At 71.1% G+C, this 48,808-nt stretch carries 44 protein-coding genes and 1 pseudogene; 14 read left to right on the top strand and 31 right to left on the bottom strand.

What is annotated here, in order from left to right; genetic code table 11:
- From ACTIE9_RS09195 to ACTIE9_RS09155, 9 genes are all read right to left on the bottom strand, one after another.
- A partial coding sequence (locus tag ACTIE9_RS09195) for a formyltransferase family protein (protein ID WP_439565273.1) occupies positions 1-204 on the bottom strand: 204 nt, incomplete at its 3' end.
- 9 nt (positions 205-213) lie between these two features.
- Positions 214-1,437, bottom strand: coding sequence for a cell division protein PerM (locus ACTIE9_RS09190; RefSeq protein ID WP_439565272.1), 1,224 nt, complete (start codon positions 1,435-1,437; stop codon positions 214-216).
- 28 nt (positions 1,438-1,465) lie between these two features.
- Complete coding sequence (gene ptsP, locus ACTIE9_RS09185; protein ID WP_439565271.1) at positions 1,466-4,627, bottom strand: phosphoenolpyruvate--protein phosphotransferase; 3,162 nt, start codon at positions 4,625-4,627, stop codon at positions 1,466-1,468.
- A gap of 2 nt (positions 4,628-4,629) precedes the next feature.
- Positions 4,630-5,622: a dihydroxyacetone kinase subunit DhaK gene (dhaK, locus tag ACTIE9_RS09180; protein WP_439565270.1), complete on the bottom strand. Its 993-nt coding sequence runs from the start codon at positions 5,620-5,622 to the stop codon at positions 4,630-4,632.
- 182 nt (positions 5,623-5,804) lie between these two features.
- Positions 5,805-6,707, bottom strand: a complete 903-nt coding sequence (gene sucD, locus ACTIE9_RS09175; protein WP_439565269.1) for a succinate--CoA ligase subunit alpha — start codon at positions 6,705-6,707, stop codon at positions 5,805-5,807.
- Positions 6,708-6,721: 14 nt separating this feature from the next.
- A complete protein-coding gene (sucC, locus tag ACTIE9_RS09170) occupies positions 6,722-7,885 on the bottom strand; it encodes an ADP-forming succinate--CoA ligase subunit beta (RefSeq protein WP_439565268.1) in 1,164 nt (387 codons plus the stop codon).
- 166 nt (positions 7,886-8,051) lie between these two features.
- The gene (locus ACTIE9_RS09165; RefSeq protein WP_439565267.1) at positions 8,052-9,665 is read right to left on the bottom strand and encodes a SpoIIE family protein phosphatase; all 1,614 of its coding nucleotides are present in this window, start codon (positions 9,663-9,665) and stop codon (positions 8,052-8,054) included.
- Positions 9,658-9,993 carry an STAS domain-containing protein gene (locus ACTIE9_RS09160; protein ID WP_439565266.1) on the bottom strand — a complete coding sequence of 112 codons (336 nt, stop codon included), beginning with the start codon at positions 9,991-9,993 and terminating at the stop codon, positions 9,658-9,660. Before ACTIE9_RS09160 ends, ACTIE9_RS09165 begins: the two co-directional genes overlap by 8 nt.
- A gap of 112 nt (positions 9,994-10,105) precedes the next feature.
- On the bottom strand, positions 10,106-12,439 hold the full coding sequence (locus ACTIE9_RS09155; protein ID WP_439565265.1) for an ATP-dependent helicase: 2,334 nt from the start codon (positions 12,437-12,439) through the stop codon (positions 10,106-10,108).
- A 591-nt stretch (positions 12,440-13,030) separates the two neighbouring features.
- On the opposite strand from ACTIE9_RS09155, the gene ACTIE9_RS09150 reads away from it, so the two are divergent.
- On the top strand, positions 13,031-13,540 hold the full coding sequence (locus ACTIE9_RS09150; protein ID WP_439565264.1) for a DUF559 domain-containing protein: 510 nt from the start codon (positions 13,031-13,033) through the stop codon (positions 13,538-13,540).
- A gap of 167 nt (positions 13,541-13,707) precedes the next feature.
- Here the strand turns inward: ACTIE9_RS09150 and ACTIE9_RS09145 are convergent, their stop codons facing one another.
- Positions 13,708-14,787 (bottom strand): glycerophosphodiester phosphodiesterase family protein, encoded by a 1,080-nt coding sequence (locus ACTIE9_RS09145; RefSeq protein WP_439565263.1) that lies wholly within the window; start codon positions 14,785-14,787, stop codon positions 13,708-13,710.
- A 31-nt stretch (positions 14,788-14,818) separates the two neighbouring features.
- Between ACTIE9_RS09145 and ACTIE9_RS09140 the strand changes: the two genes are divergently transcribed.
- From ACTIE9_RS09140 to ACTIE9_RS09130, 3 genes are read left to right on the top strand one after another with little or no spacing between them, the layout of a single operon-like run.
- The gene (locus ACTIE9_RS09140; protein WP_439565262.1) at positions 14,819-15,157 is read left to right on the top strand and encodes a hypothetical protein; all 339 of its coding nucleotides are present in this window, start codon (positions 14,819-14,821) and stop codon (positions 15,155-15,157) included.
- Positions 15,154-15,678 (top strand): hypothetical protein, encoded by a 525-nt coding sequence (locus ACTIE9_RS09135; RefSeq protein ID WP_439565261.1) that lies wholly within the window; start codon positions 15,154-15,156, stop codon positions 15,676-15,678. Before ACTIE9_RS09140 ends, ACTIE9_RS09135 begins: the two co-directional genes overlap by 4 nt.
- 44 nt (positions 15,679-15,722) lie before the next feature.
- Complete coding sequence (locus tag ACTIE9_RS09130) at positions 15,723-16,532, top strand: Bax inhibitor-1/YccA family protein (RefSeq protein WP_439565260.1); 810 nt, start codon at positions 15,723-15,725, stop codon at positions 16,530-16,532.
- A gap of 393 nt (positions 16,533-16,925) precedes the next feature.
- Here ACTIE9_RS09130 and guaA read toward each other — a convergent pair whose 3' ends face one another.
- From guaA to ACTIE9_RS09105, 5 genes are all read right to left on the bottom strand, one after another.
- Positions 16,926-18,500: a glutamine-hydrolyzing GMP synthase gene (guaA, locus tag ACTIE9_RS09125; protein ID WP_439565259.1), complete on the bottom strand. Its 1,575-nt coding sequence runs from the start codon at positions 18,498-18,500 to the stop codon at positions 16,926-16,928.
- On the bottom strand, positions 18,497-18,934 hold the full coding sequence (locus ACTIE9_RS09120; RefSeq protein ID WP_439565258.1) for a DUF3817 domain-containing protein: 438 nt from the start codon (positions 18,932-18,934) through the stop codon (positions 18,497-18,499). Before ACTIE9_RS09120 ends, guaA begins: the two co-directional genes overlap by 4 nt.
- A gap of 4 nt (positions 18,935-18,938) precedes the next feature.
- On the bottom strand, positions 18,939-19,748 hold the full coding sequence (locus ACTIE9_RS09115; RefSeq protein ID WP_439565257.1) for an SURF1 family protein: 810 nt from the start codon (positions 19,746-19,748) through the stop codon (positions 18,939-18,941).
- Positions 19,749-19,862: 114 nt separating this feature from the next.
- Positions 19,863-22,790: a cell wall-binding repeat-containing protein gene (locus ACTIE9_RS09110; RefSeq protein ID WP_439565256.1), complete on the bottom strand. Its 2,928-nt coding sequence runs from the start codon at positions 22,788-22,790 to the stop codon at positions 19,863-19,865.
- Between the two features lie 243 nt (positions 22,791-23,033).
- The gene (locus ACTIE9_RS09105; RefSeq protein WP_439565280.1) at positions 23,034-24,152 is read right to left on the bottom strand and encodes a GuaB3 family IMP dehydrogenase-related protein; all 1,119 of its coding nucleotides are present in this window, start codon (positions 24,150-24,152) and stop codon (positions 23,034-23,036) included.
- A gap of 80 nt (positions 24,153-24,232) precedes the next feature.
- Between ACTIE9_RS09105 and ACTIE9_RS09100 the strand changes: the two genes are divergently transcribed.
- Together ACTIE9_RS09100 and ACTIE9_RS09095 are read left to right on the top strand one after the other, a co-directional pair.
- The gene (locus ACTIE9_RS09100) at positions 24,233-25,606 is read left to right on the top strand and encodes a Gfo/Idh/MocA family protein (RefSeq protein ID WP_439565255.1); all 1,374 of its coding nucleotides are present in this window, start codon (positions 24,233-24,235) and stop codon (positions 25,604-25,606) included.
- Positions 25,600-25,722 carry a hypothetical protein gene (locus ACTIE9_RS09095; RefSeq protein ID WP_439565254.1) on the top strand — a complete coding sequence of 41 codons (123 nt, stop codon included), beginning with the start codon at positions 25,600-25,602 and terminating at the stop codon, positions 25,720-25,722. Before ACTIE9_RS09100 ends, ACTIE9_RS09095 begins: the two co-directional genes overlap by 7 nt.
- A 771-nt stretch (positions 25,723-26,493) precedes the next feature.
- Here the strand turns inward: ACTIE9_RS09095 and guaB are convergent.
- Positions 26,494-27,996, bottom strand: coding sequence for an IMP dehydrogenase (guaB, locus tag ACTIE9_RS09090; RefSeq protein ID WP_439565253.1), 1,503 nt, complete (start codon positions 27,994-27,996; stop codon positions 26,494-26,496).
- A 331-nt stretch (positions 27,997-28,327) separates the two neighbouring features.
- Here guaB and ACTIE9_RS09085 point away from each other — a divergent pair, with 331 nt between their 5' ends.
- Genes ACTIE9_RS09085 through ACTIE9_RS09070 form a run of 4 tightly spaced genes read left to right on the top strand, consistent with a single transcriptional unit; the run spans position 28,328 to position 32,244 of the window.
- Positions 28,328-29,593, top strand: coding sequence for a branched-chain amino acid ABC transporter permease (locus ACTIE9_RS09085; protein WP_439565252.1), 1,266 nt, complete (start codon positions 28,328-28,330; stop codon positions 29,591-29,593).
- Between the two features lie 12 nt (positions 29,594-29,605).
- A complete protein-coding gene (locus ACTIE9_RS09080) occupies positions 29,606-30,586 on the top strand; it encodes a branched-chain amino acid ABC transporter permease (protein WP_439565279.1) in 981 nt (326 codons plus the stop codon).
- Positions 30,576-31,505 carry an ABC transporter ATP-binding protein gene (locus ACTIE9_RS09075; RefSeq protein ID WP_439565251.1) on the top strand — a complete coding sequence of 310 codons (930 nt, stop codon included), beginning with the start codon at positions 30,576-30,578 and terminating at the stop codon, positions 31,503-31,505. Before ACTIE9_RS09080 ends, ACTIE9_RS09075 begins: the two co-directional genes overlap by 11 nt.
- Positions 31,477-32,244: an ABC transporter ATP-binding protein gene (locus ACTIE9_RS09070; protein ID WP_439565250.1), complete on the top strand. Its 768-nt coding sequence runs from the start codon at positions 31,477-31,479 to the stop codon at positions 32,242-32,244. Before ACTIE9_RS09075 ends, ACTIE9_RS09070 begins: the two co-directional genes overlap by 29 nt.
- Positions 32,245-32,422: 178 nt before the next feature.
- On the opposite strand, the gene ACTIE9_RS09065 is transcribed toward ACTIE9_RS09070, so the two are convergent.
- Positions 32,423-33,682, bottom strand: a complete 1,260-nt coding sequence (locus ACTIE9_RS09065; RefSeq protein ID WP_439565249.1) for an ABC transporter substrate-binding protein — start codon at positions 33,680-33,682, stop codon at positions 32,423-32,425.
- 193 nt (positions 33,683-33,875) lie between these two features.
- On the bottom strand, positions 33,876-35,138 hold the full coding sequence (locus ACTIE9_RS09060) for an ABC transporter substrate-binding protein (RefSeq protein WP_439565248.1): 1,263 nt from the start codon (positions 35,136-35,138) through the stop codon (positions 33,876-33,878).
- Between the two features lie 63 nt (positions 35,139-35,201).
- On the opposite strand from ACTIE9_RS09060, the gene ACTIE9_RS09055 reads away from it, so the two are divergent.
- The gene (locus ACTIE9_RS09055; RefSeq protein ID WP_439565247.1) at positions 35,202-36,245 is read left to right on the top strand and encodes a phosphotransferase; all 1,044 of its coding nucleotides are present in this window, start codon (positions 35,202-35,204) and stop codon (positions 36,243-36,245) included.
- Positions 36,242-37,564, top strand: a complete 1,323-nt coding sequence (locus tag ACTIE9_RS09050) for an aspartate aminotransferase family protein (RefSeq protein ID WP_439565246.1) — start codon at positions 36,242-36,244, stop codon at positions 37,562-37,564. Before ACTIE9_RS09055 ends, ACTIE9_RS09050 begins: the two co-directional genes overlap by 4 nt.
- Positions 37,565-37,573: 9 nt before the next feature.
- On the opposite strand, the gene rarD is transcribed toward ACTIE9_RS09050, so the two are convergent.
- Both rarD and groES read right to left on the bottom strand, forming a co-directional pair.
- Positions 37,574-38,518 (bottom strand): EamA family transporter RarD, encoded by a 945-nt coding sequence (rarD, locus tag ACTIE9_RS09045; RefSeq protein WP_439565245.1) that lies wholly within the window; start codon positions 38,516-38,518, stop codon positions 37,574-37,576.
- Between the two features lie 107 nt (positions 38,519-38,625).
- A complete protein-coding gene (groES, locus tag ACTIE9_RS09040) occupies positions 38,626-38,922 on the bottom strand; it encodes a co-chaperone GroES (protein ID WP_153982817.1) in 297 nt (98 codons plus the stop codon).
- 143 nt (positions 38,923-39,065) lie between these two features.
- On the opposite strand from groES, the gene ACTIE9_RS09035 reads away from it, so the two are divergent.
- The gene (locus ACTIE9_RS09035) at positions 39,066-40,247 is read left to right on the top strand and encodes a class I SAM-dependent methyltransferase (RefSeq protein ID WP_439565244.1); all 1,182 of its coding nucleotides are present in this window, start codon (positions 39,066-39,068) and stop codon (positions 40,245-40,247) included.
- A 13-nt stretch (positions 40,248-40,260) separates the two neighbouring features.
- Here ACTIE9_RS09035 and ACTIE9_RS09030 read toward each other — a convergent pair whose 3' ends face one another.
- The 10 genes from ACTIE9_RS09030 to glmS form a co-directional block, all read right to left on the bottom strand.
- Positions 40,261-40,839: a DUF4190 domain-containing protein gene (locus ACTIE9_RS09030; protein WP_439565243.1), complete on the bottom strand. Its 579-nt coding sequence runs from the start codon at positions 40,837-40,839 to the stop codon at positions 40,261-40,263.
- A gap of 58 nt (positions 40,840-40,897) precedes the next feature.
- Entirely contained in the window at positions 40,898-41,137 is a 240-nt protein-coding gene (locus ACTIE9_RS09025; RefSeq protein WP_439565242.1) for a DUF4190 domain-containing protein, read from the bottom strand.
- 105 nt (positions 41,138-41,242) lie between these two features.
- On the bottom strand, positions 41,243-41,551 hold the full coding sequence (locus ACTIE9_RS09020; protein ID WP_439565241.1) for a DUF4190 domain-containing protein: 309 nt from the start codon (positions 41,549-41,551) through the stop codon (positions 41,243-41,245).
- 107 nt (positions 41,552-41,658) lie between these two features.
- Entirely contained in the window at positions 41,659-42,714 is a 1,056-nt protein-coding gene (tsaD, locus tag ACTIE9_RS09015) for a tRNA (adenosine(37)-N6)-threonylcarbamoyltransferase complex transferase subunit TsaD (RefSeq protein WP_439565240.1), read from the bottom strand.
- Positions 42,711-43,193, bottom strand: coding sequence for a ribosomal protein S18-alanine N-acetyltransferase (gene rimI, locus ACTIE9_RS09010; RefSeq protein ID WP_439565239.1), 483 nt, complete (start codon positions 43,191-43,193; stop codon positions 42,711-42,713). The genes tsaD and rimI overlap by 4 nt, the downstream gene beginning before the upstream one ends.
- Positions 43,193-43,807 (bottom strand): tRNA (adenosine(37)-N6)-threonylcarbamoyltransferase complex dimerization subunit type 1 TsaB, encoded by a 615-nt coding sequence (tsaB, locus tag ACTIE9_RS09005; protein WP_439565238.1) that lies wholly within the window; start codon positions 43,805-43,807, stop codon positions 43,193-43,195. Before tsaB ends, rimI begins: the two co-directional genes overlap by 1 nt.
- The gene (gene tsaE, locus ACTIE9_RS09000; RefSeq protein WP_439565237.1) at positions 43,791-44,327 is read right to left on the bottom strand and encodes a tRNA (adenosine(37)-N6)-threonylcarbamoyltransferase complex ATPase subunit type 1 TsaE; all 537 of its coding nucleotides are present in this window, start codon (positions 44,325-44,327) and stop codon (positions 43,791-43,793) included. The genes tsaB and tsaE overlap by 17 nt, the downstream gene beginning before the upstream one ends.
- 5 nt (positions 44,328-44,332) lie before the next feature.
- Positions 44,333-45,427 carry an alanine racemase gene (gene alr, locus ACTIE9_RS08995; RefSeq protein WP_439565236.1) on the bottom strand — a complete coding sequence of 365 codons (1,095 nt, stop codon included), beginning with the start codon at positions 45,425-45,427 and terminating at the stop codon, positions 44,333-44,335.
- Positions 45,424-45,780, bottom strand: a complete 357-nt coding sequence (locus tag ACTIE9_RS08990; RefSeq protein ID WP_439565235.1) for a holo-ACP synthase — start codon at positions 45,778-45,780, stop codon at positions 45,424-45,426. The genes alr and ACTIE9_RS08990 overlap by 4 nt, the downstream gene beginning before the upstream one ends.
- A 42-nt stretch (positions 45,781-45,822) precedes the next feature.
- Positions 45,823-47,673, bottom strand: coding sequence for a glutamine--fructose-6-phosphate transaminase (isomerizing) (gene glmS, locus ACTIE9_RS08985; protein WP_439565234.1), 1,851 nt, complete (start codon positions 47,671-47,673; stop codon positions 45,823-45,825).
- 57 nt (positions 47,674-47,730) lie between these two features.
- On the opposite strand from glmS, the gene coaA reads away from it, so the two are divergent.
- Complete coding sequence (coaA, locus tag ACTIE9_RS08980; protein ID WP_439565233.1) at positions 47,731-48,675, top strand: type I pantothenate kinase; 945 nt, start codon at positions 47,731-47,733, stop codon at positions 48,673-48,675.
- Here coaA and ACTIE9_RS08975 read toward each other — a convergent pair.
- Positions 48,672-48,808, bottom strand: a pseudogene (locus ACTIE9_RS08975) (phosphoglucosamine mutase); the annotation flags it as partial. The gene coaA and the pseudogene ACTIE9_RS08975 overlap by 4 nt on opposite strands.

Here is a 48,808-nt window from a genome sequence, read left to right as displayed (position 1 = left end):
GCCCCAGGCCTCGCGCGAGGGGAACGACGAGTAGGGCACGGTGAAGGTCGGGATGCCGAACGCCTCCGCATGCGCCAGACCGTCGGCGGCGCGGTCGGCGCCGACGGCGACCACGTGGGCGGGGTACTCGGCATCGCGGCACGCCTCGAGAAGAGCGCGCAGGTTCGACCCGCCGCCCGAGATCAGCACGACGACCCGCAGCACCCGCCCAGGCTACCGGGTGCGCGCGGAGGCCAGCGGCCGCGCGGCGCGCACCCCGCCGGCGAGCAGACCCAGGGATGCTCCGATGAGGGTCTCGATGAGCATCCACAGGCCCACCGCCACGGGGTCGGGGCCGACCACGGCGAGGCGTCCCGGCCCGGCCGCACCCGCCGCGACGAAGGCGAGGAAGCCCATGGCGAGACCAGCGACGACGGCCGCGAGCGCCCCCGTGCCGACAGCCCAGAGCCCCGCGGGGCGACCCTCGAGCGCCGCGACGAGGCGCGGCCGCACCGCGAGTCCCGCGATGAAGGCGGCGAGCACGGGCACGAGCAGTGTCACGAACCCGAGGCTCGAGGGCTCGGTGGGCAGCGCGCCCAGCACGGGCACCGCAGGAAGCGGGCCGAGGCTCGTCGCGATGGGGCTCACGCTCGACCCGGCGCCCACCGCGAAGCCGGGGCCGACGAGCCAGGCGGCCGCCCACAGCACGAGCGTCGGCAGCAGCGCCAGCTGAGCGACCGTGAGCGCGACCCCGCCGAGCACACCCGCCTGCACGCTCTCGTAGAGCGCGATGACCTGGCCGTAGCCGAGCACGAGGGCAGCCGCCGTCACGAGGGCCGCCGCCGCCACGACGGTTGCGACGGCGCCGAGGCCCGCGCGCAGCGCCGCACCGCCTGCCGCGAGCCACGGCTGCGGCCCCTCGGCGAGCAGGCGCCGCAGGCGCACGCGGGCGGGATTGGTCGCCCCGATCGAGCCGATCGCGAGGCCGAGGCCGAGCACGAGGGCCGGGAAGAGCAGCGCCTGCCAGCGCGACGGCAGCGCGGCCGGATGCACGGCGCTCAGCATCGCGAGCCCCGAGAGCACGACGACCGTGCCGAGGGCCACGAGCTCCCCGAGCACGCGGTGAGACTCAGAACGCAGCCGACGCCCGAGAGCGACCCCCGCGAACGCGGTGCACAGGGCGAAGCCGCTGAGGGCGAGCGAGACGACGAAGGGGTCGGCGACTCCGGTCACGCCGAGAGCGAGAGCGGTCTGCTCGTCGAGCTGGAAGGTCACGTCGACGCCGTGGCCGACGAGCCAGATGAGCACCGCCGCGCGCCAGAACACGACCCAGTCGACCTGGAACCCGAACTGGGCGGCCCACATGATCGTCAGCACGCTGAGGGGCACCGCGATGCCGATGCCGACGATGAGCAGCGCCTCGAGGGCGCTCAGCACGGCGGTCAGGCGGCGGGTCATCTCGGGGGCGAGCCTACTGGCGACGTCGTCAGCCGAGGGCCGCCCGCGCCGCCGCGCGCGCGTCGGGAGGTTCGAGAGCCGCGCACGCCGCCGCCGCGGCCGCGCGGCACTGCTCGAGCGTCACACTCGCCAGTCGCGCGCCGACGGTGGGCAGCGCGCGCGCCACCATCGACAGGCTCGTCGCGCCGAGCCCCACGAGCACGGCGGCGAAGTCGGGGTCGGCCGCCGCCTCGCCGCACAGGCCCATCGGCGTGCCCGTCTCAGCGGCCGCCTCACCGACCAGGCGGATCATGCGCAGCAGCGCGGGCTGCCACGGGTCGGCGAGAGGGGCGAGCGCCGCCGACATGCGATCGGCCGCCATCGTGTACTGCGAGAGGTCGTTGGTGCCGACGCTGAGAAAGTCGATCTCGGCGCACAGCTCGGCGGCCGTCACCGCCGCCGCAGGCGTCTCGAGCATGATGCCGACGCTCGTGATGCCCGCCGATCGGGCGCGGGATGCGAACTCGCGCGTCTCGGCCAGCGTCGCGATCATCGGGGCCATGACGGCGACGTCGGCGCCCTCGGCCGCCGTCGCCTCGGCGATCGCGCGCAGCTGCCGGTCGAGCACCGCGGGGTCGCGGATGGCCGTGCGCACTCCGCGCAGCCCGAGCACCGGGTTCGGTTCGTGGATGGGGGTGAGGAACGGCAGGGGCTTGTCGCTGCCCGCATCGAGCGTGCGCACGATGACGCGCTGACCGGGGAACGCCGCGAAGACCTCGCGGTACGCCGCGACCTGCTCGGCGACGCTCGGCTCGTCGGCGCGGTCGAGGAAGCAGAACTCGGTGCGGAACAGGCCGACCCCCTCGGCACCGCGCTCGACGGCCCGGGCGATCTCCCGCGGTGCCCCGACGTTGGCGCTCAGCACGACGCGGTGGCCGTCGGCGGTCTGCCCCGGCCCGACGAAGGGCGGGAGGGTGATGACCCCTGTCGCGGTCGCCTGCTCGGCCTCGTCCGGTGCCACGATGACCTCGCCGGTGCCGCCGTCGACGAGCACCAGGGTGCCGTCGGCGATGCGCGTCGCCTCAGCGACTCCGACGACGGCGGGAAGCCCGAGCTCGCGCGCGATGATCGCCGTGTGCGAGGTCGGGCCACCCTGTTCGGTGACGAGCGCGAGGCACATCGCGGGGTCGAGCGTCACGGTGTCGGCGGGCGCGAGGTCGTCGGCGATGAGGATGTAGGGGTCGCGGCGCACGGGCAGGCCCGGCGGCTCGATGCCGGTGATCGCGGCGATCGCGCGGTCGCGCACGTCGTGCAGATCGGTGATGCGGTCGAGCATCTCGCCTCCGGCCGTGCGGTACTCGTCCACCGTTCGACCGATCGTCTCCCAGACCGCGCGCTCGGGCGTGAGCCCGCGCTCGCGCACGGCGGCGACGGAGGCCGCACGCAGCACGTCGTCGTCGGCCATCGCCGCGGTGGCCGCGAGCACCTCGGCGCGGTGGCCCTCGGTCTCGGCAGCACGCCGACGGTACTCGGCGGCGGTCGCGCGCAGAGCATCCTCGAGGATGCTCGCGGCGGCCGCACGGGCTGGCGGCGCGATCACGGCGGTGGCGCTGGGTTCATCGATCGCGTGCACGAGCACCGCGACGGGCCCGATCACGCGCCCCGGGCTGACCCCGAGCGGGCCGCTGCTGCGGTCGGGCTCGGTCGGGCTCGGGATCAGCGGCTCTCCGAACCCGCCCTCGATCAGCGCCGCCACCGCGGCCACCGCCGTCTCGGCGTCGTCGCCTGCCGCACGGATCGTGACTTCGGTGCCGGCCTTGACCGTCAGGATCGAGATGCTCAAGGGGCTGCCCGCCGGCGCCGGCGCCTTGCCGTCGACCTCGAGCGTGACGACGGCCGAGAAGCTCGCGGCGAGCGCAGCGATCTCGGCCGCGGGTCGAGCGTGCAACCCGCCCTCGTTGCGCACGAGGGCGCGGCCCAGCGCCGGAGCGCCGAGAGCGACCGGCCCGGTCACCTCGGGGCTCGTCTCCGCGGGGCTCGTCTCCGCGGGGTTCCTCTCCGCGGGCGAGGGCGTGGCAGGTGCCGGCGGCGCGAGCAGCGAGAGCTTGGGGGTGAGCGCGGCGCTCGCCTCCGCTGCCACGACATCGATCGCGTCGCCGGCCCCGGCGCGCACCACGGCCGCGAGCAAGCCCTCGACGAAGGGGGCCGGAACGACGCGCACATCGATGCGCCCACCGAGGAATTCGAGGGCCATGTCGGCGCTCAGCACCGCCGAGCCGAGGTCGGTCAGCACGACGACGCCCGCGCCTTCCGAGGCCTCGCTGATGGCCGCGGCCACGCGCGTCGCATTCGTGCCCGTTCCGCCGTCGGCGCGGCCGGCGGCGATCGCGATGCGCGGCGGCTCGGCCCCGACGACCTCGCGGGCGAGGGCGGCCGCCGCCTCCGCGAGCGGCCGGCTATGCGAGACGAGCACGAGGCCCACGCGGGCGCGCCGCGGGGTTGGCGCGGCGTCGGGCGTCGCGGGCGCGGTCGGTGCAGCCGGCGCGGCCGAGCCCGGGGCGTGCGCGGCGTCCGGAAGAGCCGGGTCGGCGAGCGCCGCCGCGAGGGCGCCGAGCATCAGGGCGGCCGAGGCGGCCCCCGGGTCGACGCCTCCGCGACTGCGGTCGCCGAGGTAGCTCGCGCGGCCGCGTCGGGCGACGAGCTGCGCCGTCGCGTCGCGGGCGGCGTTCGCCGCGATCGAAGCGGTGGATGCGGCGGCCGCGAGGGGCGCACCCGTCGCCACGGCGGCATCCAGGGCATCAATCGCGGGCACGAGCGCATCGAGGAGCGTCTTGTCGCCGAGCTCGGCCTTGCCGCGCTCGCGCACTCCGGCCGTGCCGGCGCGCAGCGCGTGCACCAGCCCGGCTCCGTCGAGCGCCTCGGCGTCACCGCACTGCCCGCCCGCGCGCAGCAGGAGAGTGCCGAAGAGCGGCCCGCTCGCACCGCCCACCGTGCTGACGAGGGTGAGCCCGGCGCGCGTCAGCGCCTCGCGCACCGTCGCCGGCGGCTGCGCGTCGAGCTGCGACACGACGGCGGCCATGCCGCGGTGCAGGTTGGCTCCGTGATCGGCGTCGCCGATCGCCGCGTCCAGCGCCGTGAGATGCTGCTCGTTCGCGGCGATCGCGGTCGCCCAGCGCCGCAGCCAGTCGGTCGTGACGGTCAGGGTTAGCACGGTCAGCGCCCCCAGCGCAGGGCGGGTGTCTCGACGGGGGCGTCCCAGTAGCCGAGCAGCTCGGCGTCGACGGGCAGCACCGTCAGCAGGCAGCCGGCCATGTCGAGGGCCGTGATGGTTTCGCCGACGAGGGTGCGCACGCGGCGCACGCCGACGGCGTCGAGCAGGTCGGCGATCGCCGCGAGCATGCCGTAGAGCTCGATGAGCGGCGTCGCCCCGAGCCCGGAGAGCATGACGATGGCCTCGCCCGCGGGCAGCCCGTCCGCGACGATCGGGCCGACGAGCCGCTCGGCGAGCTCGGCGGCGCCCGCCATGGGCTGGCGCTCGCGCCCGGGCTCGCCGTGGATGCCGACGCCCCACTCGATCTCGTCCTCGGCGAGCAGGAAGGTCGGCGACCCTGCGGCGGGCACGGTCGCACCGCTCAGGGCGATGCCCATCGAGCGCCCGGTCTCGGCGATGCGCGCGGCGAGGGCGTGCAGCGTGTCGAGGTCGTGACCCTGCTCGGCCGCCGCACCCACGATCTTCTCGAGCAGCACGGTCGTTCCCGTGCCCCGCCGACCCGCCGTGTAGAGCGAGTCGGCGACGGCGACATCGTCGGCCACGACGACCGACCGCACCTCGATGCGCGCGGCCTGCGCGAGCTCGGCGGCCATCTCGAAGTTCATGACATCGCCCGTGTAGTTCTTCACGATGTGCAGCACGCCGGCCCCCCGGTCGACGGCGACGGTGGCGGCGTGGATCTGATCCGGCGTCGGCGAGGTGAACACCTCGCCCGCGACGGCCGCGTCGAGCATCCCGAAACCCACATAGCCCGTGTGCAGCGGCTCGTGACCCGACCCGCCGCCGCTCACGAGCGCGACCGTGCCGTACTCTTTCGGCTCGGCGCGGTAGACGATGCGGCGCTCGTGGTCGACCCGCACGCCGGGGTGGGCGAGCGCGAGCCCGCGCAGCGCGTCGGCGACCACGGTCTCGGGGGCGGAGATGAGCTTCTTCATCGCGGGGTCAGTCTAGGCCGCTGCCCCGGCAGGGTTTCCTGGGGGGCTGTGCGCCGCTCGTGGCTCATGGCGCGCGTGGCACCCGGCCGCGGAGGGCGCCGCCACCCGTGCCCGCGGCCCCCACGACGACGGCCCCGCATCCCTCGAAGGGAGCGGGGCCGTCGGTGATTCGGGATGCGGTGCTAGAGCCCCGCGATGATCTCGCGCATGAGGGCGGCCGCCTCGCTCGGCGTCTTGCCGACCTTGACGCCGGCGGCTTCAAGGGCCTCCTTCTTCGCCTGCGCGGTGCCGGCAGAGCCGCTCACGATCGCGCCCGCGTGGCCCATGGTCTTGCCCTCGGGCGCCGTGAAGCCGGCGACGTAGCCGACGACGGGCTTCGTCACGTTGGCCTTGATGAAGTCGGCCGCGCGCTCTTCGGCGTCGCCGCCGATCTCGCCGATCATCACGATGGCCTTCGTCTCGGGGTCGGCCTCGAACGCGGCGAGCGCGTCGATGTGCGTCGTGCCGATGATCGGGTCGCCGCCGATGCCGATCGCGGTCGAGAAGCCGAGATCGCGCAGCTCGTACATCATCTGGTAGGTCAGGGTTCCCGACTTCGACACGAGGCCGATGGGGCCCTTGCCCGTGATGTTCGCGGGCGTGATGCCCACGAGCGCCTCCCCCGGCGTGATGATGCCGGGGCAGTTCGGGCCGATGATGCGCGTGACGTTGCCGGTGGCCTGGGCGTGCGCCCAGATCTCGGCCGTGTCGAGCACGGGGATGCCCTCGGTGATGATGACGAGCAGCGGGATTCCCGCGTCGATGGCCTCGAACGCGGCGTCTTTCGAGAAGGCCGGCGGCACGAAGGCGATCGAGACGTCGGCGCCCGTCGCGGCCATCGCCTCGGCAACGGTCGCAAAGACGGGCAGCTCGACGCTCGAGCCGTCGGCGGCGGTGTGCGTGACCGTGGTGCCGGCCTTGCGCGCGTTGACGCCGCCCACGACCTGGGTGCCGGCCTTGAGCATGAGGGCGGTGTGCTTGGTGCCCTCACCGCCGGTGATGCCCTGCACGATGACCTTCGAATCCTTGGTCAGGAAGATCGACATGGTGTTCTGTTCCCTTACTTCGCGGCGAGCGCGGCAGCCTTGTCGGCGCCGTCGTCCATGGTCGTGGCGAGCGTGACGAGCGGGTGCGCGGCCGCGGCGAGAATCGCTCGGCCCTCGTCGACCTGGTTGCCGTCGAGGCGCACCACGAGCGGCTTGGTCGCGGCATCGCCGAGCATCTCGAGCGCGGCGACGATGCCGTTGGCGACGGCGACGCACGAGGTGATGCCGCCGAACACGTTGACGAAGACGCTCTTGACCTGCGGGTCGCCGAGAATCACGTCGAGGCCCGCGGCCATGACCTCGGCCGAGGCGCCGCCGCCGATGTCGAGGAAGTTGGCGGGCTTCACGCCGCCGTGGTTCTCGCCCGCGTAGGCGACGACGTCGAGCGTCGACATGACGAGCCCGGCACCGTTGCCGATCACGCCGACCTCGCCGTCGAGCTTCACGTAGTTGAGGTCGTGCTGCTTGGCCTTCGCCTCGAGCGGGTCGGCAGCATCCTTGTCTTCGAGGGCCTCGTGGCCCGGCTGCCGGAACGCGGCGTTCTCGTCGAGGCTCACCTTGCCATCGAGCGCCACGATGTCGCCCGCGCCCGTGAGCACGAGCGGGTTGACCTCGACGAGCGTCGCATCTTCGGCGACGTACACGCCGTAGAGCAGCACGAACACGGGGGCGACCTTCTCGACCAGCTCGGCCGGGAACTTCGCGGCGACCGCGATCTCGCGAGCCTTCTCGAGCGTGATGCCTACGGCCGGGTCGACGGCGACGCGCGCGAGCGCCTCGGGGCGCTCCTCGGCGAGCTGCTCGATCTCCATGCCGCCCTCGTAGCTGCACAGGGCGAGGTAGTTGCGGTTCGCACGGTCGAGCAGCACCGAGAAGTAGTACTCCTGCTTGATGTCAGCGCCCTGCGCCACCATCACCCGCTTGACGACGTGGCCCTTGATGTCGAGGCCCAGGATGTCGCGAGCCGCGGCCTCGGCGTCATCCGCGGTCTTGGCGACCTTGACGCCGCCAGCCTTGCCGCGGCCGCCGGTCTTGACCTGCGCCTTGACGACGGTGACCCCGCCGATGCGCTCGGCCGCAGCGCGAGCCTCCTCGGGGGTGTCGGCGATGATGCCCTGCAGCACGGGAACACCGTGCTTCTCGAAGAGGTCTCGGGCCTGATACTCGAAAAGATCCACGCTGCTCGTCCCATCCGCGTGCGAAAAGAGGAAGTAAAGGGGATGCGGTCGGCCTCGGCATCGTGACGGTTCTCGACCGAGAGATTTCTCGATATCGAGACAAATCGCAGTGTCTACTGTACCGCCCGCGCGGGCGGCGCCTCGACGGCGGCTGCCCCGATCGCGATCAGTCGGCGTCGTCGCGGCGCACGATCAGCACCGTGACATCGTCGCCGCTCGCGCCGCGCGCGCGGGCGCGGATCGCATCGATGATCTCCCACGGGTCGTGAGCGAGCAGGGCGAGCGTCACGAGGTTGTCGAGCGACCGCAGTGTTCCGTCATACAGGTCGAGCACGCCGTCGCTCACGACGATGAGGGTGTCGCCGGGGTCGAGCTGCACCGTCTGCACCTGCCACTCGGTCTCGATGTCGACCCCGAGCGGCGGCGAGGTCGAGCGCAGCCGCTGCGAGCTGCCATCGGCGCGCGCGACGATCGACAGGCCGTGCCCGGCATCCACGTAGCTCAGAAGCCCCGAATCCATGTCGAGCCGCGAGTGGAAGGCGGTGACGAACACGCCCGCGTTGTCGAGGTCGACGGTCAACGCGGCGGACGCCGCGTCGACAGCACCCGCGACGTCGGCGAACCGGGCTGCCGACCGCAGCACGGCACGCACGGTCGCCGCGATGATCGACGCCGCGATGCCCTTGCCCATGGCGTCGGCGAGCGTGAGGGCCGCCCCCTCGCCCACGGGGTACCAGTCGTAGAAGTCGCCGCCGACCGCTCGGGCGGGGATGCAGACACCCGCCGTCTTCCAGCCCGGCAGGCTGAGCAGCTGGTGCGGGAGCAGGCCCTGCTGCACCTCGGCGGCGCGGCTGAGCTCTTGACTGACGGTGAGCTCTTGCTGCACCCAGCTGGCGAGGTCGCGCAGCATCTCGGTCTCGCGCGCCGAGAAGTGGCGCGGCTGCGAGTCGTAGACGCAGAACGCCCCGATGCGCTCGCCGCCCGGGGCGTAGAGCGGGAACCCGGCATAGAAGCCCAGCAGCCCCGGAACGGCCTTGTGCGCGTGCAGGGGGTCGGCCGCGAGGTCGGGGACGACGAGCGGCTCGTCGCCCTGAATCGTGATCGTGCACATCGACTCGTCGCGCGGCATCTCGACGGAGCCGAGACCCGAGACCGACTTGGCCCACTGGCGATCGCCGTCGATGAGGTTCACCGCCGCGGTCTCGACGCCGAACAGCTGGCGGGCGAGGCGCGTGACGCGGTCGAAACGCTCCTCCGGAGGAGTGTCGAGGATGCCCATGTCATCGAGGGCGCGCTGCCGCGCCATCTCGTCGATGACGCCGGCGATCGAGATCGAGGGCATGGCCTTGCGCGGTGGTGGCGCGCTGCCGCCGCGACGGCCGCGCACGACCGTCCAGTGGTTGAAGCCGTCGATGCGCCGGTGCTCGACGCTGTCGGAGAGCGCCTGCATCATCGGCAGGCCGCGCCCCCGCTCCGCGTACTCGTCCGGCATCGGGCGATCGCGCAGGTCGACATGGTCGACGCGACCCTCGTCGGTCGCCGTCGCCTCGATGCGGTCGTCATAGACGACGATCGACAGGGTGCACGTCACCGGGTCGCCGAGGTTGGCGTGCTCGATGACGTTCGCGGCGAGCTCGACGATCGAGAGCTCGGCAGCCATGCGATCGGCCGGGTCGAGGTGCGGAGTCTGCGCCCACACGGTGGCGAGCAGGTCTTGAAGCGTGTCGACCGTGTCGGGCGGGCAGTGCAGCCGAAACGAGCGCGAGACGACCTCAGGCATGGGGGAACGCGGCGCCGACGGAGTCGAAGCTCTTCAGCACCGTGCCCATGTTAGTGAGCTCGAGCACCAGTTGCGCCTGCTCAGCCGGGCGCACGAGACGCAGATCGCCTCCGGATGCCCGCACCGCCTTGAGACCGGCCACGAGCGCACCCAGCCCTGAGGAGTCGAGGAACACGACCTGCGAGAGATCGACCGCGACGTTCGGGTGGTTGGCGTCGACGGCCTGCTCGATGGCCTCGCGCATGCGCGCTGCCGTCACCATGTTGAGGCGCCCGCCGACCGTGACCTCGGCGACCCCGAAGGGGTGGTGCACCACCGTGATGTCCATTGCCCGTCCTCCCCGTCGAACCCTGACCCCATTATGGTGCGGGTCACGCCTTACAGCTTTTCGATCGGGTTCGACGCGAACGAGCGTCGAACAGAAAAGTGGGTTCGAACGGCTACAGCCGTTCGATCGGACTGATCTTGATGAGAAGGCGCTTGCGCCCGGCCGTGTCGAACTGCACCTCGGCGATGCTCTTCGGGCCCACGCCGGTCACAGCGCTCACCGTGCCGTCGCCGAAGTCGACGTGGCGGATGCGGTCGCCGACCGCGAGCGTCAGGTCGCCGTTGTCGCGCACGCTCGCCGTCACCCGGTTGGCCCACTCGGTCTTGGGCTTGCCGGCCGGCGGCAAAGACGCCGAGTAGCGGAAGCCGTCGCGCCCCGAGCCGAGGCTTCGGGTGCTCGACCGGGCGCCCATGCCCGGCGAGTCGCGCCAGTCGATGAGCTCGGTCGGAATCTCCTGCAGATACCGGCTCGGGCTCGCGACGGTCGTGTCGCCGAAGGTTGAGCGCGTCATCGCGAGGCTCAGGTGCAGCACCTTCCGCGCGCGCGTGATGCCCACGTAGAACAGCCGGCGCTCCTCGGCCGGGCCGCCCGGCTCGGCCGCGCTCATCTGGTGCGGCAGCAGGTTCTCTTCGACCCCCGTGATGAAGACCGCGTCGTACTCGAGCCCCTTCGCCGTGTGCAGGGTCATGAGCGAGACCGTGCCGCTCGAGTCGTCGAGGTCGTCGGCCGCGGCGACGAGGGCCACTTCGGTGAGGAAGTCGACGAGCCGCCCCTCCGGGTTGTTCTTCTGGAAGTCGCGGGTCACCGCCACGAGCTCTTCCACGTTCTCCGCCCGCGCCTCGTCTTGCGGGTCGCGGCTGCCGCGCAAGAGGTCGAGGTACTTCGTGCGCTCGATGATCGTGGTGAGAACATCCGGCACCAGCATCGTGGCGACCCCGTCGGCGAGCTCATCGAGCAGCCCGGCGAGGTCGAGGATGGCCGCGGTGACTTTGGGCCCGAGGCCGAGCGCCGCGGCATCCCGCAGCGCATCGTGCATCGTGCCGCCCAGCTCGTCGGCGTGGTTCGCGAGCGCCGTCTCGGTCGCCGGCCCGATGCCGCGCTTCGGGGTGTTCAGGATGCGCCGCATGGCGAGGCCGTCAGCCGGGTTCGCGACCGCGATGAGGTAGGCCATGAGGTCTTTGATCTCGGCGCGCTCGTAGAACTTGGTGCCGCCGAGCACGCGGTAGGGCAGGCCCGATCGGATGAAGATCTCTTCCAGCGCGCGCGTCTGGGCGTTCGTGCGGTAGAACACCGCGATCTGGCTGTAGGGCGTGCCCGCGTCGTGCAGCTTCTGGATCTCGTCGGCGACGAACTGCGCCTCGTCGTGCTGCGTGTATCCCGTAAAGCCGACGATCTTCTCGCCCGCGCCGACGGCCGTGAACAGGTTCTTCGCGATGCGGTCGAAGTTGTTGGCGATCACGGCGTTGGCCGCGTCGAGGATCGTCTGGGTCGAGCGGTAGTTCTGCTCGAGCAGCACCACCTCGGCGCCCGTGAAGTCGCGCTCGAACTCGACGATGTTGCGAATATCGGCGCCGCGGAAGGCGTAGATCGACTGGTCGGAATCGCCCACGACGGTCAAGCTCGCGCCCGGGATCCCTCCGCTCGCGTCGAGCTCGACCCGGGTGTCGGCGGGCACGTGCACGGGCTCGACCGGCCGGGTCAGCTCGCGGATGAGCGCGTACTGGGCATGGTTGGTGTCTTGGTACTCGTCGATGAGGATGTGCCGGAACCGCCGCTGGTAGAGCGCGGCGACCTTCGGGAAGGCGCGGAACAGGTAGACCGTCTGCGCGATGAGGTCGTCGAAGTCGAAGGCGTTCGCGCGCCGCAGCTCGGCCGTGTAGCGACGGAACAGCTCGAGGAACATCACCTCGGTCGGGTCGTTCGGGTTGAGCTGCCGGCTGTAGCCCTCGGCGTCGACGAGCTCGTTCTTGAGCCGCGAGATCTTGCCCGCCACGGCGCTCACCGTGAAGCCCATCGTGTCAGCCTGCATCTCTTTCACGAGCCGCTTGATGAGGGCGCGCGAATCGGCCGAGTCGTAGATCGTGAACGCCGCGCCGAAACCGAACTGCTCTGCTTCGCGCCGCAGGATGCGCACGCAGGCCGAGTGGAACGTCGAGATCCACATGCCCTGCGCGGCCTCGCGCCCCACGAGCAGCTCGACGCGCTCGCGCATCTCGGCCGCCGCCTTGTTGGTGAACGTGATGGCGAGGATCTGGCTGGGCCACAGCTCTCGGTCGCGGATGAGGCGCGCGACCCTGCGCGTGAGCACGGCGGTCTTGCCCGACCCCGCGCCCGCCACGATGAGCAGCGCCCGTGACCGGCTGAGCACGGCCGTGCGCTGCTGCGGGTTCAGCCCGTCGAGCAGCGGATCGGCGTCGGCGAGAGAGGCGGAGGCGGGGGTGCTCATGACCGCCCCAGTCTAGGTCGCGCCCCTGACGCACTCGGCGCGAGCATCCCGCCCCGCGCCCCCTCGTCGTGCACAAATGAAGGAGCGCTAGCGACTCAGCGCGGCATGTCGCCACGACTCGCCGACCGACCGCGGCGTGGATCCTTCATTCGTGCCGCAACCCCCTCAGGTGAGTGGGGCAGGATCGAGGAGTCCACCGATCAGAGTGAGACCGCTTCGCCGTGGGCGCGCAAGGCGAACACTCCGTCGATGACCGACATCGAACAACTCGTGCGTCGCGTGGGCGGATGCATCGCGACCCACGAACTCCACACCGCGGGGATCACTCGGCTCGGCATCATTCGGCTTCTCGACTCGGGCCGACTGCACCGAGTGAGACAGGGCTGGTACGTGCTTCCAGAAATGGCCCCGGCGGCGCGGCGCGCTGTGCGGGTAGGCGGCGTTCTCACGTGCGCCGCCGCGCTCGCCGCGCACGGAATCTGGTCGGTGAGTGACGGCAGGCAGCACGTTCGCGTACCCCACAACTCGTGCCGACTGCGGAGCCCAGAACACTCGCAGAGGCGCCTCGCGCCTGACTCACCGTCGATTTCGGTGCACTGGAGGGCTCGGCCTGTCAATCCCCGTCGTGTCATCGCCACACCCGAGGAGGCTCTCGACGACTGGTTCCGCTGCGCGCCGCGTGACTGGGCGCTCGGCGCACTCGACAGTCTCGTGCGCATGCGGGCCGGGTCGACGACGACGTTGCTCGAGCGCTACGGCGTGTCGGAGTGGGAGGGCGTCGACGGGCGCTGCGAGTCGGGGACGGAGTACGTGTTCTATCGACGGATGCTGCGGCTGGGCATCCACCCCTGGCGCCAGGTCCGCATCCCCGGGTCGAGTCCGTTCGACTTCCTCATCGGTACGCGCCTGCTGGTAGAGGTCGATGGCGCCACCTTTCACGACGAGGCCGACCAGTTCGCCCGGGATCGGGCGAAGGATGCTCTCGCCCACACCCTCGGGTTCACACCGTTGCGATTCAGCCACGACCAGGTGATCCACGACCGGACCGTCGTCGAGGCAGCGGTGCTCGCCGTCGTTGCGCGCGGTGACCACGTGCGCTGACCGAGTTCGCGCTACGGCGGCGCATGCCGCGGCGGCCGCAGCAGCCGCACAAGTGAAGGAGAACGCCCGTCCGGTCAGGGCGTGTCGTCTCGACACGCCGAAGTCGATGGGCTCCTGTCCTTCATTTGTGCACTCAGCCCGCGACGGGATTCGCGCGAGCTACCCGATCAGAGCGCGGCGCGGGCCTCGAAGGCGAGATCGGGCTGATCGGCGAAGACGCCGTCGAGCCCGGTGCGCATGATCGCCGTGAAGAAGGTCAGCCAATCGCCGTGCGCCGACGGCGTCGTGCCGAGTCGGCACGGTGCGGGCAGGAAGCGGTTCTCGGGGCGGAGCGTCCACGTGAACACCCCGAGACCGGCGGCGTGCGCACGATCGACGAGGTCCGACGCCGCGAGACCGCCGCCGAGGGGCCTCCACGCCGAGCCGGCCTGCCCGGTGTCGCGGGGTGCGGCCCGCACGAGCAGCGCGGTGTCGACGCTGATGCCGTCGATTCCGGATGCCCGCAATCGGGCGAGCCCCGCATCCGTTAGGTGGCCCGCGTACGACAGGGCGGCGGCACCGTACCGCGCGACGAGGTCGGCGGGGCTGCCCGCCTTCTCGAGCAGGTAGACGTAGTCGGCCGCCAGCCCCCGGTCGCGCAGCTGCCCGAGCACGGTCTGTTCGAAAGCCTCGACGATCAGGCGACCCGACTGCTCGGCCGCCCAGGGTCGCAGGTCGGCGGCGATGAGCTCGTCGAGCGGCAGACCGATCGAGGCGAAGTAGCTCGCGTGCTTGACCTCGGCGACGAGGCGCACGGGCTGACCCGTGCCCGGCGCGGGCGCGGCCTCGTCGAGCAGGCGCAGCAGGTCGCGAAGCCGCAGCACGGGGTATCGGCCGTCGAAGCGTGCGGAGGCGCCGCGCACCTGCGGCAGGCGCTCGCGGGCGCGCAGGGTGCTGAGCTCGGCCCACGTGAAGTCTTCGGTGAACCAGCCGGTCAGCCGCTGGCCGTCGATCTCGCGTGTCGTGCGGCGGGATGCGAACTCGGGCCGATCTGCCACGTCGGTGGTGCCGCTGATCTCGTTCTCGTGGCGCAGCACGAGCTCGCCGTCGCGCGTCACGACGATGTCGGGTTCGATCGCTTCGGCACCCAGAGTGAGGGCCAGGCGGTAGGCGGCCTCGGTGTGCTCGGGCCGGTATCCGCTCGCGCCGCGATGGGCGACGACCATCGGCCGCGGCGCTGCGCGGCGTTCGGGCGTGTGCTCGGTCATCCCGACCACGCTACGGGATACCGTCGACGGCATGAGCGACGAGCAGCCGGAGGCGCTGGTGGTGCCACCTACCGCCGCCTCGATCGCCTCGGCGCTGCCCGAGGCGATCGAGGCGAGCGCCGCGTGGCCCACCCCGCCGGCGCGGCGACGCCCGCGCCTCAATGCGCTCGCCGTCGCCGCACTCATCCTCGCCGTGCTGCTGAGCCCCCTCGCCGCCCTCTTCGGCCACGTCGCCGCGGGGCAGATCGCGCGCTCGCAGGGTCGCGAACGGGGCGCCGCGATCGCCTGGGTCGCCGTCGGGCTCGGCTATCTCTGGCTCGCGGGCGCGATCGTCGTCGCGGTCGCGCTCTGGCAGCTGCTGAGCGCATGACCGGGTGGGTCGAGCCGGCCGCGCGCCTCCCCCTGCGGTGGGGGCGCTACCGCGACCGTGTCGTCGCCGGGCTCGTGCTCATCATCGGCGGGCTCGTGCACCTGCAGTCGGCGAGCACCCTCGTGCTGCTGCCGCTCATCGTCGGCACGGCCGCCCACAGCCTCGGCTGGCTGATCATGCCGGCGACGGCATGGCGACGGCTCGTGCCCCTGCTGCCGAGCGGCCTCGTCGTCTGGCTGCTGCTGACCGGTCCGCAGTCGATGTGGACGCTCAGCATCTGCTTCGTGTGCTGGCTCATCGTGCGGCATCGGCCGTGGCGCAGCTACCTGGCGCTCGGCCCCGTGCTGCTCAACGGCGTGCTCGCGGCGGCGGTCTTCCGCGAGTATGACCAGATGCTCGTGGCGCTCGGCATCTCCATGGTCGTGCTCGTCGGCTCGGCCTGGTGGGCGTGGGCGCTCGCCCGGCCGGCCCCGGGCATCCCGCACCCTGCGGCCCCGCCCTCCTCACCAGCCGCGCCTTAGGCAGCCACCAGCGCATTCGAGGCGAGATTCCCTACACTTTGGGTATGGCCACTTCCAACCCCGCATTCTCCAACTCCCCCGCCTTCTCGCAGAGTGCGACCAAGGCGATCCAGTGGACGCAGGAGCCCAGCGCGCAGCAGCTCGACGAGCTCTACGCGCGCTCGTCGGCGACGCCCGACCAGATGGACCGCATGACGTACGAGAACACGATCCAGAAGACGGTTCTCGCTTTCGTCGTGCTGCTCGCGACAGCGGCTGTCGGCTGGTTCATCCCGGCGCTCATGATCCCGGCTGCGATCGTCGGCTTCGTGCTCGCTCTCGTCAACATCTTCAAGAAGAAGCCCTCGCCCGCTCTCGTGCTCGCTTACTCGGCCGCGCAGGGTCTCTTCGTCGGCGGCATCTCGGGTGTCTTTGAGGTGGAGTACCCGGGCATCGTCACGCAGGCCGTTATCGGCACCTTCGCGGTGGTGGGTGTCACTCTCGCCCTCTTCGCGAGCGGCAGGATTCGCGCCTCGAAGCGCGCGACGAAGATCTTCCTCGTCGCCATGGTCGGCTACATGGTGTTCTCGCTCATCAACATGGGGCTCATGCTCTTCGGCGTCACCGACTCGGCCTTCGGCCTGCGCAGCGAGCCGGGGCCGTTCGGAATCCCGTGGGGCGTGCTCATCGGCGTGTTCGTCATCCTGCTCGCCTCGTACTCGCTCGTGCTCGACTTCGATGCGGTGAAAACGGGCGTCGAGCGCGGCGCGCCAGCGATCTACGGCTGGACGGCCGCCTTCGGCATCATGGTCACCGTCATCTGGCTGTACCTCGAGATTCTGCGCCTGCTCGCCATCCTGCGCGGCAGCGAGTAGCCAGCACCGAGCATCCTCATAGGGGATGGGGCCGCCCTTCGGGGCGGCCCTTTTTCGTTGCCGGCGGCTCCGCGGCGCCCGCTCAGCTGTGCCCAGCAGACCATGCCCGCTTTTCTTGTGTGACACCCGCGTCACGTGATCGCGGCTTCACACAGGCTCTGCGCAGGACCCGTGTGCCGTAGGAGCCGTGTGCCGCGGGCGGCATGTGCCGTCGGAGGCACATTGCGTCAGCGGCCGCTCTCCTGACGGGAGCTCATGTGACCCGAGCGCCGGGACGGCGAAGGGTTGCTCGAAAGAGGCGTTCAGGGTGCTCGGCGCTCAAGGGATCGCGGCCCAGAGGGCCGCTGGAATAGCAACGCTGCGAGGCCCGAAAGGGCCTCGCAAAGCGCGTTGCTATTCCCATTCAATCGTTCCCGGCGGCTTCGACGTGACGTCGAGCACGACCCGGTTGACGCCGGCGACCTCGTTCGTGATGCGGTTCGAGATACGCGCGAGCACGTCGTAGGGCAGGCGCGTCCAGTCGGCGGTCATGGCATCCTCCGACGACACGGGGCGCAGCACGATCGGATGCCCGTAGGTGCGCCCGTCGCCCTGCACGCCCACCGAACGCACGTCGGCGAGCAGCACGACCGGGCACTGCCAGATCTGGGCGTCGAGGCCCGCGGCCGTGAGCTCAGCCCGAACGATCGCGTCGGCCTCGCGCAGCAGATCGAGGCGCTCCTGCGTCACTTCGCCGATGATGCGGATGCCCAGGCCGGGGCCGGGGAAGGGCTGGCGCGCGACGATCGGCTCCGGAAGGCCGAGCTCACGCCCGATGGCCCGCACCTCGTCTTTGAACAGCGCGCGCAGGGGCTCGACGAGCGCGAACTGCAGGTCGTCGGGCAGCCCGCCCACGTTGTGGTGGCTCTTGATCGTGGCCGTGCCCGTGCCGCCGCCCGACTCGACGATGTCGGGGTACAGCGTGCCCTGCACGAGGAACTCGATCGCGCCGCCGTCGTGCGCCGCCTCGGCGACGAGGTCGGCGGCGGCCTGCTCGAACGTGCGGATGAACTCGCGGCCGATAATCTTTCGCTTCGTCTCGGGGTCGGTCACGCCCGCCAGGGCGGTCAGGAACTGCTCGCGGGCATCCACCGTCACCAGACGGATGCCGGTCGCGGCGACGTAGTCCTCTTCGACCTGGCGGCGCTCGTCGGCGCGCAGCAGGCCGTGGTCGACGAAGACGCAGACCAGCTGGTCGCCGACCGCCTCGTGCACGATCGCGGCCGCGACAGCCGAGTCGACGCCGCCGGAGAGCCCGCAGATCACGCGCGCGGAGCCGACCTGCTCGCGGATGCGCGCGACCTGCTCCGCGATGACGTTGCCGCTGTTCCAGTCGGCGGGAATACCGGCCGCGCGGTGCAGGAAGTTCTCGAGCACGCGCTGGCCGTACTCGGAGTGCTTCACCTCGGGGTGCCACTGCACGCCGTACATCCTCATCTCGTCGCTCGCGAACGCCGCCACGGGAGTATCGGCCGTCGAGGCGAGCACCGCGAAGCCCTCGGGCGCGCGGGCGACCGAGTCGCCGTGACTCATCCACGTCGTCTGCGCCTCCGGCTGGCCGGCGAGCAGCGCGCCGCCGTCGCCGTGCACGGTCATGGCCGTGGCGCCGTACTCGCGGCGGCCCGTGCGCGCGACCTCGCCGCCGAGCTGCTGCGCCATCACCTGGAAGCCGTAGCAGATGCCCATGACGGGCACCCCGAGCTTCAGGATGCCCGGATCGAGGGTCGGCGAGCCCGGCTCGTAGACGCTCGAGGGGCCGCCGCTCAGCACGATGCCCGCAGGGTTCTTCTCGGCTACCTCGGCCGCCGTGATGGTGTGCGGCACGATCTCGGAATACACGCCGGCCTCGCGCACGCGACGGGCGATGAGTTGGGCGTACTGCGCGCCGAAGTCGACGACGAGCACGGGGCGGTGGGCAGTGTCGCTCACGCGGCGACCTCCGTGCTCGAGGGCTGACCCAGCCCGGCGATGATCGCTTCGACGTCGCGCGGCACCTGGCGCTCGAAGAAGAACGAGAGGAAGGGAACGATGCCGCCCATCGCGATCCACACGAACTTCCAGAACGGCCACCGCAGCAGGCGCCAGAGCACGAAGTCGCACGCGAGGTAGAGCACGTAGAGCCAGCCGTGCACCGCCAGGAGGAGGATCGAGACGTTGAGGCCGGTGATCGCGTCCGGGTCGGTGAGCGCCAGGAGCTGCCCGGACTCGCCGTTGAACTCGATGTCGACCCCGAACCCGTATCGCGTGATCATCATCACGACGAGACCGAGCAGGAAGATGCCGGTGATGACCGACGAGACCTTATAGACCGCGAGGGTACGGCGGATGAGCGGGATGTCTGAGGGCTTCGGGCCGATCGCCATGCGTTCAGTTTAGGGGCGCGGGCTGAGGCGAATCTGCGGCCTCATCGTCGGCGGGGCCCGCCAGCTTCTCCTGCTCGTCCTTCACGAGCCGCCACCAGAGGTACACGGCGAACCCGCCGAAGATGACCCACTCGATCGCGTAGAAGAGGTTGAGCAGGTTCAGCTCGGTCGCACCCTCGGGCGGCGGCGCCGCGACGGTCTCGAGCCCCGCCGGCGCGTCGTCGAGCACGAGATAGCCCGAATACACGGGGCCCGGCTCGCGCCAGAGGTTGATGAGCTCGGCGACGGCGATCGCGGTGCGCTCGCCCGCCTCGAAGTCGCTCTGCTGCGGCGACTCGCTCGGAACGTAGCGACCGGTCAGCTCCGCATCGCCGCTCGGCAGATCCGGGATGCCCGCCCCGACCGGCCCGTACCCCACAGCCACCGCGAGGCTCGCGCCGCCCTCGGTCACGAGGTGCCGCACGACCCAGTCGCCCGGCTCGCCCGCGGCACCGGACCCGTCGTCGCCACTGAGCCGGCCGGTGACGATGAGGTCGTCACCGGCGACCCATTCGCCGCTCACGCTCACTAGTCGCCCGCTCGCGTCGGTCGTCATGACCTGTTGGGGCTCGGCCACCGAGTCGAGCGGCACGGGCGTCTCGGTGTCGCGGTCGTCGACCACGGTCGACTCGAGCGAGCGCTCGAGCTGCCACTGGCCGAGCGCGGCGAAGCCGCCCGCGATGCCGAGGGCCAGCAGCAGGGCGGCGATCCAGCGCGGACGTCGGGCGATGCTCCAGAAGCCGGGGGCACCCGGTCGCGTCGCGGATTGCACCATGTGCGAGTGTCCTCCTGGTGGTCGGGCGGGGCGGCCTCAGTCTACAAAGCGACGACGGGGCCCCTCCTGAGAGGAGCCCCGCCGTCGTGCGCGCGCCCGTCGGGCGCGGTGATGCTAGATCGCCCCTCCCCCGCACAGGGTGAGGTTCCCGACCGCGAAGCTGAGCGCTCCGGGACCGCCGAGGAGCACGATGGTGGTCGCGCCCAGGCCCTCGATCGACCCGAGGGTCGCTGCCGGCAGGCACGCCGTCGGGCTCGTGTAGAGCGGGTTGCCGAACACCGCGGCCATGGCCGCACCGGTCAGCGCGTCGGCGAAGCCTTCGCCGGTCGCAAGGAACACCCGGGTCTCCGACGAGAACGCGTCGTCGTTGATCGCGACCGCCGTGGCGTAGCGGTCGATGCCCGACTGGCGGGTCACGGCGTACGGCACGTCGAGCTGCGTCTGGATGCTCGTGCTCACGACGCTCGTCCCTCCAGCGATGACGACGTCGGTGACGCCGAGGTCGCCGAGCAGATCGAGCGTGGCGGCGTCGACCGAGGCGTTGCCGCCCGGCACCAGCACGACCGGGCCGCCTGCCGCCGACGCCGCGGGACCGGCGGCGAGGGCATCGGCAAAGTCGGCACCCGTCGCAACGTAGGCCGTGGTGGCGGAGGAGAAGGCATCGCGGGCGATGGCATGCGAGGTCGCGTAGCGGTCGTCGCCGGCGACACGACGCACGGTCGGGTCGAACGGCAGCGCCTCGAGGGCGGCGAACACCGCCGGCGACACGACTCCGGTGCCGCCCACCACCACGATCTCGCTCGGCTCGAGCCGGATGAGCTCGGTGCGCACGTTGGCAGGCAGCGAGTTCGTCGGCGTCAGCAGCAGCGGCGCGTTGTCGGCGCCCGCGGCCGGAACCGCGCTCAGGGCGTCGGCGAAGCCTTCACCCGTCGCGATGTAGACCGTCGTGGGCTCGCTGTCGCCGAAGCCGTACTGCGAGATCTCGATGGCCGTCGCGTACCGGTCGATCCCCTCGAGCCGCTCGGTCACCGGCGGCGCCTGCGTCGGCAGCTCGAACTCGAAGCCGAAGGTCTCGCAGCCGACCGTGATCGAGGTGATCAGGGCCGAGCCGACGACGCCCGAACCGAGGCTGTAGCCGTAGTTCGTGATGCGCGCCTCAGGGTTCGCCAGCAGGTACTCGTCGAGCGTTCCGAGAGCGGGGTAGCCGGCGCCGGGGGCGACCCCGAAGCCGTTGGTGCCCGTGACCCAGTACTTCGCGTCAGCCCAGTCGCCGTTGACGGTCGAGCTCCAGTCGCCGCCGCCGTAGGCCCACGGCTCGCCCACGAGGTAGGCGTCGCGCGTGCCGTTGCCGTCGGCGTCGAAGCCCAGCTGCAGGCTCGGGCGCGCTCCGGTGAAGCCGGGGGCGATCTCCAGGGCGGGGGTGCCGACCTCGCTCAGCGCGATGTCGATCGGGTGGTAGCCCGCCGCCTTGCGCTGGTCGGGCGAGCCGGGGCCGTCCTCATCGTCGAACGTCTCGACGCGGAGGCCGCCCTCGGCGAACTCGTTGGTGCCCTGGCTGCGGGTGTCGGTGAAGGTCCAGCCCGCGAGGTCGAGGTTCGTGACGGGGTCGCCGTCGGTGGGCACGCAGGCCTCGATGACCGGCTGCACGAAGGTGTAGCGCGTGTCGTCCCAGACGAGCTGCGAGACGACGGCAGGCGAGTCGGCCTGCACGCCGTAGCCCGCGATCGCGACACCGCCGCCCGCGGCGCCTGCCGCGTCGAAGAGGGCGTCGATGAGCTCACCGAGCGGAGCCTCCTCCTGCGCGGTGTAGGAACCGAAGGCGCGAGTGGTCGCCCACGTCTCCGACTGGTCGAAGCTCTGCGACCCGGCCGTGAGGCTCGTCGACCGCAGGGTCGTGAAGCTCGGCGCTGCCGGGTTTCCGAAGAACACCGGCACCTGGAAGGTGACCGAGCCGCTCTCGACGACCACGGAGGCCGAGGAGATCAGCGCCCGCAGCTGTGCGCGGGTGACGGTGTTGGCGGCCGCGGCCTCCGGCGTCGTCAGGTCGGTGCCCTTGATGACGGTCGAGGGGGCACCGTCGCCGAGCAGCAGACCCTCGGCGCCGACCGAGGCGTTCGACGGGGTCGCGCTGGCCTTGCCCTCGTGCCACGAGGTGTAGGTCTGAGCGGTCTCGTTGGGCTTCACGTCGCGGTCGTACACCGTGACATCGGTGAGCGGGGCGGCGACCGGCACGGCGTCGGCCACGATCTCCATCACGAGGCCGTTGTAGCCCGTGATGAGACCGCTGGCCTTCAGGCCGCGGGTGCTGCCGCTGTAGGTGGTGTCGCGCATCATGACGGTGCCCGACACATCAGTGCCGACGCTCGGCGCCCCGGCCGAGTTCAGGCTCACGTTGAGCGCGTTGTAGGGGCCGTCGACGGCGAGGGGCGCAGCACCGTACGACTGCGTGTTGTACGCGACGGTGACGATCACGTCGTTGCCCGCGATGGCACCCTCGCCCGAGAGGTCGAAGGTCACATCGAACGCGTAGCCGTTCTGGCAGGTCGCGAGCTCTGCATCCCACCACGTCGTCGTGGTCGGGCCGCCGCACTCGTCGGGCGACGGGCTCGGGCGGAACGGCACCGAGACGTCCTGGGTGACCGACGCGATGACCGCGCCGGGAACCGGCGTGCTGCCCGAGAACGCGACGTCGTAGACCGTGAGGGTGACAGGGTGCACGTACCCGGAGCCGGGAGTGGTCGTCGAGCACGCGATGTTCCAGGTGCCCGACTCGCAGGCCCAGCTGTTCATGCCGATGGTGATCTCGGTGAGCGCGCGGTTGCCCGCTCCCAGACGCACGTGGTCGCCGAACTCCCAGGTGCTCTGGGCCTGGTAGCCGAGGCTCGGGTATGACGCGGGCTGCGTCGCGGGGATGCTGTCGTAGACGGCAGCGGGAGCCGCGGCCGCGGGTGCCGCCGCCATGACGGTCAGGCCCGTGAGGGCGAGGGTGAGGCTGAGCGCGCCGCTGAGGGCGCGCGCAGACCGGAATCGTGTTCGGGTCACGGAGTACTCCAGGGGGTTGGGAAGCACCTACGCCCCCCGGGAGGCGCCCATGGGTATCCGGGTTGGGGGTTCCGGAGTGGGCGCCACCGCGGGGTTGCGGGCAGCAGGGTCTTTCGAGGGGGGCTTGACGTGCGACGTCAGCGGGCCGCAACGGGTACTGCGAACTGACGCAATGTCACCATAAGTCGATGAACCGACATTAGGCAATGAGCTTTCGACAATTGCCCAGTTTGCGGTGCGGACTCAGCGTGCGGAGTACGGGGCGACCACGACGTCGACCCGCTGGAACTCCTTGACGTCGGAGTACCCCGTCGTCGCCATCGAGCGCCGCAGCGCACCCATCAGATTGACCTGGCCGTCGGCCGTCGTGCTCGGTCCGAAGAGCAGCTGCTCGAGCGGGGCCAACTGGCCGACGTGCACGCGCTTGCCGCGCGGAAGCTCGGGATGATGGGCCTCGGCCCCCCAGTGCCACCCGCCGCCCGGAGCATCCGTCGCCCGTGCCAGAGTGCTGCCCAGCATGACCGCGTCGGCGCCCATCGCGACCGCCTTGACGATGTCGCCGCTCGTGCCGAGGCCGCCGTCAGCGATGACGTGCACGTAGCGGCCCCCCGACTCGTCCATGTAGTCGCGGCGCGCGGCGGCGACGTCGCTCACCGCGGTCGCCATCGGGGCGTGGATGCCCAGGCTCAAGCGCGTCGTCGACGCGGCCCCGCCGCCGAAGCCGACGAGCACCCCCGCCGCGCCCGTGCGCATGAGGTGCAGCGCCGCGGTGTAGGTGGCAGCGCCGCCCACGATGACGGGCACATCGAGCTCGTAGATGAACTTCTTCAAGTTGAGGGGCTCGGCCGAGTTGCTGACGTGCTCGGCGCTCACCGTCGTGCCGCGGATGACGAACAGGTCGACCCCGGCGTCGATGACCGCCTGGTGGTGCTCCTGCGTGCGCTGCGGGCTGAGGGCCGCGGCCACGGGAACTCCCGCCGCCCGGATCTCGGCGAGCCGCGCCCCAATGAGCTCGGGCTTGATGGGCTCGGCGTAGATGCGCTGCATCTCCGCCGTCGCCCCGGCCTCGTCGAGCTCGCGGATGCGGGCGAGCTGCGCCTCGGCATCCTCGTAGCGGGTCCAGAGGCCCTCGAGGTCGAGCACGCCGAGGCCGCCGAGCCGCCCGATCGTGATCGCCGTGGCGGGGCTCACGACCGAGTCCATCGGTGCCGCGATGACGGGGATCTCGAAGGTCAGGGCGTCGATGCTCCAGGCCAGCGACACGACCTCGGGGTCGCGCGTGCGGCGGCTGGGCACCACGGCGATGTCGTCGAACGAGTACGCCCTGCGCGCCCGCTTGCCTCGGCCGATCTCGATCTCCATCACCCTGCCAGCCTATCGGGCGGGCGCGCGCGGGTAACGTGGCGACCGGCGGTCGGTGCCGATCGCGAGAGGGAGCGATCATGGCCGGCAGCGCGCTGAGCATCGAACGACCGGGCACGCGCGGAGTCGACCCGCTGCGCATCGCCGTCGTCGGCACCGGCGGCTGGGGGGCCCAGCACGCTCGCGTGGTCACCGAGCGCATCGACACCGAGCGCGTGGGCGTGGTCGGTCGCGACCCGTCGCGCACCGCCGCACGGGCGGCCGCGTATGGCGCGCGCGGATACACGTCGATCGGCGGGATGCTCGAGGCCGAGCATCCCGATCTCGTCATGGTCAGCCTGCCGAACGAGGAGCACTTCGCGCCCACGCTGGAACTGCTGCGCGCGGGTGTTCCGCTGCTCGTCGAGAAGCCGCTCGTCTTCGACCTCGGCGAGGCCGACGCGCCGCTTCACGCCGCCGGCGACACCTTCTTCGGCATCAACGTCAACCACCGCGACGCCGAGCCCGTGCGGCGCGCGTGGGCGGCCATCCAGGCGGGCGAGCTCGGCGACCTCGTGTTCGCGACCTGGCGCTTCGGTGGCGAAGCCAACCGCGGGCCGTCTCCGCACGCCAACCTCATCGAGACGCAGTGCCACGGCTTCGACATGCTCGAGCACCCGTGCGGGCCGATCAGCTCCGTGGCCGCGCAGATGACCTCCATGGCCTACGGGGACTTCAGCACGGTCGCCCTCGCGCTCGAGTTCGCGTCGGGAGCCGTCGGCACCCTGCTCGGCTCGTACGACTCGCCGTACGCCTACCCCGACACCCAGCGCCTCGAGCTCAACGGCATCGCGGGGCGCGCGGTCATCCACGACACTGTGCGGGCTCTGACGCTGCAGTCGGTCGGCGACGACACCGAGCGCGTGTGGCGCGCCGGGTATTTCGATGATGAGGCCCGGTCGTTCGAGCGCACGTTCAACCGGCACCTGGATGCTGTGCTCGCGGCCTTGCGCGCCGGCTCGCCCCCGCCCGTCCCCGCGTCGGCGGGCCGCCGCGCGCCCCCACCACTCGCGCCACGCCCGCCGCCGCCGCGCGCACCCCGCTTCACAGCAATGCCGTGCGTTTCGGCCAACACCGTGCGCCGAACTGCACGGTCTCTGCCGAAACGCACGGGTTCATGGGCGCCTCAGCCGATGAGCCCATGCCGCCGGAGTATCCGACGCAAGCGCTCGGGCTCGCGCAGGTCATCCCACACGATGCGCAGCACGGTCCAGCCCGCGGCCCGAAGACGGTCCTCACGCTTCTTCTCCTCGATGACGACATCCTCCGCGGAGCTCCCCGCCGCGCGGAGCGCAGCGCGATACTTCTTCTCCCCGTCGAACTCGAGCACGATGCGGCGCTCGGGCCAACAGAAGTCGACGCGCGCGAGCCACAACCCGTCGTCGACGATGTCGACTTGGAGTTCAGGATGCTGAGCACCGAGGTCGGCGAGCACGACGCGAGTCCACGACTCACCCGCCGACTCGCTGTGACCGTTGGCGAACGCCGCTACCCGTTCAACCCGGCGAACTCCACGCTGCAGCTGGAGTGATTCAGTCATCGCAAGAAGGTCGCTCGCACCCTCTCCGGCTCCACGGTGCCCGTTCGCGCGCAGCGCGGAGTCGGCGGTCACGACCCCGGCCAGAAAGCCTTCACGCGCACTGACCTCGATCGCCGTGCGGTAGGGGTCGGTCGTGCGAACCCACCCGAGATCGCGCACCCCCGTGTGGTGATCGTCATGAGCCCTCCACGACATTCCCCCGCGCACACGAGTGCCGTCGGCGACGGAGTTGAGCGCGCAGACGCGCTCGGGCCACCGGCCGAGATAGGTGAGGTCCAAGACAGCAGCGGCCGACGCGGCCGCGAGCACGACCTGGTTGCCCAGTCGAGCTGCGGTGGCTCGACAGCGCAGAACGTGCCGTTCTCGCGGCGTCGCCGATTGCCAAACGACGGCATTGACATACACGCCTCGTGCCAATCGAATCAGGGTGCCTGCGGTCGCAACACGGCGGAGAGCTCGAGTGTCGTAGCCGAGCGCTTCGAGGTTGCTCGCGACGAGCATCCCCTCGTTCATGAGGTGCTGGGGGATCTGCATGCCGGCAGTGTGAACCGACCACCGTGCACCCACCCCTCGACCAGGGTGAGCAGGTGGATGCTCGCTCTCGGTAGCTCGTGGGGAGGAGGCCGTGCGCTGCGGTCGTGACCGTGCGTAACGGAACACGGTCACAGCCGAAACGCACGGTCCTGCGAGAGCACGAGGCGACGGGAGTGCGCGAGGCGCGTTCGGGCGAGCGCCCCGGCCGCACCGCGGGGGTGCGCGCGCCTAGCGGCGGTAGTTGGGCGCCTCGACGACCATCTGGATGTCGTGCGGGTGCGACTCCTTGAGCCCGGCCGCGGTGATGCGCACGAACTTGCCGCGCTGCTTGAGCTCGGGGATCGTGCGCGCGCCGGTGTAGAACATCGACTGCCGCAGCCCGCCGAGCAGCTGGTACACGACCGAGCCGACGGGCCCGCGATAGGGCACCTGGCCCTCGATGCCCTCGGCGATGAGCTGCTCGTCGCTCGGCACGTCCGCCTGGAAGTAGCGGTCGCGCGAGTACGACGTCTTGGTGCCGCGCGTCTGAAGGGCGCCGAGCGAGCCCATGCCGCGGTACGACTTGAACTGCTTCCCGTTCACGAAGATCAGGTCGCCGGGGCTCTCATCGGTGCCCGCGAGCAGCGAGCCGAGCATGACGGTGTCGGCGCCGGCGACGAGCGCCTTCGCGATGTCGCCCGAGTACTGCAGGCCGCCATCGGCGATGACCGGGATGCCCGCCTCGCGCGCGGCGAGAGACGCCTCGTACACCGCCGTCACCTGGGGCACCCCCACGCCGGCGACGACGCGCGTCGTGCAGATCGAGCCGGGGCCCACGCCGACCTTGACGGCGTCGGCGCCGGCGTCGATGAGCGACTGGGCGCCCGTGCGCGTCGCGACGTTGCCACCGATGACGTCGATGTGCGCGAAAGCCGGGTCGGCCTTGAGCCGCGCGATGATCTCGAGCACTCCGCGCGAGTCGCCGTTCGCGGTGTCGACGACGAGCACGTCGACGCCGGCGTCGCGCAGCGCGCTCGCGCGCTCCCACGCGTCGCCGAAGAATCCGATGGCGGCACCGACGCGCAGCCGGCCCTCGGCATCCTTCGTCGCGTTGGGGTACTGCTCGCTCTTGTCGAAGTCCTTGACCGTGATGAGACCGCGCAACCGCCCGGCGTCGTCGACAAGCGGCAGCTTCTCGATCTTGTGCTGGGCGAACAGCGCGAGCACGTCGTCGGCGGAGATGCCGACGGGGCCGGTGATGAGCGGCGCCGGCGTCATGACGTCGCGCACGAGCGTCGTGGCGGCTTCGAAGCGCGAGACGAACCGCATGTCGCGGTTCGTGATGATGCCGACGAGGCGGCCGTCGCCCTCGACGACCGGGAGGCCGGAGACGCGGTACTGGCCGCACAGGGCGTCGACCTCGGCCACCGTCGCGTCGGGCGTCGTCGTGACCGGGTTCGTGATCATGCCCGACTCTGAGCGCTTGACCTTGTCGACCTGCTCGGCCTGATCGGCGATCGAGAGGTTGCGGTGCATGATGCCCATGCCGCCCTGGCGCGCCATCGCGATGCCCATCCGGGCCTCGGTCACCGTATCCATCGCGGCCGACAGGAGGGGAGCGTAGACGGAGATCCGCCGGGTGAGCCGCGAGGTCGTATCGGCCTCGCTGGGGATGACGTCGGTGTGCGCCGGAAGAAGCATCACGTCGTCGTAGGTGAGTCCGATGAAACCGAACGGATCGGGCTGGTCCATTGTTCCCCTTGGCTGTGGGTCTCTGTCGGCACCGCGGTGCCGTGTGATCGCTCTCACGGGTGACCGCCGATCGAGCCCGGATGCCGCGCTGAATTCCGGTGTCTCATCTTAAGCCGGTTAGGTCGAAACGTATTCCGTCGCGATAATGGCTGAGCGGTTCGGTCGGAGCCCGAAACACCTCGGCAACAATCGATCCGTATCGTCACCGTCGACGAACTGGGCCTGCTGGCCCGCGAGGCCGCATCGCCTCGACCCGAAACGACCTGGAGGTTTCGTGGCACACGCTGCTAGCAGACCGCTCACCCGGCGAGCACACCGGCGATTCGCCGCCGTGCTCCTCGCCGGCCTCGTCAGCGCTCTCACCCTGTCGATCGCCGCTCCGGCGGCCGCGAACGAAGTCGGGCTCGACGAGTACGACTTCAAGATCAGCGGCCTCGTCGAGCTGGCCGACGAACCGCTCGCCGATGTTCTGCTCGTCATCGACGGCGGGGGCTTCCGCGTCGAGGTCGAGAGCGGCGAGGACGGCCGATGGGCCGTCGGAGTGCCCGAGCGGGGCGAGTTCACGGTCACCCTCGACGAGAGCACGCTTCCCGAGGGCATCGCGGTGATCGATCCCGAGCTCGAGCAGCCCAACGTGCGCACGATCACGGTCGGGCAGTCGGGCAGCGCGGTGGCCAACTTCTTCATCGGCCAGGGTGAGCGCAACACGGTGAGCCTGTTCGATCAGGTGATCGAGCGGCTCTTCAACGGCCTCAACTTCGGCCTGCTGCTCGCGCTCGCGGCGATCGGCCTCTCGCTCGTCTTCGGCACCACGGGCCTGAGCAACTTCGCCCACGCCGAGCTGATCACCTTCGGCGGCCTGATGACCCTTCTCTTCGGCGTCACCTTGGGCATGCCGATCTGGCTCGCGATCCCCATCGCGCTCATCCTCAGCGCCGCACTCGGCTATGTGAACGATGCGGCCCTCTGGAAGCCGCTGCGCCGCAAGGGGGTCGGCCTGATCCCCATGATGATCGTGTCGATCGGCCTCTCGCTGGCGGTGCGCTACATCTACCAGCTCTTCGTCGGCGGCGACACCCAGCAGCTGCCGGGCGCAACGGACACGACGCTCTCGATCGGCGCTTTCGGCCTGTCGTGGACCGATGTTGCGAGCATGGCGGTGAGCGTCGTCGTGCTGCTCGGCGTCGCCTACTTCCTGCTGCGCACGCGCATCGGCAAGGCCACGCGCGCTGTCTCCGACAACCCGGCGCTCGCGGCCGCGAGCGGCATCGACGTCGACCGCGTGATCCGCATCGTCTGGGTGATGGCGGGCGGGCTCGCCGGCCTCTCCGGCATCCTGTGGGCCTACTTCCGGCCGGGCGTGAGCTGGGACATGGGCTTCCAGATCCTGCTGCTGACCTTCGCCGCCGTCACCCTCGGCGGTCTCGGCACGGCGTTCGGCGCACTCGTCGGAGCGCTCATCGTGGGCCTCTTCGTCGAGCTGTCGACGCTCATCATCCCCTCCGACATGAAGTACGTCGGAGCGCTGGTGATCCTCATCCTGGTGCTGCTCGTGCGACCCCAGGGCATCCTCGGACGCAAAGAACGAATCGGCTAGGGGCTGACCATGATCGACTGGCTTCAAATCATCTCCAACGCCGCGCAGGAGATCATCTCTCCGACCACGGCCGCCTACGCGCTCGCCGCGCTCGGTCTCGCGATCCACTTCGGGTTCACGGGCCTGCTCAACTTCGGCCAGGCGGGCTTCATGATGCTCGGCGCCTACGGCTACGCCATCGCGACGCTGACCTTCGGGTGGCCCGTGTGGGCTGCGATCCTCACGGGCGTCGTGGCCTCGATCGTCTTCGCGCTCATCCTGGGAATCCCGACCCTGCGATTGCGGGCCGACTATCTGGCGATCGTGACGATCGCCGCGGCCGAGATCGTGCGCCTGCTGTTCACGACGAACACGTTCGAGTCGGTCACCGGTTCGGCGAACGGCCTGCAGGGCTACAAGGGCGGCTTCGAGGCGCTGAACCCGATCCCGCCGGGAACCTACGGCTTCGGTCCGTGGGTCTACAACGAGTACGACTGGTGGGTGCGCATCTTCGGGTGGGGCCTCGTCGCGATCGCGGCCTTCATCACGTGGCGGCTGTTCAAGAGCCCGTGGGGTCGCGTGATCAAGGGCATCCGCGAAGACGAGGATGCCGTGCGCGCGCTCGGCAAGAACGTCTACTTCTACAAGATGCAGTCGCTGGTGATCGGCGGTGTCTTCGGCGCCCTCGCAGGCATGATCTTCATCCTGCCCCGAGCGGTCGTCCCGTCGAACTACCAGACGTCGCTCACGTTCTTCATCTACGCGATCCTGCTGCTCGGCGGCGCCGCCACGGTGTTCGGCCCGATCATCGGCTCGGTCATCTTCTGGGTGCTGCTGTCGTTCTTCTCGGGCTTCATCGCCCGGGCCGTCGAGGTCGGCTGGCTGCCGTTCCTGTCGAACGTCCAGGCGGGTCAGCTTCGCTTCATCCTGGTGGGCGTCGCGATCATGCTGATCGTCATCTATCGACCACAAGGAATCTTCGGGAACAAGAAGGAGCTGGCCTTTGTCAAGTAGCGCCGGCGCCCAGGGCGCCCCCATCAAGTCGACCGGCCTGCACATCGGCGAGCCGGCTCCGGGTGTGAAGAAGGTCGACCCGATCATCGTGGCCGACAACATCACGCGCACCTTCGGCGGCCTCACGGCCGTGCAGGTCGAGCACCTCGAGATTCCCCGCGGCGCCATCACGGCCCTCATCGGCCCGAACGGCGCCGGCAAGACGACGCTGTTCAACCTGCTGACGGGCTTCGACAAGCCCGACACGGGCGAGTGGACGTTCGACGGGCAGGGCATCTCAGGAATCCCCGCCTTCAAGGTGGCCCGCAAGGGCCAGGTGCGCACCTTCCAGCTCACGAAGGCGCTCAGCCTGCTCACCGTGCTCGACAACATGAAGCTCGGGGCGAAGGGGCAGAGCGGCGAGGGCCTCGCGCGCGCCCTGTTCCCGTGGATCTGGCGCAAGCAGGAGGCCGAGATCGAGGCCCGCGCGATGGACCTCCTCGCCCGCTTCAAGCTCGACACGAAGAAGGACGACTACGCCGCCAGCCTCTCAGGCGGTCAGCGGAAGCTGCTCGAGATGGCCCGCGCCCTCATGAGCCAGCCCACGCTCGTCATGCTCGACGAGCCCATGGCCGGCGTCAACCCGGCGCTCACGCAGTCGTTGCTCGACCACATCCTCAACCTCAAGACCGAGGGTATGACGGTGCTGTTCGTCGAGCACGACATGCACATGGTGCGGCACATCGCCGACTGGGTCATCGTGATGGCCGAGGGTCGCGTAGTGGCCGAGGGCGACCCGCACGAGGTCATGGCGAACCCTGCGGTGATCGACGCCTACCTGGGGTCGCATCACGACGAAGACCTGGGCGACCTCGACACCGGGGTCATGACCGCGATCAAGGAGCTGGCCGATGACGACGCCGACGACAGCAAGCAGTGACGCCGTGACCGAGACCCGCAAGGTGGTCGTGCACGTCGACGCCGTGACGGCGGGCTACCTGCCCGGCATCAACATCCTGAACGACTGCTCGTTGACGGCGCACGACGGCGAGCTCATCGGCATCATCGGCCCCAACGGCGCCGGCAAGTCGACTCTGCTCAAGGCGATCTTCGGGCTCGTGAAGGTGCGCGAGGGCACGATCTCGCTCTACGGCGAAGACATCACGAACCTCAAGGCCAACAAGCTCGTGGCCAAGGGCGTGGGCTTCGTTCCGCAGACCAACAACGTGTTCCCGACGCTCACCATCCAGGAGAACCTCGAGATGGGGCTCTTTCAGAAGCCGAAGGAGCTCGACCACCGCCTCGCGTTCGTCGTGTCGATCTTCCCCGAGCTCGCGAAGCGCCTCGGCCAGCGGGCCGGCTCGCTGTCGGGCGGCGAGCGCCAGATGGTGGCGATGAGCCGTGCGCTCATGATGAGCCCCGAGGTGATCCTGCTCGATGAGCCGAGCGCCGGCCTCTCGCCCGTGCGGCAAGACGAAGCCTTCCTGCGCGTCAAGGAAATCAACAAGGCCGGCGTGACGACGATCATGGTCGAGCAGAACGCGCGCCGCTGCCTGCAGATCTGCGACCGCGGCTACGTGCTCGACCAGGGCACCGATGCCTACACCGGCACGGGCCGCGAGCTGCTGAACGACCCCAAGGTGATCGGACTGTACCTCGGCACCCTCGGGCAGGAATAGGCTCGCAGAACGGCGCACAGGGCCCCGCAGAGCATCCTCGCTCGGCGGGGCCCTTCCGCGTGCGGCGCTGATGCCGCGTCGGGCGCGTACGGCACCGGGATGCCCGCGCCGGGCATCCCGGAACAGGAAAGGGGCCCCGACCGAAGTCGGGGCCCCTCTCAGCTGCGACTAGTCGGAACTAGTTGATGCGGCTGAAGGTGTTGTCGGCGTTGTACTGGTACACGCCGATGGTCGCCTCGGTGGGGTCGCCGTTCTCGTCGAACGTGACGGGGCCGGAGACACCGTCGTAGTCGACGACGCCGCCGTCGAGGATGATGGCCGCGGCCGACGCGAAGTCAGTCGCCTTCTCACCATCGCCCGAGCCACCCGAGACCTCCTGCAGCTTCGCCGCGATGTCGGCACCCTCGGTCGAGCCGGCCGCGAGAGCGGCGAGCGCGAGCAGGATGACGGCGTCGTACGACTCGGCCGCGTAGCTGAACTCGGTCAGCTCGGGGTCGACCTCGAGCAAGCGGTCCTGGAAGTTGCCCAGGGTCGCGATGTCGAGACCCGGGAGGGTGCCCTTGGCGCCTTCGACGAGGCCAGGCTCGAAGTCAGCGCTGTAGTCGGCGAGGTTGCCGTCGACGAAGTAGAGCTGGTTGCCGGGGTAGCCCGCGCCCACGAGGGCGGGGACGACGACCTTGGCCTGGTCGAAGGTGATGACGGCGATCGCGTCGGGAGCGGCTGCGGTCAGCGCGGAGACCTGAGCGTCGAAGCTCGTGTCACCCTCGTTGAACAGCTCCTCAGCGACGACCTCGCCACCGGCGGCCTCGAACGTCGCACGAATAGCGCCGGCGAGGCCGGTGCCGTACGCGTCGTTCAGCACGAGCAGGCCGAGCGTGGCAGCGCCGTCCTCAGCGATCAGGTTGCCGAGCACCTCGCCCTGCAGCAGGTCGCTGGGGGCGGTGCGCCAGTAGAGGTTGTCGTCGTCGTAGGTCGTGAAGTCGGGCGACGTGTTGGCCGGCGAGAACTGCACGACGCCAGCGGCCACGATCTGGTCGATCACGGTGAACGAGACGCCCGACGAGGCCGCGCCGACGATGGCCGAGACGTCCTGCGAGAGGAGGTCGGTCACCGAGACGGTGGCGGTGTCGGTCGTGGTGTCGCCCGAGTCGCGGTAGACGGCCTCGACGGTGATGCCGAGGTCTGCCTCGTTGATCTCCTGGACGGCGAGAGCAACACCCGCCTCCTCGGGCGGGCCGAGGAATGCCAGGGCACCACTCTGCGGGAGGATGGTGCCGATCTTGAGGGTCAGCTGCTCGGTGGGTGCGGCGGGCTCTTCGGTCTCAGCCGGTGCGCAGCCACTCAGAACGAGTGCGCTGGCGCCCACGACGGCAATGCCGCCGAGGATCGACTTGAGAGAACGAGAGCGACGGCCGCTCGCCGTGGTGAAAACGCCCATGTTGCTCCTTGGGTTTCGAATGTGTTCAGGATGCGGAACCACGAAGGTGGCCGCTTAGTCACCGTACGGTGCTCAGTGAGCATTCACAACACATTCGGGTTACATCCCTGTAACACCATGAAACGCACTCGCCGCCGGGCGTTGTCGACGAAATCTATCGTTTCGTGCCGAGATCGACGACGGATTCCGCAGGTCAACGTGCGTCGATCGCCAGGCTGTCGACGCGCTCGGGACGGTTCTCCGACGAGTACCGGTAGAGCCCGAGCTCGCCCTCGACGATGTCGCCCGCGTCGTCGAACGTCAGGGGGCCCGACAGCCCCTGGTAGTCGATCGCCGGCTCGGTCGCGAGCACCTCGACGCACTCTCCGAAGCTCGAGCACGGCACTCCCTCCGTCGCGGCGTCGGCGAGCGACGCAGCGATCGAGCGCCCCGCGTCGTCACCGGCGAGCACCGCGGCGAGCGCCGCGAGCACGACCGCGTCGTAGGTTTCCGGAGCGAACCGGAAGCTCAGCAGGGCGGGGTCGGACTGCCGGAGGCGGGCGATGAGCTCGTCGTCGATCGGGGCCCCCTCGAGCACGCCGTTGGCGCCCTCCATGAGACCGGCCTCGACGGTCGCCGAGTAGTCGGCGAGGTTCTGGGCAGTCAGCCAGAGCTGGTCGCCACCGAGGCCGCGTTCGGCGAGAGCCGCGATGACCGCCTGGTTCTGCGCTGCGAGAGACGTGCCGGTGGCGAGGATGACCGCGTCGGGCTCGCCGCCCGAGACGCTGAACGCGAGGCGGTCGACGTTGGTCGCCGCATCGAGCTGCTCGATGCTCTGCAGGCGCATCCCCTCCTGCTCGAGCGCCGCGCGCGCGGCGAGCTCGAACGAGAAGCCCAGCGAATCGCCCGTCGTCACGATCGCGACCGATCGAGCGCCCGACGCCGAGAGCGCGCGCACGATGGCGCCGGCCTGCTGGTCGTAGGCAGCGATCGTGCGGAAGAAGACGCCGGTCGGCGCCGCGTCGCGCACGGTCGGGTACGTGGCGGCCGGCGAGATGACGGTGACGCCCGCCTCGGCCGCGAGCGGCAGCAACCGCTCGGCGAGCGCGGAGGTCGCCGGACCGATGATGACGTCGACACCGCGCTCGACCAGATCGGCGAAGGCCGTCTCGAGCCGCTCCTCCGAGGCGTCACCCGAGTCGCGGTACAGCGTCTCGACCGGCTGGCCGAGCACGCCACCCGCGGCGTTGATGTCGCGCACGGCGATCTCGACCGCGGCGACCATGGCCGGACCGATGAAGGCGACATCCCCGCTCATGGGCAGGAGCGTGCCGATGCGCAGCACGCCGTCGCCAGTCGCCTCCACGGTCTCGGTCGGCGTCGGGGTGGGCGTCGGCAGGGGCGGGGGCGCGACGCAGCCGACGAGCGCGACCGAGAGGGCGGCTCCGACAGCGACGAGGGCGAATCGTGACGACACGGCGCTCCTTCAGAGGGTCAAGCTGTTAGGGGCACCCTATCCCGCCCGCAATAGGCTGAGCGCGTGCCCGCGCCGTCACTTCGACACCTGACCGCGCCATTCGTGCCGCTCGCGAGCGAGCACGCCGCTCGACTGCTCGCTAGCACGCACGGCCTCGCAGCGGAGGGGCTCGACCGGCTCGCGACCGAGCGGGACGACACGTTTCTCGTGCGCGCCCGTCAGGGGCGGTTCGTCGCCAAGTTCGCGCATCCGCTCGATGATGCGACCGAGCTCGGCGACCAGATGGCGGTGCTCGACGCGCTCGCCCGCGCGCATCCCGCGCTGCCGGTGCAGCGCGTGCTGCCGGCGCGCGACGGGGCGCTGCTGACGATCGTCGACGACGGGGCCGGACGACCGCGGATGCTCCGCGTGCTCACGTTCCTCGAGGGCGAGCGTCTGGGCGCCGCCCCCCGATCGCTCGACGAGCTGAGGGAGCTCGGCGCCCTGCACGGGCGCCTGGCCTCGGCCATCGCCGCCATCGGGGATGCAGCGCAACCGCCGCTGCAGGGGTCGCCGACCCCGTGGAACCTCCTCGCGATCGAGCACTACGGCTCGCACGCCGCCGCCCTCGCCGACACCACCCTGCGCGCCGACGTGGAGCGCGTGATCGCGCGGGCGAGGGATGCCGTGCTCCCCCCGGCGCGGGCGCTGCCGGCCCTGCTCGCCCACAACGACCTGCACGGCGACAACGTGCTCGTGCGCACCGCCCCCTTCGCCATCACGGGCGTGCTCGACTTCGGCGACATGACCCGCACTCCTCGAGTCGCCGACCTCGCCGTCGCCGCCTCGTACGCCCGCGGTCGAGCCGGAGGCGCGCACGAGCCGTGGGCAGCGGCGCACGCCTACGTCTCGGGCTACGAGGTTGTGCAGCCGCTCACCGACGAGGAGCACGCGCTGCTGCCCGCGCTGGTGCTGCTGCGCCTGGCCCAGCGCGCCATCCTGAACTCAGCAATCGCCGCCGCGAACCCCGCCGCCGCGGAGTACGCGAGCCGCAACCTGAGCGCCATCGCCCGCGATCTGCGCGAGCTCGGCGCGAGCATCCCGAGCACGATCGGAGCGAGCGAATGATCGGCCCCGCCACCTACTTCCGGCCCGAGCGCCGTGCCGGGCTCGACGACCGCACGCGCGCGCTCATCGAGCGGCGCGAAGCCGTGCTCTCGCCCGGCTACCGGCTGTTCTACGCGCACCCCGTCGAGTTCGTGCGGGGCCTCGGCACGAAGCTCTACACGGCCGACGGCGACGAGTTCCTCGACGTCTACAACAACGTGCCCTCGGTCGGCCACGCGCACCCGCGCGTGACGGCGGCCATCGCAGAGCAATCGGCGCTGCTCAACACGCACACGCGCTATCTGCACGAGGGCCTCATCGACTACGCCGAGCTGCTGATCGCGTCGTTCCCGAACGCGCTCGACACCCTCACTCTCGTCTGCACGGGCTCGGAGGCCAACGATCTCGCGCTGCGCGTGGCGAAGCAGGCGACGGGTCACCGCGGCGTCATCGTCACCGAGAACGCCTACCACGGCGTCACCACCGAGATCGCGGCGATCTCGCCCTCGCTCGGCGGCGACCCCTCGCTGGCCGACTGGGTGCGCACCGTGCGCCCTCCGGTCGGCGACGGCAGCGGCATGGTGGCGGATGCCCGCGCCGCGATCGCCCAGCTGCAGGCCGCGGGCCACGGTGTCGCGGCGCTCATCGTCGATACGGCGTTCGCGAGCGACGGGTTCATCGCCCCCTCGCCGGGCACCCGCGCGGCTCTCACCGCCGTGCAGGCGCTCGTGCGACACGCCGGAGGCCTGGTGATCGCCGATGAGGTGCAGCCCGGCTTCGGGCGGCTGGGCGCGACCGGGGCCGCACCCGACCTCTGGGGATTCCCCCGCCACGACCTCGAGCCCGACCTCGTGACGCTCGGCAAGCCCATGGCGAACGGGCTGCCCGTCGCGGCGCTCATCGCCCGGCGCGACCTCATTCGGCAGTTCGGCGAGAGCGTGCGGTACTTCAACACCTTCGCCGGCACGCCCGTGTCGGTGGCCGCCGCGCGCGCGACGTGGGAGGTGCTGCACGACGAACGGCTGCCCGAGAACGCCGCGGTCGTGGGCACCGCCCTGCTCGAGATGCTCGGCGAGCTCGCCACGCGCCACGAGCGGCTGCGCGGCGTGCGCGGCAGCGGGCTCTACCTGGCGGTCGACCTGGTCGACCCGGCGACGGGCGCCCCCGACTCCCCCGCCGCGGTGACGCTCGTGAGCGCACTGCGCGAGCGGCGCATCCTGATCAGCGCGTCGGGGCGCGACAACGCGGCCCTGAAGCTTCGGCCTCCCCTGCCGTTCTCGCACGCCGATGCCGAGCGGTTCGTCACCGAGCTCGACGGCGCGCTGCGCGACCTCGGCTGAGCGCCTCGCTCAGACCGTCTCGACCGGCCCGGTCTCGGGCGGCAGCGCCCGCCGCTCGCGGGCGGCCCGCCGCCGCTGCACGACGGCCTCGACCGAGAGCACCACGAGTGCGAGCCAGACGAGCGCGAAGCCGAGCCATCGCTCGGGCGGCATCGGCTCGAGCAGCACCGCGACGCCGAAGATGAACTGCAGCAGGGGTGCGAAGTACTGGATGAAGCCCATGACGCTGAGTGGCAGCCGCCGCGTCGCGCCCGCGAAGAGCAGCAGCGGCACGGCCGTGATGATGCCCGCGAGCGACAGCAGCACGGCGTGGCCGAGCCCCGAGGTGCCGAGCGTGATGCCGCTCGTCAGCTGCACCGCCATGAGCGCGACGATCGCGACGGGGACGAGCCAGGCCGTCTCGAGGGTGAGCCCGGCGACGGCCGAGACCTTCCCGCCCATGCGGTTCTTGATGTAGCCGTAGAAGCCGAACGAGAACGCGAGGGCGAGTGAGATGTACGGCGGCTGGCCGTAGCCCACCGCGAGCACGAGCACGGCGAGCACGCTGATGCCCACGGCGACCCACTGGCCGACGCGCAGCCGCTCGCGCAGGAAGACGACACCGAGGGCGATCGAGACGATGGGGTTGATGAAGTAGCCGAGGGCGGCCTCGACGACGAAGCCGTTGGTCGAGCCGTAGACGTAGACGATCCAGTTGATGGCGATGAGGATGCCGGCCAGCAGGCTCAGCCCCATGATCCGCCGGTCGCGCAGCAGGGCGGCGAACGGTCGGAACGCCCGCGTGACCGCGAGCAGCAGCACGCAGAAGACGAGCGAGAGCACGATGCGCCAGGCGACGATCTCGATCGGCGTGCTGGGGTCGAGCAGCAGGAAGTAGAGGGGCAGGAAGCCCCACAGCCCGTAGGCGCTGATCGCGAGGGCGAGCCCGCTGGAGGAGAGGCGCGAGTCGGGCACACCGTCACTGTAGCCCGGTGGCGAGACCGCACCATACAGGCCGTCGACAGCACGAACCCCCGACCGCACGAGGCGGATCGGGGGTTCGGATGCGGGTGAGGATGCGCCTAGCGCACGACCACCGCGAGCACGTCGCGAGCGGACAGCACGAGGAACTCCTCGCCGCCGTACTTCACCTCGGTGCCGCCGTACTTCGAGTACAGCACGCGGTCGCCGACGGCGACATCGAGCGGAACACGGTTGCCGTTGTCGTCGATGCGGCCGGGGCCGACGGCGACGACTTCGCCCTCCTGGGGCTTCTCCTTGGCAGTGTCGGGGATGACGAGACCCGAGGCGGTGGTCTGCTCCGCCTCGACCTGCTTGATGACGATGCGATCCTCGAGCGGCTTGATGCTGACCGACACGGTTGACCTCTTCTTTCTTACGACGATGAGGGGGTTGGCACACTCGACGTGCGAGTGCCAGCACCACTGTACCGAAGCGGTTAGCACTCACGCAATCCGAGTGCCAGCCGCGGCGAGCGCCACCGGAGTGGGAGGATCAGGGCATGGATGCTGCCGAGCTGCGCGAGGTGCTGACGCCCGAGGCGCTGCGGCTGCTCGACGAGCTGGAGCCGAGCGGCACGGTCACCGATGCCGTCGCGCTCGTGTCGCGGTTGCGCAAGCAGGGGCATCCCCCCGCACGGGTCGCGGCGGTGCTCACGCAGTACCGGCTGCGTCGCAAGGCCGAGGCGAAGTTCGGCCCCTTCGCGCAGCGCATGCTGTTCACGCAGGAGGGGCTCGAACAGGCCAGTCGGCTGCGCGTCGCCGCGGTGCACGCGGGGCGCTTCGCCGCCGCGGGGCTCACGCGCGTGGCCGATCTGGGCTGCGGCATCGGCGGCGACGCGATGGCGATGGCGGCGCTCGACCTGCGCGTCACGGCCGTCGAGCGCGACGAGGCGACCGCGGCGATCGCCGCCTACAACCTCGTGCCGTTCGCGACCGCGCACGTCGTTCACGGCGACGCGCTCGACCTCCCCCTCGACGACTTCGATGCCGTGTGGCTCGACCCGGCGCGGCGCGAGGGAGCGTCGCGCCTGTCGTCTCCCGACGACTGGTCGCCGACGCTCACGCAGGCGCTCGCGATCGCGCAGCAGCGACCCGCCGGCATCAAGCTCGCCCCGGGCATGGATCGCGCGCTCCTGCCCGAGGGCCTCGAAGCGCAGTGGATCTCGGTCGACGGCGAGGTCGTCGAGCTCGTGCTCTGGAGCGGCGCGCTCGCCCGCCCGGGCGTCGGCCGGGCCGCCCTGGTGCTGCGCGGCTCTGAGCCGCCCGCGGAGCTGCGCGCCGCGGCCGACACCGACGACGTCGAGCCCGGCCCCCTGGGCGAATACCTCTACGAGCCCGACGGCGCCGTCATCCGCGCGCGCCTCATCGGCGACCTGGCGCGATCGATCGAGGGGCGGATGCTCGACCCGACGATCGCGTACGTGACCGCCGACCGGCTCACCCCGACGCCGTTCGCGCGCGCGTTCCGCGTGCTCGAACGGCTGCCCGTCGACGTCGCCCGGCTGCGGCGCGCTCTCGCCGACCGGGGCATCGGCACGCTCGAGATCAAGAAGCGCGGCGTCGACATCGATCCATCCACGCTGCGCCCCCGGCTGAAGCTGAAGGGAACGGGCTCGGCCGTGCTCGTGCTCACTCGCCTCGCAGGCGAGAAGACCGCCCTCATCACCGAGCGCTGCGCGTGAGAGCCGTGCGGGCCTAAAACGTGCTCCAGGCCCCCGCCGCCGCGATGCCGAACCAGAGCAGCACGAGCGGAACGAGGATGGCGAGAGCCCACAGCACCGAGATCGCGATGCCGACATAGCCGGTGGTGAGGCCGGCGATCGCCATGCCTCGGGCGTGCGGCTCGCGCTTTACCCCGAGATGCCCCAGGATCACGCCGGCGATGGCGGGCAGGAGCCCGAGCAGGAAGAACGAGAAGATCAGGCCCATGATGCCGAACACGAGCGCGAGCACGCTGAGCGTCGAGGAGGGCGCGGTCGGCAGCGCGGCATAGGGGTTGTGGGGTGCCGAGGGGTTCTGCGGAGCCGAGGGGTTCGCCGGCGCCGCCGGACCGGGAGCGTACGGGTCGGGTCGGACCGCCCCCGGCGTCTCGGCAGCGGAGGCGGGCGGCGGAGCCGCCTCCGCGGGCGCCGCCTTCGCGGCAGTGGGCTTGCGTGTCGCCGGCTTCTTCGCGGCGGCCGGGGCGGTCGCGCCCTCGATGGGCGGCAGCGGAGCATCCGCGGCGCCCTGACCGGGGGCGGGCGGGGGCGGCGGGGGAAGCGGGGAATCGGCCACGATGGTCTCCTTCAGCGGGGTGGGATGCGGTGTCGAGTCGATCGGGCAGGCGGGGGGATCAGACCGCCATGGCTCCGATCATGGCGAGGAAGATGCCCCAGAACGCGAACCAGGCCACGGTCCCGAGCCAGCCGATGATCGTGGCGGCCAGCGCGAGCCCGCGGCCGGGTTCGCCAGTCTGGGCGATCTGGCGCAGGGTGATGTGGCCGAGAACGGCACCAGCGATGGGCACGAGGATCGCCAGGATCAGCGCCACGGGCGCCAGTCGATGCGGGGTGCGGGCGGTGGAGTCGGTCATCGGGTCACGCCGTTCGGCTCAGGGTCGGGCACGGGTTGCTCCGCACATGATAGAGGCTCGCACCGGGGGATCACCCCGGTGCGAGCCTCGGAAGAGCCTGCGGATCTAGTACGAGAAGTTGCCGCTCGACGCCGCGATCGCGAAGAAGCTGACCCAGATGATCGTGCCGATGATGCCGGCGACGAGACCGAGGTAGCCGAGCACGAGGCCGGCGATCGCGAGACCGCGGCCGTTCTCGCCCGTCTTCTTGATCTGGCTGAGGGCGATGTGGCCCGTGATGACCGCGCCGAGCGAGATGAAGAACGCGAGCACGAGCGAGACGATCGCCAGCGTGTTCGTCTTCGGCCCGGTCGGAGCCGAGGCGTACGGCGTCGGCGCGGGCTGCGGGGCGGGGGGAGGCGTGACGTCAGACATGAACTAACTCCTGGATGGTGGTCGGTGACGGCCCGAACGGGCACGCCCCATGCTGGCAGTGCGGTCAGGGGGTGTCAACGAGGCGGCGCGAGCGCCGTCACGCGGCGTCACGCCTGAATCTGCGTCACCGGCAACGTGGAATCCGCGCTCACGCCGAGCGACGACGGCGGATGGCCCGCGGCGATGAGCTGCGCGGCGAGCGCGGCGATCATGGCGCCGTTGTCGGTGCACAGCGACAGGGGCGGGATGCGCAGCTCGACCCCGGCGGCGGCCGCGCGCCCCGCGGCCAGCGCCCGCACGCGAGCGTTGGCGGCGACGCCCCCGCCGAGCAGCAGCCGGGGCACACCGAGGTCGGCGCAGGCCGCGATGGCCTTGGCCGTGAGCACGTCGGCGACCGCCTCGCGGAACGAGGCGGCGATGTCGGCGACGGGCACGGGCTCGCCCGCATCCCGCAGCTTCTCGACATGCCGGGCGACCGCGGTCTTGAGGCCCGAGAACGAGAAGTCGTAGCGGTGGCGCTCGAGATCTTTCGGAAGGGTGAGCCCGCGCGGGAACCGCACGGCGGCCGGGTCGCCCTCGGCGGCCACGCGGTCGATGTGCGGGCCGCCCGGGTAGGGCAGCCCGAGCAGGCGCGCGACCTTGTCGAACGCCTCACCCGCGGCATCGTCGATGGTCTCGCCGAGCAGCTCGACATCGCTCGTGAGGTCGCGCACGTGCAGCAGCGACGTGTGGCCGCCGGAGACGAGCAGGGCGATCGTGGGCAGCGCGATCGCGGGCTCGCCCTCGGTGCGCAGCACGTCGGCGCCGACGTGGCCGACGAGGTGGTTGACGGCGTAGAAGGGCTTCTCGAGCGCGACCGCAAGCGCCTTCGCGGCACCGACACCGACCATGAGCGCGCCGCTCAGGCCGGGCCCGCTCGTCACCGCGATGGCATCGAGCTCGTCGAGGGTCACCCCGGCCGTCTCGAGCGCCTCGCGAAGGGCGGGCTCGATCGCCTCGAGGTGGGCGCGCGCAGCGACCTCGGGCACCACGCCGCCGAAGCGCGCGTGCTCCTCCATCGACGACGAGATGACGTTGGCGAGCAGGGTCGTGCCGCGCACGATGCCGATTCCGGTCTCGTCGCAGCTCGTCTCGATGCCGAGGACCAATGGTTGCGCGCTCACGGTCCCGCCTCCCACCGCATGACGATCGCGTCGACGTCGTCGGGCTGGTAGTACCGCGGCCGCACGGCGATCGCCGTGAAGCCGTGGCGCTCGTAGAGCCGTTGGGCATCAGGGTTGTCGGCACGCACCTCGAGCAGCACGTCGTCGACGCCGCGGGAGCGAGCCTCGTCAAGCATGCGCCGCAGCAGCAGCGCCCCGATGCCGAGCCGACGATGCCCGGCGTCGACCGCGATCGTCTGGATGTCGGCCTGTGCGGCGCCGGACGGCGCGCTCAGACCCGCATAGCCGACGACCGCATCGCCGATACCGGCGACGAGGTAGCGCGTGTGGCGGGCACCGAGCTCGGCGGCCATCATCTCGCGGCTCCAGGCGTCACCCGGGAAGGTCGACGTCTCGAGCGCCATGATCGCGTCGAGGTCGGAGGGGCCGGCGTCGCGCACGCGCACCTCGACGGGGGCGGCATCCGACTCGCCGCTCATCAGCTCACCCGCTTCGGGGTCGAGAGCGTCACATCGGGTGCCCGCAGGTAGAGCGGCTGGGGCGCGGCGAACGGCAGGCCCGCGGCGAGCCGGGCGAGGGCGACGTGCGCGAGCGGAACGGCGGGAATCTCGTGCACCTCGTGCGCGGCGACGCCCTCCTCGGGCATCCACTCGATGCGGGCGACGAGGTGCGCGGGCCGCACGACCGTCGGCAGGGGCAGGGCGGCGGTGTAGCTCGTCACGGCGACCTCGCGGCGGCGGGCATCCGTCACCACCGAGAAGCGCCCCGCGGCGATGCCGCCTTCGACGAGGGCGAGCGCGACGGCGTCGTGGCTGGGCACGGGCAGCAGCGGGATGCCCCGCGCGAACGCGACCGCGCGCGCGGCCGCGATGCCGACGCGCAGACCCGTGTACGGCCCGGGTCCGATGCCCGTGACGACGCCCGTCAGCGCGGCAGCCGAGACACCCGGCGCGTGCAGCACCGCGTCGAGGAACGGGCCGATGACCTCGGCGTGCCGCCGGGTGTCGTCGGTCGAGCGTTCGGCGAGCACACGGCCGTCGTCGGCGACGACCGCCACCGCGGTGCCCGCGGAGGTGTCAATCGCGAGCAGCATGCAGCCAGCCTAGGTCGGCCCAGCGGTCACCGACGCCCGTGATCGTGACGGTGCGGGGCTCGATGGGCGCGGCGTCAGGGTCGTCGTCGCGAGCCGCCTGCTCGGAGTTCGGGGGCGCTGTCGCGCCCGCGCCCGCGCCGGTCGGCCGCTCGATCGTGACCGACAGCCAGTCGTCGACGAGGTGCTCGAGCAGCCCCGCACCCCATTCGACGACGACGATCGAGCCCTCGAAGTCGAGGTCGAGGTCGTCGAGCTCGGCCGCGTCGCGCAGCCGGTAGGCGTCGACGTGCACGAGCGACGGGGCACTCGTGCGCGGATGCGTGCGCGCGAGCACGAACGTCGGGCTCGTCACTGTGCCGCGCACGCCGAGTGCCGCACCGAGTCCGCGGGTCAGCGTCGTCTTGCCGGCGCCGAGCTCGCCCGTGAGCAGAATCGTGTCACCGGCGCGCAGCTGCGCCGCGAGCACCGCACCGAGGCGCGCCATGGCGTCAGGGTCGGCGATCGTGAGCGTCACGGGCATGCGGATCATCTCCGGGTCCGGTGCACGCGGCGACCGAGCCGCGTGACGAGCTCGTAGGCGATCGTGCCGGCGGCGTCGGCCCACTCGTCGACGCCGGGCTCGCCGTCGGCGGGGTCGCCCCACAGCACGGCGCGGTCGCCGAGCACCACGGGGGCGTCGCCGACGTCGACGACGAGCTGGTCCATGGCGATGCGGCCGACGACCCGGTGCACGCGGTCGCCGATGAGCACGGGGGCGTCGACGGCCGCGCGCGGCACGCCGTCGGCGTACCCGAGCGGCACGAGGGCGAGCGTCGTCGGCGCGGTCGTGCGATGCAGGTAGCCGTACGAGACCCCGCTTCCTGCGGGCACGCGCTTGAGCCCGACGACGCGGGCGCTCAGCTGCATGGCCGGCACGAGCGGCAGCGTGCCGCGCAGGTGCCGCTCGGGGGCCACCCCGTACAGGGCCAGTCCGATGCGCACCATGTCGTAGCGGGCCGCGGGGTGGTCGAGCGCCGCGGCCGACGCGGCCAGGTGCCGGATGCCCGGCTCGAGCCCGACGCTGCGCACCGCATCCACGAACCGTTCGAAGGCGACCACCTGCGCCCGGTCGTCGTCGGGCGAGGTGTTCGACAGGTGGCTGAAGACGCCGCCCAGCACGAGGTCGCCAGCGGCGACGCTCGACGCCAGTTGCTCGACGAGGGGGCCCCACTCGGCCTCGACGACGCCGTTGCGCGAGAGCCCGGTGTCGACCTTCACGTGCACGGTCGCCCGGTGCCCGCTCGCCGCGGCGCGGGCGAGCTGCGCCCGCGAGCTCACCCCGAGGGCGATGCCCGCTTCGGCAGCGGCCGCGAAGTCGGCCTCGGGGTCGTGCAGCCAGGCGAGCACGGGCGCATCGATTCCGGCGGCCCGCAGCTCGAAGGCCTCATCGAGGTCGGCCACGCCGAGATGGTCGATGCCCGCCTCGAGGGCCGCCCGCGCGGCCGTGATGGCACCGTGCCCGTATCCGTCGGCCTTGACGATCGCCATCGTGTGCGGGGTGCCGACGAGGCGTCGCATCGTCGCGGCGTTCTCGCCGATCGCTGTCGCCGAGATGCGGGCCTCGCGCAGCGGACGGCTCATGATTCGGCCACCACGAACGCGATCGCGACCCCGGCGTCGTGCGACATCGACACGTGCACCGAGCCGATCCCTCGCTCGGCCGCGATCTGGGCCGCGCGCCCGCTCAGCACCAGGTCGGGGTTGCCCTCGTCATCGGGCACGACGCGCATGTCGTGCCAGCTGATACCGTCGGTCGCCCCCAGCGCCTTGAGCAGGGCCTCCTTGGCGGCGAACCGGCCCGCGAGAGAGCGCGGCGGCAGGTCGCGCTCGGTCTCGGCGAACAGCCGCTCGCGCAGCCGGGGGGTGCGGCTCAGGGCTCGTTCGAAGCGCGCCAGGTCGACGACATCGACCCCGATCCCGACGATCCGCCCCATGGCACGCCCCGCTGACCTTCTCGACCGGACTGCTCGACGGGCTTACTCGACCGTGACGGACTTGGCGAGGTTGCGCGGCTGGTCGACGTCGAGGCCCTTCGCCGCGGCGAGCTCCATGCCGAAGATGTGCAGCGGCACGACGGCGAGCAGCGGCTCGAAGAACGGCGAGGCGAGCGGGATGCGGATGACCTCGTCGGCGTGCGGCAGCACAGCCACGTCGCCCTCTTCGGCGATCGCGATGACGCGCGCGCCGCGCGCGCGGATCTCCTGGATGTTCGACACCACCTTCGCGTGCAGCGAGTTCGGGTCGCGCGGGCTCGGAACGATCACGAACACGACCTGCCCCGGCTCGATGAGCGCGATCGGGCCGTGCTTGAGCTCGCCCGCCGCGAAGCCCTCGGCGTGGATGTAGGCGAGCTCCTTGAGCTTGAGCGCGCCCTCGAGTGCCACCGGGTAGCCGACGTGGCGGCCCAGGAACAGCACCGAGCGCGTGTCCGCCATCCAGTGCGCGAGCTCCTTGATGCGCTCGCCCGTCGACAGCACGGCCGCGAGCTTCTCGGGCACCGCCTGCAGTTCGGCGACGAGGCCGCGGGCGCGCTCGGGGCTCAGGGTGCCGCGGACCTGGCCGAGCTGCAGCCCGAGCAGGTAGATGGCGGTGATCTGCGCCACGAAGGCCTTGGTCGAGGCCACCGCGACCTCGGGACCCGCGTGGGTGTAGACGACAGCGTCGGACTCGCGGGGGATGGTCGCCCCCTGCGTGTTGCAGATCGAGAGCGTGCGAGCGCCCTGCTCGCGGGCGTACTTGACGGCCATGAGGGTGTCCATCGTCTCGCCCGACTGGCTGATCGAGACGACGAGCGTGGTCGGCGACAGCACCGGCTCGCGGTAGCGGAACTCGTGAGCGAGCTCGACGTCGACGGGGATGCGCGCCCACTGCTCGATCGCGTACTTGCCGACCATGCCCGCGTAGGCGGCGGTGCCGCACGCGATGATGAGGATGCGGTCGATGCTCGAGAGCACTTCGGGGCCGAGCGCGGTCACCTCCGGCAGGTCGACGAGCCCGTCGTGCACGCGGCCGATGATGGTCTTCGCGACCGCTTCGGGCTCTTCGCTGATCTCCTTCGCCATGAAGCTCGACCAGCCGCCCTTCTCCGCGGCCGAGGCGTCCCAGTCGACCTCGAAGGTCGTGGGCGTCACCGCCCGCCCGGCGAAGTCGACGACCTCGACGCTGTCGGGGCGGATGGTGACGAGCTGGTCCTGCCCGATCTCCATGGCGTGATGGGTGTACTCGACGAAGGCCGCGACGTCGGAGCCGAGGAAGTTCTCACCCTCGCCGAGCCCGATGACGAGCGGCGAGTTGCGACGTGCGCCGACGACGACGTGCGGCTGGTCGGCGTGCACGGCGAGCAGGGTGAACGCGCCCTCGAGGCGGTTCACGACCTGCAGCATGGCCGTCGTGAGGTCTCCGGTCTCGCGGAAGGCATCGCCCACGAGGAGAGCGGCGACCTCGCTGTCGGTCTGCGAGGTGAACGAGTGCCCGCTCGCGAGCAGCTCCTCCTTCAGCTCGGAGAAGTTCTCGATGATGCCGTTGTGGATGAGCGCCAGCTTGCCCTCATCGCCGAGGTGGGGGTGGGCGTTCTCGTCCGTCGGGCCGCCGTGCGTCGCCCAGCGCGTGTGGCCGATGCCGGTCTGGCCGTCGGTGAGCGGGGTCGCCGCGAGGTCGTCGCTGAGCACCCCGAGCTTGCCGGCGTGCTTGCGCGTGTCGAGGTGGCCGTCGTCGTCGATCACGGCCACACCGGCGGAGTCGTAGCCCCGGTACTCGAGACGCTTCAATCCGCCGAGCAGCACCTCGACGCTGCCCCGGGTTCCGACATACCCCACGATTCCGCACATAGCCGACCATTCTACGGCTCCCGCCACAGCGGAACGCCCAGGGGTACTGTGGTGCCGATGAGCGATCCGAGCGCAGCGCGCGAGACGAGCCCGTTCGACGAGATCGACCGGCAGCGGTGGGCGGCCCTCGCGCCCGCCACCGCGCATCCGCTTACCGAGACGGAGCTCGTTCAGCTGCGCGGCCTCGGCGACGCGCTCGACATGCGCGAGGTCGACGAGGTGTACGTGCCGCTCAGCCGGCTGCTGAGCCTCTACGCCGTCGGGGCGCGCGAACTGCATCAGGCCACGCGCAGCTTCCTCGGTGAACCCGGCCAGCACACACCCTTCGTGATCGGCGTCGCGGGTTCAGTCGCGGTCGGCAAGTCGACGATCGCCCGCCTGCTGCGTGAGCTGCTCTCGCGCTGGCCCGACACCCCGCGCGTCGAGCGCGTAACGACCGACGGCTTCCTGCTGCCCACTGCCGAGCTCGGTCGTCGCGGAATCCTGCACCGCAAGGGGTTCCCCGAGTCGTACGACCGGCGCGCTCTGCTGCGCTTCGTCGCCCGGGTGAAGTCGGGTGCTGATGAGGTGCGCGCACCGGTCTACAGCCACCTCAGCTACGACCGTGTGCCAGGCGCCGAGATCATCGTGCGACGGCCCGACATCCTCATCGTCGAAGGGCTCAACGTTCTGCAGCCTCCCGGCGCGGGCGCCTCGCTCGCCGTCAGCGACCTCTTCGACTTCACGATCTACGTGGATGCCCGCACGAGCGACATCGCTCAGTGGTACGAGGAGCGCTTCCTGGCGCTGCAGCGCGGGGCCTTCGCAGACCCGCGCAGCTACTTCCACCGGTACGCCGCACTGACGCACGAGGAGGCGGTCGCCAAAGCGCGCGAGATCTGGCGCGAGATCAACGAGCCCAACCTGGTGCAGAACATCCTTCCGACGCGCGCCCGCGCCTCGCTCGTGCTGCGGAAGGCCAGCGATCACACGGTCGAGACCGTGCTGCTGCGCAAGATCTAGGCGGTCGCGACGGCGAGCTGCTCGCGCACGACCGCGGCGAGGCGATCAGCCACCTGCTGAGCGGTGCCGTGCTCGGCCGCCTCGACCATGACCCGCACCATCGGCTCGGTGCCGCTCGCCCGCAGCAGTACCC

Origin of the sequence: Microcella sp. (assembly GCF_051860105.1) — a bacterium.
Taxonomy (GTDB): Bacteria; Actinomycetota; Actinomycetes; order Actinomycetales; family Microbacteriaceae; genus Microcella.
This window is presented reverse-complemented; position numbering and strand designations above follow the sequence as displayed.

Excerpts from the sequence above, each read along its gene's own strand:
- ACTIE9_RS09190 (WP_439565272.1), bottom strand. The coding sequence starts at position 1,437 with ATGACCCGCCGCCTGACCGCCGTGCTGAGCGCCCTCGAGGCGCTGCTC.
- dhaK (WP_439565270.1), bottom strand. The coding sequence starts at position 5,622 with ATGAAGAAGCTCATCTCCGCCCCCGAGACCGTGGTCGCCGACGCGCTG.
- sucD (WP_439565269.1), bottom strand. The coding sequence starts at position 6,707 with ATGTCGATCTTCCTGACCAAGGATTCGAAGGTCATCGTGCAGGGCATC.
- ACTIE9_RS09165 (WP_439565267.1), bottom strand. The coding sequence starts at position 9,665 with ATGCCTGAGGTCGTCTCGCGCTCGTTTCGGCTGCACTGCCCGCCCGAC.
- ACTIE9_RS09160 (WP_439565266.1), bottom strand. The coding sequence starts at position 9,993 with ATGGACATCACGGTGGTGCACCACCCCTTCGGGGTCGCCGAGGTCACG.
- ACTIE9_RS09155 (WP_439565265.1), bottom strand. The coding sequence starts at position 12,439 with ATGAGCACCCCCGCCTCCGCCTCTCTCGCCGACGCCGATCCGCTGCTC.
- ACTIE9_RS09145 (WP_439565263.1), bottom strand. The coding sequence starts at position 14,787 with ATGACCGAGCACACGCCCGAACGCCGCGCAGCGCCGCGGCCGATGGTC.
- ACTIE9_RS09140 (WP_439565262.1), top strand. The coding sequence starts at position 14,819 with ATGAGCGACGAGCAGCCGGAGGCGCTGGTGGTGCCACCTACCGCCGCC.
- ACTIE9_RS09135 (WP_439565261.1), top strand. The coding sequence starts at position 15,154 with ATGACCGGGTGGGTCGAGCCGGCCGCGCGCCTCCCCCTGCGGTGGGGG.
- ACTIE9_RS09130 (WP_439565260.1), top strand. The coding sequence starts at position 15,723 with ATGGCCACTTCCAACCCCGCATTCTCCAACTCCCCCGCCTTCTCGCAG.
- ACTIE9_RS09120 (WP_439565258.1), bottom strand. The coding sequence starts at position 18,934 with ATGGCGATCGGCCCGAAGCCCTCAGACATCCCGCTCATCCGCCGTACC.
- ACTIE9_RS09115 (WP_439565257.1), bottom strand. The coding sequence starts at position 19,748 with ATGGTGCAATCCGCGACGCGACCGGGTGCCCCCGGCTTCTGGAGCATC.
- ACTIE9_RS09105 (WP_439565280.1), bottom strand. The coding sequence starts at position 24,152 with ATGGAGATCGAGATCGGCCGAGGCAAGCGGGCGCGCAGGGCGTACTCG.
- ACTIE9_RS09100 (WP_439565255.1), top strand. The coding sequence starts at position 24,233 with ATGGCCGGCAGCGCGCTGAGCATCGAACGACCGGGCACGCGCGGAGTC.
- ACTIE9_RS09095 (WP_439565254.1), top strand. The coding sequence starts at position 25,600 with ATGCTGAGCACCGAGGTCGGCGAGCACGACGCGAGTCCACGACTCACC.
- guaB (WP_439565253.1), bottom strand. The coding sequence starts at position 27,996 with ATGGACCAGCCCGATCCGTTCGGTTTCATCGGACTCACCTACGACGAC.
- ACTIE9_RS09070 (WP_439565250.1), top strand. The coding sequence starts at position 31,477 with ATGACGACGCCGACGACAGCAAGCAGTGACGCCGTGACCGAGACCCGC.
- ACTIE9_RS09065 (WP_439565249.1), bottom strand. The coding sequence starts at position 33,682 with ATGGGCGTTTTCACCACGGCGAGCGGCCGTCGCTCTCGTTCTCTCAAG.
- ACTIE9_RS09050 (WP_439565246.1), top strand. The coding sequence starts at position 36,242 with ATGATCGGCCCCGCCACCTACTTCCGGCCCGAGCGCCGTGCCGGGCTC.
- ACTIE9_RS09035 (WP_439565244.1), top strand. The coding sequence starts at position 39,066 with ATGGATGCTGCCGAGCTGCGCGAGGTGCTGACGCCCGAGGCGCTGCGG.
- ACTIE9_RS09025 (WP_439565242.1), bottom strand. The coding sequence starts at position 41,137 with ATGACCGACTCCACCGCCCGCACCCCGCATCGACTGGCGCCCGTGGCG.
- ACTIE9_RS09020 (WP_439565241.1), bottom strand. The coding sequence starts at position 41,551 with ATGTCTGACGTCACGCCTCCCCCCGCCCCGCAGCCCGCGCCGACGCCG.
- rimI (WP_439565239.1), bottom strand. The coding sequence starts at position 43,193 with ATGAGCGGCGAGTCGGATGCCGCCCCCGTCGAGGTGCGCGTGCGCGAC.
- tsaB (WP_439565238.1), bottom strand. The coding sequence starts at position 43,807 with ATGCTGCTCGCGATTGACACCTCCGCGGGCACCGCGGTGGCGGTCGTC.
- tsaE (WP_439565237.1), bottom strand. The coding sequence starts at position 44,327 with ATGCCCGTGACGCTCACGATCGCCGACCCTGACGCCATGGCGCGCCTC.
- alr (WP_439565236.1), bottom strand. The coding sequence starts at position 45,427 with ATGAGCCGTCCGCTGCGCGAGGCCCGCATCTCGGCGACAGCGATCGGC.
- ACTIE9_RS08990 (WP_439565235.1), bottom strand. The coding sequence starts at position 45,780 with ATGGGGCGGATCGTCGGGATCGGGGTCGATGTCGTCGACCTGGCGCGC.
- glmS (WP_439565234.1), bottom strand. The coding sequence starts at position 47,673 with ATGTGCGGAATCGTGGGGTATGTCGGAACCCGGGGCAGCGTCGAGGTG.
- coaA (WP_439565233.1), top strand. The coding sequence starts at position 47,731 with ATGAGCGATCCGAGCGCAGCGCGCGAGACGAGCCCGTTCGACGAGATC.